This window comes from Streptococcus parasalivarius (genome assembly GCF_054785155.1).
Map to the genome: position 1 here is coordinate 172,315 of NZ_BAABOB010000003.1, position 57,671 is coordinate 229,985.

Annotated in this window: 53 protein-coding genes, 2 pseudogenes and 1 riboswitch (2 of these 56 only partly in view); of the genes and pseudogenes, 11 read left to right on the plus strand and 44 right to left on the minus strand. The window is 40.6% G+C overall.

What is annotated here, in order from left to right:
- From ACYVQ1_RS04270 to ACYVQ1_RS04330, 13 genes are all read right to left on the minus strand, one after another.
- Positions 1 to 922, minus strand: the 5' portion of a protein-coding gene (locus ACYVQ1_RS04270; RefSeq protein WP_461249908.1) for a helix-turn-helix transcriptional regulator. It extends 65 nt beyond the left edge of the window; 922 of the gene's 987 nt are visible here — the first part of the coding sequence; its start codon is at positions 920 to 922; its stop codon lies beyond the left edge, outside the window.
- A gap of 80 nt (positions 923 to 1,002) precedes the next feature.
- Positions 1,003 to 1,746 carry a hypothetical protein gene (locus tag ACYVQ1_RS04275; RefSeq protein WP_461249907.1) on the minus strand — a complete coding sequence of 248 codons (744 nt, stop codon included), beginning with the start codon at positions 1,744 to 1,746 and terminating at the stop codon, positions 1,003 to 1,005.
- Between the two features lie 401 nt (positions 1,747 to 2,147).
- On the minus strand, positions 2,148 to 3,161 hold the full coding sequence (locus ACYVQ1_RS04280; RefSeq protein WP_375217588.1) for a diacylglycerol kinase: 1,014 nt from the start codon (positions 3,159 to 3,161) through the stop codon (positions 2,148 to 2,150).
- A 9-nt stretch (positions 3,162 to 3,170) separates the two neighbouring features.
- Positions 3,171 to 5,129: an NAD-dependent DNA ligase LigA gene (gene ligA / locus ACYVQ1_RS04285; protein WP_461249906.1), complete on the minus strand. Its 1,959-nt coding sequence runs from the start codon at positions 5,127 to 5,129 to the stop codon at positions 3,171 to 3,173.
- A 50-nt stretch (positions 5,130 to 5,179) separates the two neighbouring features.
- Complete coding sequence (locus tag ACYVQ1_RS04290; protein ID WP_004183169.1) at positions 5,180 to 5,689, minus strand: QueT transporter family protein; 510 nt, start codon at positions 5,687 to 5,689, stop codon at positions 5,180 to 5,182.
- Between the two features lie 90 nt (positions 5,690 to 5,779).
- Positions 5,780 to 6,739 carry a YihY/virulence factor BrkB family protein gene (locus ACYVQ1_RS04295; RefSeq protein WP_461249905.1) on the minus strand — a complete coding sequence of 320 codons (960 nt, stop codon included), beginning with the start codon at positions 6,737 to 6,739 and terminating at the stop codon, positions 5,780 to 5,782.
- A 1-nt stretch (position 6,740) separates the two neighbouring features.
- Positions 6,741 to 7,601: a methionyl aminopeptidase gene (locus ACYVQ1_RS04300; protein WP_004183173.1), complete on the minus strand. Its 861-nt coding sequence runs from the start codon at positions 7,599 to 7,601 to the stop codon at positions 6,741 to 6,743.
- Positions 7,602 to 7,640: 39 nt separating this feature from the next.
- Positions 7,641 to 8,921 carry a CBS-HotDog domain-containing transcription factor SpxR gene (gene spxR, locus ACYVQ1_RS04305; protein ID WP_037598368.1) on the minus strand — a complete coding sequence of 427 codons (1,281 nt, stop codon included), beginning with the start codon at positions 8,919 to 8,921 and terminating at the stop codon, positions 7,641 to 7,643.
- The gene (locus ACYVQ1_RS04310) at positions 8,914 to 9,459 is read right to left on the minus strand and encodes a GNAT family N-acetyltransferase (protein ID WP_461249904.1); all 546 of its coding nucleotides are present in this window, start codon (positions 9,457 to 9,459) and stop codon (positions 8,914 to 8,916) included. The genes spxR and ACYVQ1_RS04310 overlap by 8 nt, the downstream gene beginning before the upstream one ends.
- Before the next feature lie 65 nt (positions 9,460 to 9,524).
- Positions 9,525 to 10,787 (minus strand): UDP-N-acetylglucosamine 1-carboxyvinyltransferase, encoded by a 1,263-nt coding sequence (locus ACYVQ1_RS04315; protein WP_461249903.1) that lies wholly within the window; start codon positions 10,785 to 10,787, stop codon positions 9,525 to 9,527.
- Between the two features lie 85 nt (positions 10,788 to 10,872).
- On the minus strand, positions 10,873 to 13,113 hold the full coding sequence (locus tag ACYVQ1_RS04320; RefSeq protein ID WP_461249902.1) for a DNA internalization-related competence protein ComEC/Rec2: 2,241 nt from the start codon (positions 13,111 to 13,113) through the stop codon (positions 10,873 to 10,875).
- Positions 13,103 to 13,798, minus strand: a complete 696-nt coding sequence (locus tag ACYVQ1_RS04325; RefSeq protein ID WP_461249901.1) for a helix-hairpin-helix domain-containing protein — start codon at positions 13,796 to 13,798, stop codon at positions 13,103 to 13,105. The genes ACYVQ1_RS04320 and ACYVQ1_RS04325 overlap by 11 nt, the downstream gene beginning before the upstream one ends.
- A gap of 107 nt (positions 13,799 to 13,905) precedes the next feature.
- Positions 13,906 to 14,661, minus strand: coding sequence for a lysophospholipid acyltransferase family protein (locus ACYVQ1_RS04330; protein ID WP_060971746.1), 756 nt, complete (start codon positions 14,659 to 14,661; stop codon positions 13,906 to 13,908).
- A 129-nt stretch (positions 14,662 to 14,790) separates the two neighbouring features.
- On the opposite strand from ACYVQ1_RS04330, the gene ACYVQ1_RS04335 reads away from it, so the two are divergent.
- From ACYVQ1_RS04335 to ACYVQ1_RS04345, 3 genes are read left to right on the plus strand one after another with little or no spacing between them, the layout of a single operon-like run.
- Positions 14,791 to 15,726, plus strand: a complete 936-nt coding sequence (locus tag ACYVQ1_RS04335; protein WP_461249900.1) for a polysaccharide deacetylase family protein — start codon at positions 14,791 to 14,793, stop codon at positions 15,724 to 15,726.
- 49 nt (positions 15,727 to 15,775) lie between these two features.
- Entirely contained in the window at positions 15,776 to 16,540 is a 765-nt protein-coding gene (locus ACYVQ1_RS04340; protein ID WP_461249899.1) for a tRNA1(Val) (adenine(37)-N6)-methyltransferase, read from the plus strand.
- Between the two features lie 3 nt (positions 16,541 to 16,543).
- On the plus strand, positions 16,544 to 16,813 hold the full coding sequence (locus tag ACYVQ1_RS04345; RefSeq protein WP_461249898.1) for a GIY-YIG nuclease family protein: 270 nt from the start codon (positions 16,544 to 16,546) through the stop codon (positions 16,811 to 16,813).
- Positions 16,814 to 16,885: 72 nt separating this feature from the next.
- Here the strand turns inward: ACYVQ1_RS04345 and ACYVQ1_RS04350 are convergent, their stop codons facing one another.
- From ACYVQ1_RS04350 to ACYVQ1_RS04375, 6 genes are all read right to left on the minus strand, one after another.
- On the minus strand, positions 16,886 to 17,281 hold the full coding sequence (locus tag ACYVQ1_RS04350; RefSeq protein WP_201041318.1) for an SMI1/KNR4 family protein: 396 nt from the start codon (positions 17,279 to 17,281) through the stop codon (positions 16,886 to 16,888).
- A complete protein-coding gene (locus ACYVQ1_RS04355; RefSeq protein WP_461249897.1) occupies positions 17,281 to 18,447 on the minus strand; it encodes an HNH/ENDO VII family nuclease in 1,167 nt (388 codons plus the stop codon). Before ACYVQ1_RS04355 ends, ACYVQ1_RS04350 begins: the two co-directional genes overlap by 1 nt.
- Before the next feature lie 16 nt (positions 18,448 to 18,463).
- Entirely contained in the window at positions 18,464 to 19,390 is a 927-nt protein-coding gene (locus ACYVQ1_RS04360; RefSeq protein ID WP_201041320.1) for a hypothetical protein, read from the minus strand.
- 143 nt (positions 19,391 to 19,533) lie between these two features.
- Complete coding sequence (locus ACYVQ1_RS04365) at positions 19,534 to 21,120, minus strand: DEAD/DEAH box helicase (protein ID WP_461249896.1); 1,587 nt, start codon at positions 21,118 to 21,120, stop codon at positions 19,534 to 19,536.
- 194 nt (positions 21,121 to 21,314) lie between these two features.
- Entirely contained in the window at positions 21,315 to 22,220 is a 906-nt protein-coding gene (locus ACYVQ1_RS04370; protein ID WP_461249895.1) for a magnesium transporter CorA family protein, read from the minus strand.
- A 12-nt stretch (positions 22,221 to 22,232) separates the two neighbouring features.
- Complete coding sequence (locus tag ACYVQ1_RS04375) at positions 22,233 to 22,613, minus strand: PH domain-containing protein (protein ID WP_461249894.1); 381 nt, start codon at positions 22,611 to 22,613, stop codon at positions 22,233 to 22,235.
- Between the two features lie 103 nt (positions 22,614 to 22,716).
- A riboswitch (TPP riboswitch) is annotated at positions 22,717 to 22,837 on the plus strand.
- Between the two features lie 84 nt (positions 22,838 to 22,921).
- Between ACYVQ1_RS04375 and thiT the strand changes: the two genes are divergently transcribed.
- On the plus strand, positions 22,922 to 23,497 hold the full coding sequence (thiT, locus tag ACYVQ1_RS04380) for an energy-coupled thiamine transporter ThiT (RefSeq protein ID WP_461249893.1): 576 nt from the start codon (positions 22,922 to 22,924) through the stop codon (positions 23,495 to 23,497).
- A 515-nt stretch (positions 23,498 to 24,012) separates the two neighbouring features.
- On the opposite strand, the gene ACYVQ1_RS04385 is transcribed toward thiT, so the two are convergent.
- From ACYVQ1_RS04385 to ACYVQ1_RS04395, 3 genes are all read right to left on the minus strand, one after another.
- The gene (locus ACYVQ1_RS04385; protein WP_461249892.1) at positions 24,013 to 25,557 is read right to left on the minus strand and encodes a peptide chain release factor 3; all 1,545 of its coding nucleotides are present in this window, start codon (positions 25,555 to 25,557) and stop codon (positions 24,013 to 24,015) included.
- Positions 25,558 to 25,905: 348 nt separating this feature from the next.
- Positions 25,906 to 26,571, minus strand: coding sequence for a YwaF family protein (locus ACYVQ1_RS04390; protein ID WP_461249891.1), 666 nt, complete (start codon positions 26,569 to 26,571; stop codon positions 25,906 to 25,908).
- Between the two features lie 89 nt (positions 26,572 to 26,660).
- Positions 26,661 to 28,034, minus strand: coding sequence for a UDP-N-acetylmuramoyl-tripeptide--D-alanyl-D-alanine ligase (locus tag ACYVQ1_RS04395; protein WP_461249890.1), 1,374 nt, complete (start codon positions 28,032 to 28,034; stop codon positions 26,661 to 26,663).
- Positions 28,035 to 28,176: 142 nt separating this feature from the next.
- Here ACYVQ1_RS04395 and ACYVQ1_RS04400 point away from each other — a divergent pair, with 142 nt between their 5' ends.
- Together ACYVQ1_RS04400 and ACYVQ1_RS04405 are read left to right on the plus strand one after the other, a co-directional pair.
- Positions 28,177 to 28,872 (plus strand): hypothetical protein, encoded by a 696-nt coding sequence (locus ACYVQ1_RS04400; RefSeq protein ID WP_461249889.1) that lies wholly within the window; start codon positions 28,177 to 28,179, stop codon positions 28,870 to 28,872.
- Complete coding sequence (locus tag ACYVQ1_RS04405) at positions 28,841 to 29,530, plus strand: hypothetical protein (RefSeq protein WP_461249888.1); 690 nt, start codon at positions 28,841 to 28,843, stop codon at positions 29,528 to 29,530. Before ACYVQ1_RS04400 ends, ACYVQ1_RS04405 begins: the two co-directional genes overlap by 32 nt.
- A 92-nt stretch (positions 29,531 to 29,622) precedes the next feature.
- Here the strand turns inward: ACYVQ1_RS04405 and ACYVQ1_RS04410 are convergent, their stop codons facing one another.
- From ACYVQ1_RS04410 to ACYVQ1_RS04500, 19 genes are all read right to left on the minus strand, one after another.
- Positions 29,623 to 30,477 carry a cysteine ABC transporter substrate-binding protein gene (locus ACYVQ1_RS04410; RefSeq protein ID WP_003094464.1) on the minus strand — a complete coding sequence of 285 codons (855 nt, stop codon included), beginning with the start codon at positions 30,475 to 30,477 and terminating at the stop codon, positions 29,623 to 29,625.
- A 43-nt stretch (positions 30,478 to 30,520) separates the two neighbouring features.
- Positions 30,521 to 31,279 (minus strand): amino acid ABC transporter ATP-binding protein, encoded by a 759-nt coding sequence (locus tag ACYVQ1_RS04415; RefSeq protein WP_461249887.1) that lies wholly within the window; start codon positions 31,277 to 31,279, stop codon positions 30,521 to 30,523.
- A gap of 1 nt (position 31,280) precedes the next feature.
- The gene (locus ACYVQ1_RS04420) at positions 31,281 to 31,958 is read right to left on the minus strand and encodes an amino acid ABC transporter permease (protein ID WP_002891585.1); all 678 of its coding nucleotides are present in this window, start codon (positions 31,956 to 31,958) and stop codon (positions 31,281 to 31,283) included.
- Positions 31,918 to 32,598: an amino acid ABC transporter permease gene (locus ACYVQ1_RS04425; RefSeq protein ID WP_461249886.1), complete on the minus strand. Its 681-nt coding sequence runs from the start codon at positions 32,596 to 32,598 to the stop codon at positions 31,918 to 31,920. The genes ACYVQ1_RS04420 and ACYVQ1_RS04425 overlap by 41 nt, the downstream gene beginning before the upstream one ends.
- Positions 32,599 to 33,025: 427 nt before the next feature.
- The gene (locus tag ACYVQ1_RS04430; protein ID WP_461249885.1) at positions 33,026 to 34,072 is read right to left on the minus strand and encodes a D-alanine--D-alanine ligase; all 1,047 of its coding nucleotides are present in this window, start codon (positions 34,070 to 34,072) and stop codon (positions 33,026 to 33,028) included.
- A 138-nt stretch (positions 34,073 to 34,210) separates the two neighbouring features.
- Positions 34,211 to 34,414 (minus strand): copper chaperone CopZ, encoded by a 204-nt coding sequence (copZ, locus tag ACYVQ1_RS04435; RefSeq protein WP_002891592.1) that lies wholly within the window; start codon positions 34,412 to 34,414, stop codon positions 34,211 to 34,213.
- 71 nt (positions 34,415 to 34,485) lie between these two features.
- On the minus strand, positions 34,486 to 36,714 hold the full coding sequence (locus tag ACYVQ1_RS04440) for a heavy metal translocating P-type ATPase (protein WP_461249884.1): 2,229 nt from the start codon (positions 36,712 to 36,714) through the stop codon (positions 34,486 to 34,488).
- 3 nt (positions 36,715 to 36,717) lie between these two features.
- Positions 36,718 to 37,149 carry a CopY/TcrY family copper transport repressor gene (locus ACYVQ1_RS04445; protein ID WP_461249883.1) on the minus strand — a complete coding sequence of 144 codons (432 nt, stop codon included), beginning with the start codon at positions 37,147 to 37,149 and terminating at the stop codon, positions 36,718 to 36,720.
- A gap of 750 nt (positions 37,150 to 37,899) precedes the next feature.
- Complete coding sequence (gene trpA / locus ACYVQ1_RS04450; protein ID WP_461249882.1) at positions 37,900 to 38,682, minus strand: tryptophan synthase subunit alpha; 783 nt, start codon at positions 38,680 to 38,682, stop codon at positions 37,900 to 37,902.
- Positions 38,683 to 38,685: 3 nt separating this feature from the next.
- Entirely contained in the window at positions 38,686 to 39,894 is a 1,209-nt protein-coding gene (gene trpB, locus ACYVQ1_RS04455) for a tryptophan synthase subunit beta (RefSeq protein WP_461249881.1), read from the minus strand.
- A complete protein-coding gene (locus ACYVQ1_RS04460) occupies positions 39,891 to 40,472 on the minus strand; it encodes a phosphoribosylanthranilate isomerase (RefSeq protein ID WP_461249880.1) in 582 nt (193 codons plus the stop codon). Before ACYVQ1_RS04460 ends, trpB begins: the two co-directional genes overlap by 4 nt.
- Entirely contained in the window at positions 40,459 to 41,226 is a 768-nt protein-coding gene (trpC, locus tag ACYVQ1_RS04465; protein ID WP_003096363.1) for an indole-3-glycerol phosphate synthase TrpC, read from the minus strand. The genes ACYVQ1_RS04460 and trpC overlap by 14 nt, the downstream gene beginning before the upstream one ends.
- Positions 41,223 to 42,227 carry an anthranilate phosphoribosyltransferase gene (gene trpD, locus ACYVQ1_RS04470; protein ID WP_461249879.1) on the minus strand — a complete coding sequence of 335 codons (1,005 nt, stop codon included), beginning with the start codon at positions 42,225 to 42,227 and terminating at the stop codon, positions 41,223 to 41,225. The genes trpC and trpD overlap by 4 nt, the downstream gene beginning before the upstream one ends.
- A 91-nt stretch (positions 42,228 to 42,318) precedes the next feature.
- A complete protein-coding gene (locus ACYVQ1_RS04475) occupies positions 42,319 to 42,885 on the minus strand; it encodes an aminodeoxychorismate/anthranilate synthase component II (protein ID WP_002951622.1) in 567 nt (188 codons plus the stop codon).
- Positions 42,882 to 44,237 (minus strand): anthranilate synthase component I, encoded by a 1,356-nt coding sequence (trpE, locus tag ACYVQ1_RS04480; RefSeq protein ID WP_461249878.1) that lies wholly within the window; start codon positions 44,235 to 44,237, stop codon positions 42,882 to 42,884. The genes ACYVQ1_RS04475 and trpE overlap by 4 nt, the downstream gene beginning before the upstream one ends.
- A 76-nt stretch (positions 44,238 to 44,313) precedes the next feature.
- On the minus strand, positions 44,314 to 44,595 hold the full coding sequence (locus ACYVQ1_RS04485) for a chorismate mutase (protein WP_461249877.1): 282 nt from the start codon (positions 44,593 to 44,595) through the stop codon (positions 44,314 to 44,316).
- A gap of 593 nt (positions 44,596 to 45,188) precedes the next feature.
- The gene (locus ACYVQ1_RS04490) at positions 45,189 to 45,539 is read right to left on the minus strand and encodes a PBECR3 domain-containing polyvalent protein (RefSeq protein ID WP_461249876.1); all 351 of its coding nucleotides are present in this window, start codon (positions 45,537 to 45,539) and stop codon (positions 45,189 to 45,191) included.
- 93 nt (positions 45,540 to 45,632) lie between these two features.
- A complete protein-coding gene (locus ACYVQ1_RS04495) occupies positions 45,633 to 47,981 on the minus strand; it encodes a cation-translocating P-type ATPase (protein WP_461249875.1) in 2,349 nt (782 codons plus the stop codon).
- A gap of 138 nt (positions 47,982 to 48,119) precedes the next feature.
- A complete protein-coding gene (locus tag ACYVQ1_RS04500) occupies positions 48,120 to 48,617 on the minus strand; it encodes a hypothetical protein (protein WP_461249874.1) in 498 nt (165 codons plus the stop codon).
- Positions 48,618 to 49,964: 1,347 nt separating this feature from the next.
- Between ACYVQ1_RS04500 and ACYVQ1_RS04505 the strand changes: the two are divergent.
- From ACYVQ1_RS04505 to ACYVQ1_RS04525, 5 genes and pseudogenes are all read left to right on the plus strand, one after another.
- Positions 49,965 to 50,150, plus strand: a pseudogene (locus ACYVQ1_RS04505) (PfkB family carbohydrate kinase); the annotation flags it as partial.
- Between the two features lie 21 nt (positions 50,151 to 50,171).
- The gene (locus ACYVQ1_RS04510; RefSeq protein WP_461249873.1) at positions 50,172 to 51,206 is read left to right on the plus strand and encodes a sensor domain-containing diguanylate cyclase; all 1,035 of its coding nucleotides are present in this window, start codon (positions 50,172 to 50,174) and stop codon (positions 51,204 to 51,206) included.
- Complete coding sequence (locus ACYVQ1_RS04515; RefSeq protein WP_461249872.1) at positions 51,203 to 52,267, plus strand: glycosyltransferase; 1,065 nt, start codon at positions 51,203 to 51,205, stop codon at positions 52,265 to 52,267. Before ACYVQ1_RS04510 ends, ACYVQ1_RS04515 begins: the two co-directional genes overlap by 4 nt.
- Entirely contained in the window at positions 52,257 to 54,482 is a 2,226-nt protein-coding gene (locus ACYVQ1_RS04520; protein WP_461249871.1) for a glycosyltransferase family 2 protein, read from the plus strand. Before ACYVQ1_RS04515 ends, ACYVQ1_RS04520 begins: the two co-directional genes overlap by 11 nt.
- The gene (locus tag ACYVQ1_RS04525; RefSeq protein WP_461249980.1) at positions 54,479 to 56,419 is read left to right on the plus strand and encodes a hypothetical protein; all 1,941 of its coding nucleotides are present in this window, start codon (positions 54,479 to 54,481) and stop codon (positions 56,417 to 56,419) included. Before ACYVQ1_RS04520 ends, ACYVQ1_RS04525 begins: the two co-directional genes overlap by 4 nt.
- 92 nt (positions 56,420 to 56,511) lie before the next feature.
- Here the strand turns inward: ACYVQ1_RS04525 and ACYVQ1_RS04530 are convergent.
- From ACYVQ1_RS04530 to ACYVQ1_RS04540, 3 genes and pseudogenes are all read right to left on the minus strand, one after another.
- A pseudogene (locus tag ACYVQ1_RS04530) lies at positions 56,512 to 56,703 on the minus strand (DNA polymerase); the annotation flags it as partial.
- Positions 56,703 to 57,041: a hypothetical protein gene (locus tag ACYVQ1_RS04535; RefSeq protein ID WP_461249870.1), complete on the minus strand. Its 339-nt coding sequence runs from the start codon at positions 57,039 to 57,041 to the stop codon at positions 56,703 to 56,705. The pseudogene ACYVQ1_RS04530 and the gene ACYVQ1_RS04535, both read right to left, overlap by 1 nt.
- Positions 57,042 to 57,173: 132 nt before the next feature.
- A protein-coding gene (locus ACYVQ1_RS04540; RefSeq protein WP_461249869.1) for a helix-turn-helix domain-containing protein crosses the window boundary here: on the minus strand, positions 57,174 to 57,671 show its 3' portion. It continues 186 nt past the right edge of the window; 498 of the gene's 684 nt are visible here — the last part of the coding sequence; its start codon lies off the right edge, out of view; it ends in the stop codon at positions 57,174 to 57,176.

Genomic DNA, 57,671 nt, shown 5'->3' on the forward strand with positions numbered 1-57,671 from the left:
GAAAGCCTAATAAACTAAAGGTTTCAATCTCATAACGGACCTGATCAACACCATCACTAGTGCTTTCCTCTAGCAGTTTAAGTTTTGGAATATCGGATTCCAAGACATCACGGTAAAGTCCTTTATACTCAAAGGTAATTCGAGCCCATTCATTACCAGAAAGCATTGAGAAAGCCTGGTAACGCACCTGTTCATCTGTAATAAGACGGGCTTGTTGTTCTGGACTGAGCGTGAAGGCGACGTCATTTTCAGATTTATGAATGGTCTGAAAACGATCGACACGGAAATAACGGATTTCAGAGAACTGATAATCACAAGTAAAGTTATCATCCAGTTTGTAAGAAATACAGTAGAAAAAATGGTTATCAAAAATGACTGAAATTGGAAAGACCTTATATTCCTCCACTTTTTCTCCTGGCTTACGGTAACTAAAAGACAAAGGACGTTGGTCCACAATGGCATCGAAAATAGCTGAAATAACTGGCAAGAGTGACTTATCTTGATCCTGATAAACCTTAAGTTCTTGATAACTATCTAGTTCTAGCTCAGTCAATCGCTTGATACGTCTGCGCTCCTTGTCGTCTACAGCCCTCTCAACAAAGATGTTGATAATTTCTGCTACTTCATCCTTTCGAAGGGCACGACTCTCTAAAAGAATCTTAGATAGGATAACTGCCTGATTGTATTTAAGGTTACCATAGCCCTGTTCATACTGGGCATGATAGGAACCGTATTTTCTAGAATACTTAACCTTCATATTTGGACGTAACTCAGTCAAATTTTCCTTGAGTTCACTCACGTCCTCTTTAAGTGTACGCTCACTTATGCCAAAGCGAGCTAGGTAGTCCGTTTTTGAAATGTCATTTCCCTTTTCCAATTCGGACATAAAATACAAGAGACGTTTGGTTTTTGATGCTGTCATTATAAAATCCCCCTTTATAATCAAACCTCTTATTACTAAAAAATTGCTGTTTAGTTATTCATTATCATAGATAGTCAGCCCTAGTAGCGACGAGCCACAGAATTATAGCTCAAATAATAGTCCTTTTTCTTTTCGTTATACTCAAAAGATAGTCTTAACAATTGTGCTTTCTCAATAGGACTATTCTGATTAGTGTAATCATGATCAACTGACTTATGTATGATTCCTGATGAATGGACGTTGATACTTCTCCAGTCCCTTTTTGCCTGAGAATGTTCCCTCACTACCTCAGACAAGGATGTTGCTGGACCCAAATAGTCTTGATCTTTAGTACGTAAGCTATTTATCTGCTCTTCCGTCCAATTACTGCTATAATTATCAACCTCAGTGACGCCATCAAGGGGATAAGTCGCTATTCCACCATCATAGACAAAGCGTCCCTTTTCGTCCTTCACAAAAGAGAGATCAATATACTCATTGCCATCTCCACGGTCATATCTCACCTTGAGACCACTAGACTCCATCTCGACATAATTGCCCTTACCATGACTTTTAATAATCGAACGTAAGGTATCAGACTTGGGTTTCAGATTTTCAAAATCTTCTTCCGTCCAGTTATAAATCGCAGACTCATCTTCGTAGTCTTTGGGATCATCGCTATCAGGTTTATCCTCATCAAGATCTGACTGAGACACCTGCTGAATCAACCTGTATTTTTTCATAGCCCCTCGATAGACAGAACCACCTAAAGTGGCAAAGAAGGATAGTCCAATCAAACCAACCAAGATTGCGGTGAAGAGAAATCTACCTAGCTTCTGTCCCATTCTAAAGAGAATGATAGCAAGGACAAAACATGCCACAATTACAGCCAGATACACAATTATCGGCTTATACTCCCAGGATAACAAGACCGAGCCCCAGTTCACACTTAAGAGTATCAGTGGCAGAGCAAGAGTCAAAAAGAAATGTCGCTTCTCAGCTTTTTCCTCCTGAAAAGCAGATTCAAACTCTGGCCCTTTATTACTAAAAGCCGACTCGAAAGCCTGATCACCATTCTTTAGATGATCATCACTTAAATAATATTCATTCTCTTTATTAAACCTCTACTCCTCTAAATATTCTATATAACAATTTCCCAGTTTTTTCTATTGTAACAAATGAAAGCGTCATTTTCTACAAATATACTAAAAAAGCAACCTATCTTAGGTTGCTTAAAGGTTTAACATTAGTCATTCTCAATTTTTTCAGCTTCTGTACTGAATTTTTGTGCGATGGCTTCAAGAGCTAATTCATCTGTATCTGGAAGAGTGATGGCATCATCAGAAATCTCATCAATATTTGCATAAAATTCAATATGATTCTTCAGATTTTGGAGATGAATTGGTGCATCACCACCGTATTCGCCATCGAGGTTAATCATCATACGATCATCACTTAAAGGCTCAATATACAGCGAGCTCGTTTTGATATAGGAAATTCTCTTGTCATAGATGTGTTTACCACCTTGGAGAATTTGACGAATGAGGTCAACCAATTCAAAGAGGTTAGCTGTCTTAACCATGATTAGAGTAAATTTACCATCATCCAGTTTAGCATCTGGGGCAATCGTTTCAAAGCCACCAACTGAATTGGTCAAGGCAACGAAAATCATGGAAAGACCACCTTCAAAAACACCCTCATCATGCGTAACACGAACAGGAACCTTCTTTACCTGTGGCAACAACTCTGCCCCCTTAACAAGGTAGGCCAAATAACCAAGTACTGTCTTTAAGCGACTAGGTACACTATAGGTTAGTTCCGTAAAGGAACCAGCAGCCGCAATATTGATGAAGTATTTGTCATCATAGGCACGGCCAATATCCATCTGAAGGGTCTGATTTTTAGCGATAACCTTGGCTGCTTCAACAGGATTTCCTCTTGGAATCTTCAAGGCGCGTGCAAAGTCATTTGTCGTTCCCGTTGGAATAACCGCCATTTGTGGGCGTTTTTTAAGCGGGGCAATCCCAGAAACAACCTCATTGATTGTACCATCGCCACCAGCAGCAATAACTAAGTCAAAGCCTGCTTTGGCCGCACGAGTGGCCTCATTTTTTGCTGAGTTCTCATCTGGTGTTGTTTGAAAGGCTGACGCTTCAAAGCCAGCACCTTCCAGAATATCCAAGACCTCGGCAACATTTTTTTTCATAATTTCTTGTCCAGATGTTGGATTATAAATTAAGCGGGCACGTTTTTGTTTCATATTGAACTCCTATAAATCCAGCAACCAAGCCTCATCTTTTACTTCAATTCCTAGGCTTTGTGCTTTTTCCAACTTACTTCCGGCATCACTACCAGCAACTACTAAATCTGTTTTCTTAGAGACAGAACCTGTCACCTTAGCACCCAGAGCTTCTAGTTTTGCCTTTGCTTCACTACGTTTAAGATGCTCCAATTTTCCTGTCAAAACAACTGTCTTACCAGATAAGATAGCATCATCTGCCACCTTTTGTCCAAGATAGGACAAATTAACGCCATAGGATTCCAGTTCTTTCATAAGAACTTGAGCCTCCTCCTTAGCAAAATAGCGCTGGATGGACTTGGCAATAACCTCTCCTAAACCATCTACAGCAGCAATAGCCTCGACATCTGCACTGGCTAACTCTTGTATACTGCCAAAAGCTTCTAGCAACTGCTTACTAACTTTAGCACCGACATGACGAATGCCCAAGCCATAGAGTAATTTCTCTGCAGAATTTTCTTTTGATGCTTGAATGGCTGCGTAAAGTTTTTCAGCCGATTTTTCCTTGAAACCTTCCAATTGAAGGAAATCCTGACTGTTCAAGCCATAGATATCAGCCACATCTTTAACCAATTCAGCTTTAAAGAGCTTTTCAACCACTGAAGGTCCCATACCTGCGATGTTCATGGCATCTCGAGAGGCAAAATGAATCAGGCCTTCCTTGATCTGAGCAGGGCAAGAAGGATTGATACAACGTAGGGCAACTTCATCTTCAAAATGTAAAAGACCACTGCCACAAGATGGACATTGAGTCGGTACTTCCATCGGCTCCTGTGTCGTACGCTTACTCTCTACTACACGAAGTACAGCAGGGATAATATCACCAGCTTTGTAGACAATTACGGTATCACCGATACGAATGTCTTTTTCGGCAATGTAATCTACATTATGAAGAGTGGCCCGACTAACCGTTGTCCCCGCTAATTGCACTGGAGTCAAATTAGCAGTCGGCGTTACTACACCCGTACGACCTACCTGCCAGTCAACTGAGAGAAGCTCTGCTTCCTTTTCCTCAGCCGGGAATTTATAAGCAATGGCCCAACGTGGCGCCTTAACTGTAAAACCGAGTTCTTCTTGCATAGCCAAACTATTGACTTTGATGACAACACCATCAATATCATAGGCCAAGTGATCACGATCTTCTCCAACAGCTTGAATAAAGTCCCAAATCTCATCCATCGATGATGTGACAATGCGTCGTGGATTAACAGAGAAACCGAGTTCTGCCACTTCATTTAAGACATCATTTTGTGTGAGACGCTCCGTTGGACTAGCTTCCTGATAAAGGAAAGTCGCCAAACGACGCTCTGCAACCACTTTGGTATCTAATTGACGAAGAGTTCCTGCTGCAGCATTACGTGGATTGGCAAATTCGGCCTCTCCATTTTCCTGGCGTTGGATGTTGATGCGTTCAAACTCAGCCCGTGGCAGGTAACACTCCCCACGCACCGTAATATTAAGAGGTTGGTCCAACTTCAAAGGAATATCTGAGATACGCTTGACATTTTCAGTGATATTCTCACCTACAGAACCATCACCACGTGTCGCACCTACCTGAAGAATACCATCCACATAGGTCAACGAGATAGAAAGCCCATCGATTTTGAGTTCAGCCATATAATCGGCATTAGGAAATTCGTCCTTAACCCTCTTATCAAAGGCATCTAGCTCTTCTCGTGAAAAAGCATCCTGCAAACTATAAAGCGGATACTCATGTTGATATTTTTCAAAACCATCAAGTACCGGCCCTCCCACACGATGTGTTGGACTATCTGCTTGAACAAGTTCTGGATGTTCAGCCTCCAAAGCTACAAGCTCACGATAAAGCTTATCATACTCAGCATCTGACACTGATGGATTATCTTCCGTATAATACTCTTTTGCATACTGGTTAAGTTTAACAACCAGCTCTTTCATTCGTTTTTCCATAGGAACATTTTAACATAAAAGCAGAAAAAAACGCCTTTACAGACGTTAATTTAGGAAACAAAATCAATAACTTTGGCCAATTTCTTAATAAGAATTGCACCAACTAAGAGAGAAGCCAATTCTCCCATAGCAACAGTGAACCAAGTTGCCCAAAATGGTGCCTGAGTAACCAAGGTCAACTCAGCCGCAATTGTCACCATGAAGAATGAGAAGTAAAAGGCAAAGTAAACATGAGCCTTGTCAAAAAGTCCACCTAAAATATCTTGGTTCTTAAATCGGTCGAAGAAATAAACACCTGAACCGACAAAGACCAGTGTCGAGAGACTTCCGACAACCACATCAATCATGTTAAAGCTAAAGAAATTAGCAATCACACAGCCCAAAGTCACGGCAATGATATACTTGCGATTATAAAATCCTAACAGATTGAACATTTCTGCAATTCGGAACTGGTAGGGACCATACGAAATTAAGTTAAAAGGTGGCACAACAGTCAAGACTACATAAAGAGCTGCCACAATAGCAATATGTGTTAAATCACGAACAGTTTGTTTTTTCATTTTTCCTCCATAATCATTATCTTTTTATTATCTACAAAGGATAATATTCCCGTCAAAAGAGCCTGGATCTCACCAAGCTCTCTTTATCATCTAGGAATCATCCTCATCTTTTTTATGTTTTTTGCTGTCACTATCATCTCCAGAAAAGCTCTGAATAATAGTAATCACATCTCCTCTTCTACTTTTCAGTTCACCTTGTCTAAGCTCTTGATAGGTCGCATTAAAGACGGCCCCCAAAATCAAAATCCTGGCCAAGAAGATGAACCAAAGCATGAAGACGAAAATCATAATGGATCCAAATAACTTGATATCAACTAATCGACTCAAGGTACGAATCACATAAGTTCCAAACAAGTTGCTTAAATAGCCAATCACTAAAGTCGTAAAGATAGTCCCTGGCATAACATAGCGGATTTTTCGAATCTTCACATTCGGAAGCACAAAATAAAGCACCATCATTCCCAGGAAGACAACTGCAATACTCAGAGGCTGAATACTATTTAAAATAAGCTGAGTCATCTTGGAACCAATAGGATAGGTCTGTGTAATAACTCTAAGGACCGACTGAATAATCGTAGACAGCATTAGTGCAAAGGTGAGCAGGAACAAGATGACCAGACTCATGAAACCACCAACAATGTGACTAATAAAGACATCACGGTGTTCTGAAGCACCATATACCTTGTTAATCGCCTTTTGAAGCGAAGACAAGGACTTAATCATTGTCCAGAATCCCGTCAAAGAGGCAACTCCCAACAACTGTCCAGAAGGTGTCGAAAAGATATCCTGAACAACGTTGGCTGCAGGTGCATAAAACTGCTTAGGAAGGTGCTCATTCATAAACTTCAAGAGATCAGTCGTATCAATATTCAGATAGGGAAAGACATTTGCCGCAATGACAATAAGCGGAAAAACCGTCAAAATGAGATAGTAAGCCACTGCAATAGTTGAAATATCTATCTCTGCACTACGATAATGCCTAAGATAAACCTGCAAAGGGCCCCATTGGAGTTTATCCAATAGACGGGCCATTAAGCCTTGTCGTTTCATATTAGTAGGTTCTTTCTTCGCCTTGAGAAGTCAAAATTACTGGACCATCCTTAGTGATAACAAATTGGTGCTCATATTGACAAGAAAGTCCACCGTCAAGAGTTTTGTGAGCCCAACCCGTTTCAAGGTCAGTATCGATTTCCCAGGTACCAGTGTTAATCATTGGCTCGATAGTCAAAACCATTCCTTCTTTGAGACGGAGACCTCGTCCAGCCACCCCATAGTTTGGCACCATTGGTTCTTCGTGCATTGTTGGCCCAACTCCGTGTCCAACCAAATCACGAACAACACCGTAACCACGACTTTCAGCGTATTCTTGGATAGCTGCACCGATATCACCGATACGGTTACCGACTACCGCTTGTTCAATACCAAGGTACATAGCCTCACGTGTTACTTCCATAAGTTTTTTAACTTCGTCAGATGGCGTTCCAATCGCATAAGCCCAACATGAGTCAGCCAAACCGCCAGAATATGATTCCGTGTATTTTTTAACCTGAGCAACATTGTCAAAATCCAATTTTGACACATCAAGGACTGACTTATCGATAGGTTCTGACAAGACCATATCAACCTTCAAGAGGTCACCATCTTTCAAAATATAGTGACGTGGAAAGGCATGTGCCACTTCGTCATTAAGGCCACAGCATGTCGCATAAGGGTAATCCATAATGCTTCCCTCAACACCAATCTGAAGGGGAAGGACATTCTCTTCTTTACAACGACGACGCACATACTCTTCCACTTCCCACATGTCTACGCCTGGTTTCAAGAGGTCACGTAGACCAATGTGAATGCTAGCAAGAAAATCCCCTGCCCTATCCATTGCTTCAATTTCACGTGCTGATTTTAATGTAATCATTGTTTTCTCCGTTTTCTTTATATCTTTTATTTTTAGTTACTAAGTTTTCTTAACCACAACGACTGATTTGCAGACGGTATGATTTCCGTGAGTAACCATAAGGTCCAGATGGGCTCTACGCCTGGTTTCAGCGATAATACTTGGTGTAATCGTCACCTTGTCATCGATCTGAGCTGCCTGAAGAAAGTAAAACATCATCTCTTCAATCACAAGACCATTTTGTTCCTGCTTTTCCATGATACGATAGACAACCTCTTTAACCATCTCTGCAAGAACACCCTGAGTGAGGTTTCCAGAATTGTCAATCATAGTGGGCTCGACCTCAAAGCTGAAAGCATGCTTGTCCTGGTTTAGGTTAGCTATCATTTGATCGCTAAAGGTGTGCAAGTTGCCACGATTATTATCCTGAAGTTCTTCCAAAACCTGACGACGGGTGATAACACCTAGATAGTGTTTTTCTTCATCCACAACAGGAATGATATCAAAGTCCTCAAAAATCATCTTTTGGGCCACAGTTGCCAGACTAGTCTCAAGTCGTGTCACCGTCGGCTTGGTCATTATTGCCTTGAGCATGGTCGTCGGTTGCTGATTAGACACATCTCGCATGGTCACAATCCCAATCACCTTGTCAGCCTCAGACAGAATAGGAAAACGCACCAAGTTCGTCCGTTTCACCAAATTCTGAAAATCCCTGACTGTCATTTCTGGAGTCATGTAGTTGTAGTCTTCTCGTCTGGTATAGACTTGAGCCACAGTCTTGATGTCTGTTTTGATACGGACATTCGAAAGTGCCTGGTTAATCATGGTTGCCACGGTAAAAGTATCGTAAGTTGTTACCATGACTGGAAATTGCTTCAAACGTGAAAGCTCTTTGACCCTATCGGAAACCCGAAAGCCCCCCGTCACTAGAATAGCATTATTGTGTTCTAGGGCAAGCAATTGAATATCCTCACGGTCCCCAACAATAAGAAGATCTCCTTTGGTTAGATAACGGGTGATATTCTCAATAGTCATAGCTCCGATATAGAACTTACTGAAGACACGTTCCAGACCTTCATGACCAGAGATAACCTCAGACTCTGTAATCTCCGCAATCTCCGCAAAGGTCAGCTTATCAAGGCGAACCTGGACTTTCTTTTCAATTCGAACCGTCCCACTCCGAGGACGTGTCTCAACCAACCCTCGATTTTCAGCTTCTTTAATTGCTCGATAGGCAGTTCCATCAGAAACCTGTAAGTGATTCGAAATACTACGGACACTAACACGCTTACCGATAGGTAAGGCCTCTAGATAATCTAGAATTTCTTGATGTTTACTCACAGTTCTCCTCCTTCTCAAAGCGGAGATAATCACGCATGGTACGGGTGTATCGGTCTGCTCCCTTAAAGCGGGACACAAGTTTAAAGCCAGACTTCTCCGCTACACGAATCGATGCCTTATTTTCCAAGTGGGCAATAAGAATAATACGATCCATTCCCACAGCTGTCAAAGCCAAATTTGACAGACAAGTAACTGCCTCTGTCATTAAGCCTCTACCCCAGTATGAGGCATTCAAAAAATAGCCAAGCTCTGCAGTCCGTTTCTGGACATCTATCTTTTCAAAACGAACGACGCCAATCATCTTTTCTAACTCTTTATCTACAATAGCCCATACACCTAGAGGCTTCTTCATGAAGTAATGAACCAAAAGGCAATCCGTTTCATGCTGTGTTTGAGTGGCAGGAAAGAAAAATTGTAGATTCTGAGGATTTGATACAATTTCGTGTAAATCAAAACGATCCAAAAAGATGAGTGGTCTAAAAGAAAGGCGCTCCGACTCAAAGAAGGCAAAAGCACCCAGACTAGTCCAAATATCCATGATAGTATTATAACACAGTTTTAGAAATGGAAAAAGGCTCAACCACTAGGGGTTGAACCTTAGACTTAATCTTCAATCAAACGAATATCTGCACCAAGGTCAGAAAGTTTCTCAATGATATTTGAATACCCACGAAGGATAAACTCAATATTGGTAATTTCAGTTTGACCTTCTGCCATAAGACCTGCCGTAACAAGCGCAGCACCTGCACGCAAATCACTGGCTTTTACTGGCGCACCTGAGAGTTGCGTTGGACCATTGTAAACAATTTGTCCACCGAGTACCTGAATATCAGCACCCATACGAGCCAATTCAGGAACGTGGTTCACACGCTTCTCATAAATCGTATCAATAATTTTTCCTCGACCACTTGCTTTCAGTAACAAAGGTGTCATCGGTTGTTGTAAATCCGTCGCAAAACCTGGATAAGGCGATGTCTTAATGTCAACAGGTTTTAAATCACCTTGCTCTTCAACAAAGATGGTATCTTCTTCAACTGTCATACGAACACCCATTGCTTCAAGTTTAGCGATAAAACTTTCAAGATGTTCATAAAGAACATTTTTAACCTTAATTCCCTTACCGATAGCCGCGGCCATAGCAATGTAGGAACCTGCTTCAATACGGTCTGGAATAACCTGATGACGAGTGCCATGTAATCTCTCTACACCTTCAATCGTGATGACTTCTGTACCAGCGCCACGAACACGTGCGCCCATATTGTTAAGAAGAGTTGCTACATCAATAATCTCAGGTTCACGCGCCGCATTCTCAATGACCGTACGACCGTCAGCCTTAGCCGCTGCCAACATGGTATTAATCGTCGCTCCAACACTGACCGTATCCATGTAGATATGAGCACCCTTAATGCGTTGACCAGCATCAGTCGCAATACGCATAGATTCGTCTTCATAGGAAATGCTAGCACCCATCGCTTCAAAAGCCTTAAGGTGAAGGTCAATAGGACGTGGTCCCAAATCACAACCACCTGGCAAACCTACTGTTGCTTGACCGTAACGTCCAAGCAAGCTACCGTAGAAATAGTAAGAAGCACGAAGACTGTTAATCTTACCAAATGGCATTGGCATATCCTTAACGCCTCGTGGATCAATTTCGAGTGTTTCGCCATCACGCTTAACAGAACCACCCATTACTTCTATAATTTCAATTAGGTTATCGACGTCGCTGATTGCTGGTACCCCGTCAAGAGTAACCACTCCATCAGATAAAATGATGGCTGGAATCAATGCAACAACTGAATTTTTAGCACCTGATACTGTAACTTCTCCTTGAAGTTTCTTACCACCATTGATGATAATTTTACGCATACTGTTCAATCTTTCTTATACTGGAATATTAGCTTTTACATTCTACCATAGATTGAGGTACATGACAAATTAAGAACTCTAACAATTATCGGACTGTTTCACTTGACCATTTAAACCAGCCCTTAAAACGGATGGCTCCGTCTTTATCTGTTCGTAAAATTTTAATGTGGCGTTGCTTAAAACGTTCTATTGTTTCATCATTTGGATGTTTATAACGATTGTTCTCACCAGCTGAAACAAGTGCAAGGGAGGGGTGCAGCTGGTCCAAAAAAGCTTCAGACGAAGAACCTTTTGAACCGTGGTGTCCAGCTTTGAGGACGCTTGCCCTTAAAGTTGGATAGCTGGCCATCAGTTCCTCCTCTCCTTCTTTTTCCAAATCACCGGTAAACAGAAAACTGCTTCCTAATAGCTTTCCGTAAAGAACTATCGAATCATTGTTACCGCCATCACCAACTTTATTTGGATAAAGAACCTGTAGATTGCTTCCCATCATGGGTAATTTGTCGCCAGCCTTTAAAGTGTGAACTGGGCATTTTATAGTCCGAAGTCTTTTAACAAAGCTAGGCTTAGTCAAAGACCCCTGACTGACACAGATTTCCTTAATCTTAAAACACTTGGCCACTTCTTCCAAATCACCAATATGGTCTGTGTCCGTATGCGTCAGGACCAGATAATCAATTTGAGACACTCCTCTAGCCTGTAGATAGGGAATCAAGGTTTTCTCCGCATTGCTCGTCTGGCTAGACTCTTGCCATTTTTCCTTAGTTCCAAACGTCACCCTGCCACCCACATCAATTAGGATGGTATCGCCTTTCATACTCCTCAGAAAAATACTATCTCCCTGACCAACGTCAACCACAGTCACCTCATTGGTTAAAGGATGTTTGACCCAGACCATCAAAAGTCCAAAAATCATCAAAAGGCAAATCCTAAACTGAGGCTTTTTCCAAAAATCAAAGAGCAAAATCAATACAGCTATCATCAAGCTAAACTGAAACAAACTAGGTTTCCCTAAAATCAAAGGTTGACCTATCCAGGATTGTATCCAAGTCAGAAAGGACTCCATCCATTCAAAAAGTGGGTTGATTTGAGAAAAGATTACCAGTCCTGAAAGGGCAAAGAAGACCGTCAAGACAGGCAAGAGAAAGCTATCAAATACAATTGAAAAGATTGCAGTGAGAATTAAACTAACTGGTTGAACGGTTCCATAATAGTAAGTTAGAAAGGGCAAAATCCCAAGACTCAATACCAAGCTCATATAGATTGATTTCTTTAAAGATGACAACTCCTCAAAATCAAACAAACACAACAAGAAGGCATAGGAACAACTTAATACACCTCCCACTGTTAAGAGAAAATGAGGTAACAAGAGAAACAATAGAAGCAAGGTTATTCCCATATTGTCCAGTTTTTTAATACCAAACTCAGCTAGCAAACTTTGAACCAAGGAACGTAGGACTGAAGCTGTCCATCCTGTCATTAAGCCATAACATAAGGAAAAAGGCAGCAAGACGATAAATAGATAATCTTTAGGAAGACCTAAGCGTAGGAGACCGTAGCGAAACCATCCCAGAAAAAAGCCCACTTGCATCCCCGAAAGTGCGAATAGATGAATAATACCTAAACTTGTGTAAAGCTGGCTCTGCTCATCGAACTCCTTATCCAAATATCCAAAGAGCAGGCCTGTCATATAGTGTCTCATAGGACTAGGAAAGTGCGTCTGGATATGAACCAAAGCCCTCCTCCTCAGTTGATGGAAAAAAGCTAGGGGAGATAGAGATTTTTGAGGTACCACTTGGTCCAAGCGCTCAATCTGAGCGATTCGATAAATACCTTGACTGGCTAGATAAGACTGATAATTAAACCCTTGAAAATTACGTTGACCAGTTGCTGGGGTTAACGTAATTTTCCCTTTTAATACTAGCGTTTGGCTAGCAGTCTTGAAAAAATGCTGCTCCTTCTCAGATTTGAGTCGGTAAAAGACCTGATAGTTTTGTCCCTTGGCCTTACCGATAGCGGATAATTGCTCACCATTAACCGATAGCGTATCAGCAATCAGAGTCACCTGATTGATTTCAGCAGGGGCTTGTTTATCTTGTATGCTAGCTCTGTGGTGCAAGAATAAAAAGTAGACCAAAAAGAAACTACCTACAAGTCCCACCAACTTTAGGGCTGTCTTATTCTTCCAATGATGCTTCAAAAAACAGACCATAAGAAAGACAAAAGTCCCAATAGCGTAAACATTAGTGACAAAAATCGTAAAATAAAGGGCAGCTATTAAAAGAGACAAGGAAAAAAGATTGATTGGAGCTTTTTTAAGCCACATAGAGGGACTCTCTGATTTTATCTAATGTTTTATCTCCAATTCCTGAGACATTTTTCAAGTCATCTACGGATTGAAAGCCTCCATGACTTTCACGATAGGCGATGATATCCTCTGCTCGCTTAGCTCCAATTCCAGAAATGGTTTGCAATTCCTCTGCAGTCGCTGTATTTAAATTAATTTTCCAATCCTTAGCATTAGTTTGCCCTCCTTTGTCAGAAACCTGACTAGTTCCTGATTGACCAAGGACAGAAAGGTTTTCATCCTTAGTTGCCACATAGATAACCTCTTCGTCTGACAAGCTTGCGGCTAAATTAACACTCTTAGCATCCGCATCCTCGGTCATTCCCCCAGCGGCTTTGATGGCGTCAGTCACCCTAGCGCTTGCTTTTAAAGTATAAACACCTGGATTGGCCACAGCCCCCTTAACATCCACTGTTACTTTTGACTTATCCTTTTCACTTTCTTCAGTCTTTGACTGAGAAGACACTTCAGTAAGTGATTTTGACCCTTCTTTGGATGAGGAGGTTGACAATGTTGTCACATCTGTATAAGACGTCTCCGCCTCCATGCTGTTGCCGGCACCACAAGTCATCCATAGAAAGAAGCAAAAAATCACCATTAGTACAGCGATGACACTCACAAACAGACGATTATCTTTGACATAGGTTAGAATCTTTTCCTTCACGCTATTCTCCTTAATTGATATATTTTCTTTCTTATTCGTAAAAAATTTAAAAAATACATCAAAAAGTAAAAAACTCCATCAGATCTATGTCTGATAGAGTTTTTAGCTTATTTCTGAGTTTCTTTGGCACGATGTTTTTCAGGATTCCAAACAAAGCTAGCTACATATGAGAAAGCCATGGTCAAAAGTACCGCAATGATAGCCACAATACCGAGAGGTACTCGGTAAATATAAGTCAAAGGATTGGGTTTCTTGCCTGTTTGATAGCTCAAAGCTTCCTCATCAAGGCGATCAAATTCAGACTGGATACGACGAGCAACCTCTTGGATATTTTCGTCATTCAAACGCTTCAAATCTGAAATATCAATAGGATTACCATAGTTCATATCCACACGTTCACCTGTCAAGAGCCCCTTGAGTTCACGAGGTCCTTGATAGACAACCGGCATAATCTTAACCTTAGCCATCTTAGCGATAACTGCAACCCCACCCTTAACATCAGATGAATGGCGGCTACCACTTGGAAACATAATCAAACTACGGTTACTCTTCTTAAGCATGTTAACAGGGTACTTGATAGCTTCTTGACCAGGATTTTCACGGTCAATCGGGAAGGCACCACACATACGAATCCACCAACCAAAGATACGATTCTTGAAAAGTTCTTTCTTAGCCATGAAAATAAACTGCTTAGGACGAGCTGAGAAAGCCATATAAACAGGGTCCCACCAAGTTCGGTGTGGAGCTACCAAGATATAGTTCTCGTCCTTACTCAATAACTTGTCACGATTGTGATAATGGGCATTGCCATTAATAATCCATAGAAGGAAGACAACAAGCCCACGTAAATAAGCGTAAAACACGTTTTTACCTCTTTTTCTACAATTTTTTAACTATTATACCAAAAAAAGGAGTGCTTTTTCATCGAATTTCTTTGTAAAACAATTGAAAATGTTGTGGCACTTTCTAATAGTTTGAGCTATAATGTAACTATGAAAAAATGTATTGAGATTATAGGGAAAAACAGGAAGGCACTTAATCTATGCCTCATTATTGCTAACTTGGCCGTACTGGCTATTCTAGGCTTTGTCTTGTCACAACGCCACAGCTCTAAAGCTGAACAAGTAGCTCATACTGAAAAAACTGAACAAGTAGCTAACGGAGCAAGTTCTTCTTCAGAACAAGCTAAAGAAAACGACAAAACACAACTCAAAAAGGGTAGTAACCATAGCATTGAAGCCTCTGATTATGCCTACGACGTTACTGCTGTTAATAACACTATCCGTGGTGTATCTCAAGATGTTGACGATAAGGTTGTCTTTTTAACCTTCGATGACGGAATTGATCCTACTTTGACACCAAAAGTCATGGATATCTTGAAAGAATACGGTGTTCATGCCACATTCTTCCACATTGGGAATACCATTAGTCAGGAAAATGCGGACATCCTCAAACGCCAAATTACAGAAGGACACGCTATTGCTAATCATAGCTTAAGCCACAACTTTAACCTACTTTATCCTGGGCGTGTTCCAAACCAAAGTCAAATTGTTTCTGAAGTTGACCAAACCAATGCCAATTTCCAAGCCATCCTAGGTAAGGACTTTAAAACAAGAATTTTCCGTTACCCTGGTGGTCATATGTCATGGCAAGGATTGGAGGCAACTGACCATGCTCTCGCCAATCAAGGTATCCAGTGGATTGACTGGAACATGCTCTGTGGAGATGCAGAACCACTCTCTGTTCGTCCAACGACATCTGAAACTATGATGGCCTACATGGATGGTTCTCAACAGTATTTCCCTGAAAGTCATGTTAAGGTTGTCCTTATGCATGACACTGCTGGTAAGGAGCTGACTGTTCAGACCCTTCCACAAATTATCGAATATTTCAAAAATCAAGGATATACCTTCGGTGTCCTAGAGTAATCACTCGCAACAGTTCCTTTGGGAGCTGTTTTTTGTTACAATTAAGACTATGACAAATCCAATTTTAAAAGATGGAGAACGCATTGACCAACTCTTCTCCACAGATGTGAAAATCATTCAAAATAAGGAAGTCTTCAGCTATTCTATTGATAGCGTCCTCCTCTCTCGGTTCCCAAAAATTCCAAAGAAGGGATTAATCGTCGACCTCTGTTCGGGAAATGGTGCCGTTGGCCTTTTTGCCAGCACACGCACTGAGGCACCAATTACCTTGGTTGAGTTGCAAAAACGCCTAGCTGATATGGCCAAACGTTCCGTCACCCTCAACCAGCTAGAGAATCAGGTGACTGTTGTCAATGACGACCTGAAAAATTTGCTTGACCATGCGCCGCGATCTCAAGTAGACCTTATTCTCTGTAACCCTCCCTACTTTAAGGCGACAGAAACGTCTAAGAAAAATCTGTCAGAGCATTACCTCTTGGCCCGCCACGAAATCACGACAAATTTAGAAGAAATTTGCCAGGTCGCTCGTCATGCCCTCAAATCTAATGGACGCATTGCCATGGTACATCGTCCAGATCGTTTTTTGGATATCATTGACACCATGCGCCAATATAATCTAGCGCCTAAACGCATCCAGTTTATCTATCCTAAGATGGGACGTGAGGCAAATATGCTCCTGATTGAAGCCATTAAAGACGGCTCGACAGATGGCTTGAAAATCCTTCCTCCCCTCTTTGTTCACAAGGAAAATGGCGACTATACCGACGAAATCTTTGAGATTTACTTTGGGAAAAAGACTGAGGGTGAGTCCTAAACGATGACAGAAAAGGATAGCAAGGCCTACATGTATGTGGTTGAGTGTGCCGATGGTACCCTCTATACAGGCTACACCACAGACGTCGAACGCCGCCTCAAAACCCATAACTCAGGCAAGGGTGCCAAGTATACCAGAGCCCGCCTACCAGTTAAACTCCTCTACTCAGAAGCCTTTGACAGCAAGCCTGAAGCCATGAGCGCCGAAGCACTCTTTAAGAAAAAAAGCCGAGAGAAAAAACTAGCCTATATCAAAGAACACACGGAAAAATAACCGTGTGTTTCTTGGTATAGGAAAAATCATCATGCTGTCACTTCTACTATTGCTCACCACATTACTGAAGAATTAATAATCAAATAGAAATTCTATTAGTGAATCACATATTTTAACAGGTTCTAAACCAACTGCTGACTGAAAAATCTGACCTTTTTCATTTTGCCAAACCACTATTGTATCAATTCCTGTATCTTCAATCACATAAAGATTATGTGGAATTAATGGATTTTCTCGCCATAATTCTTTAGTTATATATACAACATTTGTTCTATCATCTCCAATTAATCCTGTCAATTCATGACCATCGTAAGCCAAAATACCAAAATGTTCTAGATAATCAATGTAATCTAAAGAAAATGTTAGTTCCAGCATTTTCGACGCTTCCTTAACCTTATCTATTGATACACCTTGCCCATGAATCACTTCACTGTTATTTTTTAATATTTCAATTAAATTACTCGACATTATACAGACCCTTTATAGATTTCTCCTATGGCTTTCCAAATAGATTTTTTCTCACTCTTCCATTTATTATCTTCAAGAGATTTATGCACTCCCTTTTCTATTTTAGAATTGTGAAGTATTTTATTATTCTCTCCTAATCGATGTTGTTCTCTAGTTAATATCGCTAAAGGTGAATTTGTACTTTGACCAATATGATGTAATTCAAACGGAGTACCAGTTTTATCTACAGGGGAAGCCCCCTTCAATATTCTCTCAAGATTAGTTACCGTTTTTCCACCTAACTTACTCTTAATTGTTAAATCTATCGGTTGTGCAAGTATAATTCGACCGTTAATCACCTGTACTTTTAATCCTGCTGCTTCGTAAAGTTTATATTCATCCATGCTGGATATATTTTTGATTACTTCCAAAGGCCAGTTAGTTTTTTTCTGAATAATTGCAGCCTCATTCATAGTTAGACCTTTTAGTGTTGCACCTTTTAAAACTTTAAATTTGCTGAAGCCACCACCGACACTACCTGCAATAGCACCCCATTTGAACCCCTCACTACCTTCACTAGCTGCTGCTTTAAGCGCCTTTGCACTATCGTTTGTTTTTACAGCTTCAATCACACCTGCAGTTAATGCGGACATCGTACCAGTAGATAGAGCCGAAACTGCTCCTGTCTTAGCAGCTGTCATTAAAATAACACTTATCGCAGGTGCTGTTCCCGCGGTCAGAGATGATACGGTAATACATGTAATTATTACGCCAGAACCCACAGCCACATTTTTTAAAGCTTTATCGTAAGTATCATCATACTTTTCAAATTCTTTGACCTTGGTTGAATTTACTTTTTTATCATAAGTAAAGACATATTTTTTTCCACCAAATTCCTTATCCAACTCTTCAGAGGTGTATCCAAAGTAAATATTCTTTTTTGAATTATATTCTAAATCTTCTACATACTCTTCAGAGACATAAGTCGAATTTACATTTTCAATAAAGTAATCATCTCCCAGCTCTTTTACAAGCTCATTATACAATCGACTTTCTTGAGTTTCTGAAGAATTTTCTGCAAAAATCATCCTATTTTTCTTTTGTTCACTATAAAAAAGACTAAATGCGGTTGATCCTATAGCAAAAAGTAAGATAAATACCCCAACAATTGATAGAATTTTTTTCATAAATGACTCCTAGTATCTAAGAATGTTTTTTCTCATTAACATATATAATTTTAGTTACTGATTCAGAGGTCGCTTCGTTACTAAAAGTAATAGTATATTTACCGTTTTTAGTATACTTTTTACCATCGTAAGCAGGTTCAACACCTTTTGAATCCCATTCACCATCATTCCAAATTTCTCGTCTCACCTCTGCTTTTAATGTTTTTGAGTTTGCTAAATCTATTCTAAAACCATCATTCGCTATAGCATTATTAGATAACTCTGAGTTTGACTTTAAATCAAACAAATATCCCATTGCTTTCGCGTTTAATACTTTAAATTTGAAGCTCATCCGATATCTCTCTGAGTCCCAAGTAATGACTTTTTTAAAAACTTTCATCCCATCTTTTTTGATTCTATAATCTAGGGCAATTTCATACGTTCCTTCCTCGTTCAAAGTAACGGACATATTCTTAGCATTCTTTGATTTACCAGTTAAAAAATCCGTATATATTTTAGGAGATTCAGAATTATTGTTTGTCGCAGTATATTTTATAATCAATGCACCTTTTCCAAAATTTGTTTTCTCAGTTTCAAATAATACATCTTGTCCCTTCTTATCCTCAATAATATGCATTTCTTTTTTATTTAACTTATCAATATTTTGTAACAAATTAAATTTCAGAACAAGATTATCTCCCGTAGTCTTATAAAAAACCGGTATATCACCATCTGTTTTACTAGAGAACCCAGAGACTTCAAACTTACCTAAATTCCAACCATAGTGTAAGTCCTTCTTATTTATTTTATTCTGTTTCTCATATCCCTCACCAGCATTAAATAATGTCAAATTTTTATTAGCTGACTGTACATCAAAATAGTATGTATCACCTAAAATTCGGTATGGTTTTAATACTAAAAACATCAAACAGACTGTTAAAAATGCTATAAACCATTTTTTCATAACTTTCAAATTCTCCTACTCTTGATAGTGCAATTATATCAAATAGAGAATAAGTTATATATAACAATCTTTAAGATTATAAAAATTTAATCAATTGGGCAAATAACAAAAAACACCCTATTTTCATAGAGCATTTTTATTGTTTATTTATCACCCTTGTTACGGATAACAAAGCCGTTTTTCTTTTCGCTTGAGGTACGGTGTGGGCGTTTGTTGCCACGATTTTCGAAGTCACGGCTATTTTTCTTAGACTTGCGTTTGAAGTCACGACGGCCACCATCTCGATCATCACGGTTACGGTCGCCATGGTATCCACCACGACGGCTGTTATCGCGACCGCGGTTGCCACGGCCACCTTTGCCGCCTTTACCGCCAAAGCCACCACCTGATGGTTTGAATGGCAATGGTTTTTCACGCGCAATTTCCACTTCTGGCATTGTCTCTGGGTCTTGAACGGTCAAGCTCAAGATGTAAAGGGCCAATTCTTCAGGTGTGAATTCTTGAGCCAATTTAACCGCATCGCCCTTAAACTTGTCAAAGTTAGAACGGATAGCTTCATCCGCAAAGTCACGTTCGATTTTCTTAAGGGCAACTTTCTTCTTAGCCTGGAAGGCTTCTTGAGCTGTTGGTGGCTTAAGACCTTTCATGCGTTTCTTAGTCAAGTTTTCGATGATTCCCAAGTAACCCATTTCGTTTGGAGCAACGAAAGTAATCGATTGACCTGATTGACCTGCACGGCCTGTACGTCCAATACGGTGAACGTAGCTTTCTGGGTCTTGTGGGATATCGTAGTTGTAGACGTGAGTAACACCGGAAATGTCAAGACCACGCGCCGCAACGTCTGTCGCAACCAAGATATCGATTTGGTCGTTCTTGAAGTCACGGATAACACGAAGACGTTTGTTTTGGTCAAGGTCACCGTGGATACCTTCTGCACGGAAACCACGAAGTTTCAAACCACGTGTCAACTCGTCCACACGACGTTTGGTACGTCCAAAGACGATTGACAATTCTGGTTGATCAACATCCATAAGACGAGTCATGGTATCGAACTTCTCTTGTTCCTTCACTCGGATAAAGTATTGGTCAACGTTAACATTGGTCAATTCTTTAGCCTTGATTTTCACATGCTCAGGATCTTTCATGAACTGAACGCCAATACGTTTGATAGCATCAGGCATAGTTGCTGAGAAGAGAAGGGTTTGACGTTCTTCTGGCACTCGGCTAATGATAGCTTCAATGTCTTCAAGGAAGCCCATGTTAAGCATTTCATCAGCTTCATCCAAAATCAAAGTCTCGATATTATTGAGTTTAAGAGCCTTACGTTTGATAAGGTCAAGGAGACGACCTGGTGTCCCTACTACAATGTGGGCACCTGAACGGAGGGCCTTGATTTGTTTCTCAATGCTAGAACCACCGTAGACTGAGCGAACTTTAACGCCTTTGTCACGACCAAAACGGAAAAGCTCTTCTTGAGATTGCACTGCCAACTCACGTGTTGGGGCAATAACAAGGGCTTGGATAGTATTTTCTTCTGTACGAATTTTATCTAGGGTAGGCAAACCAAAGGCAGCTGTTTTACCAGTACCAGTTTGGGCCTGACCGATAACATCCTTCCCTTCAAGAGCGAGTGGAATGGTCAACTCTTGGATAGGTGATGGCTTTTCAAAACCGGCAGCTACAACAGCTGATTGGATGTCTTCTGATAGGTTTAAATCTGTAAATTTCAAAGTATTCTTCTTTCTATTTGAAGGCGGTGCGAAGCCACCTTATGAGACTTGGTTGTGTAGTATGTTAACTACCTGTATTTAATAGTCGTTTATTTTAACAACTCATCTAGTCTATCATATTTAAGAATAAAAAGACAGAAAATAACGTTTTAAAACCGCCTCCAATTTGAGAAGACGGTTTCACTCACTAATTATTATTTATGAACCAACCAACGCAAGTAGCGGGCCAAGACCAAACAAAGAATCACACTACCTAAAATGATGAAAATCCAAGCTGGACTGACAGTCATAAAAGGTAGAGGAACATTCATCCCAAAGAAACCGGTAATAACGGCAAGCACTCCTAAGAGTACCTCGATAATAGTCAAATTACTCAAGTTGTTATTCAGATTGTTGTTTAGGATATTATTATAAGAACCTGATAGTTGCTGTAAGACCTTAGAAATGAGGTCTGTCATGGCTACTAACTGTCTAGCTTCAATCATGGCATCATCAAACTGTTCTTTTTCGACCTCATTGAGACGACGATAAATGGCGTGCCCCTTGATGTGTTCCAAAAGAAGACGATTTTGTGTAGCGGCAGCCACTAGATAGACCATGCCTGTTTCCAAATCTGAAAGGTCGTAAAGATTCTTACTTGTCGTTGTCTGTCTTAGGCGTCGACTAACCTCATCTTTTTGCTGATCCAAACGTTCAATAACGGGATAGTAGGCATTTGAAATCATCTCAAGGCCTGCAAAGAGCAATTTGTAGATAGACAAATCCTCATGGTTATCCACATAATCTTGCATCTTGCTTATCACATAAGCGTTATCCTCGTTACTAATGGTCACCAAACGTGTATCTTGAACAATAAAGGTCAGAGGAATGGTTTCATAGTATTCCTTGTCCTTTTCAAGTGCCAGAACATTATAGATAAAGGTGATTGTCCCATTCTCACGGTTGTAATCCATGTGGGCTCGTTCATTTTTATCCAAGGCATACTCTATGGTTTCTTGGTCAATATCATACTTGGTATAAAGATAGGATTGCTCAGAAATAATGTCTGAGTCAATATTAATCCAGTGACGCTTATAACCCAGTTCTTTTTCAATAAACATTTTCCGTCCTCATTACTCTAGCACTGCTGCTGCCAAAGCTTGTTGGATTTCAAAAACATTATTGTCACTCTTAAATTGAAGCACTTCTGCAGGCTCAAGTGCTGATGAAATCCAAATCTTAAGTTCAGCATCTAGGTCAAAGTGGCCCGAGCTTTCTACAGTGAAACGAGAGATTGAATGATAAGGGATAGATTTGTAAGAGGTCTTCTTCCCTGTAACACCTTGCTTATCGACTAAAATCAAGCGCTTCTCTGTAAAGACAATCAAGTCACGAACAAGGGCATAGGCTAACTCAACCTGTTCACCTGAAATTAAGATACCCTCCAATTGGCGCTCAACCTTATCATTATCTTTTTTAGATGCATTGCCAAGCAGTCCTGAAAAAAGTCCCATAGTTATTTCTCCTTTTTTATTGTAAAGATAATCCTTGCTTTAACTATACCACAATTTTAGGATTTCAGACACTTGCAGAAATGGGTTTCTGGTAGTACAATTAAGGAGTCACAAGAGGAGCAATTGCTGAGAATGGCTAGCTTGAATTTTTTCTTCAAGACTTGCCTAAACTCTTACCACCTGATCAGGTTAGAACCTGCGTAGGGATGTGTCTCAAAATAGATTGAAATAGAGGAACTTCTATGACGTCGTTTTGATGTGGCAAAAAAAAAACAGCCAATTAAGACGATTGGTATAGGAGGTTTTTTATGTCGAAAACAAATATTCGACCAATGATTGAGGTTGCCCTTTTTGCAACCATTGCTTATATCCTGGACCTAGTTACTCAGCCCATGTCACTAGGCCCTTGGATTTCCCTTTCCTTTAAGATGGTGCCCATCTTTCTCCTCAGTTTTCGCTGGGGGCTTAAAGCCGGTGCTATGGGCGGTCTCATCTGGGGCCTTCTCCAGGTGGTGACAGGGCAAGCAGCCGGCGGTTGGCTAACCTTAACACAAGGTTTCCTGGAGTATTTTGTCGCCTTTAGCCTTATTGGAATCAGTGGTGTGGTCAAACCAGCCCTAGATAAATCTATTAAACAAGGCCATAAAGTTAAGTCTCTGATGTATATCACTTGGGGGATTCTGCTTGGTAGCTTTGCTCGTTACCTCATTCACTTTATAGCCGGTGTCATCTTTTGGGGAAGCTATGCCCCTAAGGGACAAAGCCCTTATCTCTACTCACTCATTGTCAATAGCTCATCTTTCCTAGGAGAAACATTGGCAAGCCTCATCGTTTTCTTCGCCCTACATCGATTCCTAGGCAGATTACTCAATACAGAAAAATAAAAGAAACCATAGGACAGTCTTAAGTGGCAGTCCTGTGGTTTTTCATGTTTTTATGAGATATTACGACACGAAGTCAGACGAATAATATCGATTCGTCTGACGTAGTTAGTGAGACGGCTAGCTAGACACCTAAGAGGGGCTAGCGTCAAAAGATGAATGATTTACAAAAACTAAATAATCATCGTGTTACGACATGAGAAAACGGAAACGATGTTTTTTCCGTTTTCGAGTTAGTAAGGGACTTAGCCACGTTCCCATAGGATACTTCGTAAATAACATCACTAAGATATTACGACACGAAGTCAGACGAATCGATATTATTCGTCTGACGCAGTTAGTGAGACGGCTAGCTAGACACAAGATGAACGATTTACATAAACTATACATAGCATTACGACATGAGAAAACGGAAACGATATTTTTCCGTTTTCGAGTTAGTAAGGGACTTAGCCACTGTCCCATAGGACGTGGCGTAGATTGATTAGGCTATGAAATAGCCAAGCAATCTTAGTACATTACATCTTCTCTTCCAATGTTACATCTGGATATTTATCCGCAAACCAACGGAGGGCAAAGTCATTTTCAAAGAGGAAGACTGGTTGGTCAAAGCGGTCTTTGGCCAAGATATTTCGGCTTGATGACATGCGTTCGTCAAGGTCCTCAGGTTGAATCCAACGCACAGTCTTTTTACCCATTGGTGTCATAACGACTTCGGCATTGTATTCATTTTCCATACGGTGTTTGAAGACTTCAAACTGAAGTTGACCAACGGCACCAAGCATGTATTCACCTGTTTGGTAATTGGTGTAAAGCTGGATGGCTCCTTCTTGCACCAATTGTTCAATTCCTTTATGGAAGGACTTCTGCTTCATGACGTTTTTAGCAGAAACTTTCATGAACAACTCTGGCGTAAAGGTTGGTAGTGGCTCAAATTCAAATTTGTTTTTACCTACAGTAAGGGTATCACCAACCTGGTAAGTTCCTGTATCATAAACCCCGATAATATCTCCAGCCACGGCATTTTCGACATTTTCACGGGATTCAGCCATGAACTGAGTGACGTTAGAGAGCTTAGCTCCTTTACCAGTACGGCTTAGGTTAACACTCATACCACGCTCAAATTCACCAGAAACGATACGAACAAAGGCAATACGGTCACGGTGACGTGGGTCCATATTGGCTTGGATTTTGAAAACAAAACCAGAGAAATCCTTGTTGAGAGGATCAATCTCGTCACCATCCACTGTCTTGTGACCATGTGGTTCTGGTGCAAATTTGAGGAAGGTATCGAGGAAGGTTTGAACCCCAAAGTTAGTAAGGGCAGAACCGAAGAAGACCGGTGTCAATTCACCAGCTAAAATAGCTTCCTCAGAGAATTCATTACCCGCTTCTGTCAAGAGTTCAATATCTTCTTTTGCTTGCTCATAGAATGGGTTGTTGGCAAAAAGGGTATCACCATCTTCAATCTTGGCAAAGCGCTCGTCACCTTTATAGAGCTCCAAGCGTTCGTTATAGAGGTCATAAAGTCCTTCGAAGGCTTTACCCATACCGATAGGCCAGTTCATTGGGTAGCTGGCAATACCAAGCACTTCTTCCAACTCTTCCAAGAGGTCAAGTGGCTCACGTCCATCACGGTCCAATTTGTTCATGAAGGTGAAGACAGGAATACCACGGTGTTTGACAACTTCGAAAAGTTTTTTGGTTTGGGCCTCGATACCTTTGGCTGAGTCAACGACCATGACGGCAGCATCAACCGCCATAAGGGTACGGTAGGTATCTTCTGAGAAGTCCTCGTGCCCTGGGGTATCAAGGATATTGACACGTTTGCCAGCATAGTCAAACTGCATCACAGATGAAGTTACTGAGATACCACGTTGTTTCTCAATATCCATCCAGTCTGATTTGGCAAAGTTTCCGGTTTTCTTACCTTTTACGGTACCAGCTTCACGGATTTCACCCCCAAAGTAAAGCAATTGTTCAGTGATTGTTGTTTTACCGGCATCGGGGTGAGAGATGATGGCAAAAGTACGGCGTTTTTTGATTTCGTCTTGAATGCTCATAGTTTTCTTTCTTCTTTAAAAATTATCTTTTTGTTACTTTTCCTTAGTGGTATGGATGTCAGCACCTTCTTTGTAAATCTCAAAAATCCCATGTCCCAGAGCTACTAATAGCAATAGGGTTTTTACCAGAACGAAAAGCAAGATCGTTGTAGCTCTTCTTTCAGAAAATTTCTGTCTTTTGAAAGCTACATTTGTTGTCAAGGCTTGCGATAATTCTCGCAGGCACAGCACTTTTATTATATCCAAATTACAGTTTGAAAGCAATTCTGAAAGCGTTTTGTGTTAGAATAAAACAAATAAATGAAGAAACACGCTATCAACTTTCTGATAGCGTGTTTCTTCATTTATTTAATATTTCCTTTCAAAATGCTCCAGACCTTTTTTCATGATTATCATGAGAATAATCAGAGCTCCTGATACAGCAAGGTATTTGACAAGTAAGGGAGTTCCCATAATAAATGGTGTGTGTTTAAGCATGCCATAGTTTCCACCGATGGTCTGGTTAACTATGACCAAACCTAGATTCAGTAGCAGAGTAGCCACGACAATCAGCCGCTGGCTGATGGGATGAGTTTTATAACTGTTAAAAATGACATTTAGGCTATTGACCAGTAGGGCATAGTGGCCAATTAGGAAAGAAAAGCCTGTGATATGTGGAAACTCATAGGGATCAAATACTGGATAAATCAATGCACAGTAAGTCCCGACAACTCCCATAATAGCGAAATAGCTCTTTATTCTACTATTTTTCAGGAGGAGAACAGCAAACATGGCCATGCGGCAATGGTAAAGGGGCAGACTAATGTAAAGTGGAAAGCCCTGCCAGAGGTACCAGGTATAAAGGGCAAAGAGTTGAATGGCTTGGATAGTGAGAAAGGTCCAACGCCATATCTTATTCTCATACCAACGCCAGCTCAAGTAACTCAGAAGTACCATCGCCAAAAGCATAAGCAAATAATAGGGCAAAGGTATCTGGGGTGGATGAGTTTGGGTGGTTGTCAAAAAATCCTTCATTCTCTTCTCCTGCTGAAATTACTATGCCTGCTATTATATCAAATTTCAGGGTAAAGCAAAAACCTGCTTTAGAGAGCAGGTTAGAGAACTTAATTCTTAGCTTGTAATTCTTCCACGACCTTGGCTAGGTTCATAGAGTTAGAGCCCTTGAGCAAGATTTGATCGTGCTCACCTAGGCTTTCTTTGATTTGTTTGACCATAGCGTCAAATTGGTCTTCGTCAGCTGTTTTCTTGAAATAATAGACATGACCAAGTGGGAATATTTGGCTAGCAAGTTGTGACAATTCTGCAATGTCTTCACCGTAGAAAATCACCGTATCAATAGCATCTGGTGTCAGGCTTAGAATCATCTGTGTGTGAAGTTGCACAGACTGTTCACCGAGTTCTTTCATATCAGCTAGGACAGCAATTTTCTTACCTCCTTCATTCTTAGGAATGGCTGAGAAGGTCTCCAAAATGAGCTTCATGGCTGTTGGATTGGCATTGTAAACGTCTGAAAGGATATCGGCACCGTTGGCTGCTTTTTTCCATTCGGTACGATTTTTTGTAAGCTGCAAGTTAGCAAGGGCTGAGAGGATATTTTCTTCAGTTACACCCAAGTGTTTAGCGACATAGGCAGCAACCATGGCATTTGTAGCATTGTATTTTCCAGTGACTGGCAAGGTAACTTGTCCGTCTAGGAAGTTTGTTGAAAAGGTGAGATGGTCCTTGAATTCTGTCAACTCAGAGACTGTAAGCTCTGCACCATCTCCAAAGCGTACCACTTCAAGATTGCTTGACAAGAAAGGATCTACGATTGGATCACTCGGCACAAGCAGGAGGCTACCATCAGGCATACCATCTTGCATTTGCATTTTACCTTGGGCAATCTTGTCACGGCTACCAAAGAATTCCAAATGAGCCTCTCCGATTAAGGTAACAACAGCTGTTTTTGGCTTCGCCAAGGTTGACAAGAGGTGAATGTCTCCCATGTGGTCTTGCCCCATCTCAAGGACGATTTTCTCCGTATCATCAGGCATGTGTAGGGCAGTATAAGGAAGACCAATCTCATTGTTGTAATTCCCTTGGGTCTTGTAAGTACGATAGGTTGTGGCCAAGATATCATGAATCATGTCCTTGGTCGTTGTCTTACCGTTAGAACCAGTCACCGCAATAACGTCAACACCAGTCTTTTCAAGATAGTAGGCAGCCAGTTTTTGGAAGGCTTCAAGAGCATCATCAACTAGGATATGGGCTTGATCAGCCGATAATTCTTTTTCTGTGAATGTCGCTAGAGCACCATTGTCAAAGGCTGTTTGGATAAAATCATGTCCATCACGCGCACCTTTGAGCGGCAAAAAGAGGTCGCCCGCTGTAATCTTACGGCTATCAAACTCAATTTGGTTAATGGCAACATCTTCATAGGCTGTGACATCATTTTTAGCGCCAACAACCTTGGCAATTTCATGGAGTGTCAGTTTCATCTTAAAATCCTCTATTTTATTTTTACAAGTCTGACAAGAAACAAGATTTTCTTGCCCGCAATCACTCCCAATTATATCACAAATCAGGCTAGCTTTTGCTTGGGAGATGAATTTGTTACAATGGTTGATGAGAGGATTAGGCATGACAAAGAAAAAATTAATCACTCTCTCTAAAGGAGAGGAAAATATAAATAGCGACTGCCAAAGTATTGAGGAACCTAAAGGATGGCGGTTTGATTGGAGAAAGATAATCCCACTAGAGCCAACATCTGAATTGATTATCTTAGTGCTGCTTGCACTGCTGTATGGTGGTTTTTATTATTACGATCATTATACCGTCAACAAAGATAACATTTATGGTCTCTGGCAATCTGATCATCATAAGTTAGCGATTTCCTATAAGCATATTCGCAAGCGAGGAAATATCGACTGGCAAGTCGTACAGGATGGTAAGTATATTATCTATGCTGCTAGAACTCGCCCGGTCAAGCGGCTTAATGACGGGACTCTTCACATGGAGCTCTACACTGTGGAAGGCTACCTGACAGACCTCCCCACCAAGGACGGCTTCAGCTATATGGATTTCTATCTTCGCAAAAATAATTATCTTACCTATGACGGTGAGTCCTACAAGCGTATCAATTCTGGAAACAAGACTATTACTTGGAAAGATGGTTCTACCAGCCCTTATGGTGAACGGAAAACCACTATAGATGAGGTTTTTGAAGCCTTCTATTTGATACTTATGGGGATTTGCTCATTTCTTATCATTATAGAGGCTCGGCAAAAGAGGAGAGAAAAACTCAATGAGACACCAAACAAACAGAAAATACGCTGACCGAAAGAAACTCAATCGAAAGTATCAGTCACGAAAAGCATATCGAAAAGAACAAAAATGTAAAACGGGATGGCGAGCACGCTGGGATAAATTTACAGACCGTTTAGCTAACATTTTGGGGATAGGTTTCCTAATCATCTTACCTATATTCATTATCTATGTTATTTTCTTTGATCATAACGTATATAAAGACAGTATCTATGGCCTTTGGCAATCTGAAAGCCATCAGCTTGCCATATCCTACGAAGGAGGTTACAAGTCAGGTAAGCGCAATTGGGAGATTGTTCAGGATGGAAATGTCCTCATCAAAAATGCACGCATTGATGAGATTAAACGCTTTAATGACGGTACCCTCTACATTGAAGTTTATGCCGAGGAGCGCCTGCTTTCAAACCTCCCCACTAAGAACGGCTACAACTATTTGAATATGTATGTCCGTAAAGACAATTACTTGACCTATGATGGCGAATCCTACAAACGGATTGATGATGAAAACAAGAGCATTACCTGGAATGATGGTTCAAAATCCCTTTATGGTCAACGAATAAACTTGTTTGATCGTCTGAAACCTTATATCGTATTTGGAATGTTTGGAGGCTTGTTTATTTATGTCTTTTTCGTTGAATGGAAGATTAGAAGAAAATATAAAAACAAGTAAAACCACTCCTGCTTCTAGCCAGACTAGATATAAGCAGGAGTGGTTGTTTATTCTTATTAAGCAAGACTTACCTCTTTAAGAGAGTGCCAGTCTTATTTCACTTCTCCACCTTCAACGACGAGATCATCAGCATTTGCTGCATCACCGTAGGTTGGGTGAAGTGTTTTTTCATAATCTTTGTGGAAGAAATTCTCTTCGCCAAGTTTCTTAATGTCTTTATTGATAAAGTCAAGGAGTTCTTTGTTACCTTTTTGAACGGCTGGGGCAATTGTATCTGGGTCACCAAGCGATGTGATTCCAACTTCGTAACCTTTATTTTCTAGAGCCCAAGCAAGAACTTCTGTATTATCTGTTGAGAAAGCATCGCCACGACCATCAAGGAGGGCCTGGTAAGCGTCGCTATATTGGTCATACTTTTGCAATTTGATATTTGGGTAGTTCTTTTCAAAGTAAGTTTCAGCAGTTGTTCCTTTAGTAACAATCAAAGTCTTACCTTCAAGCTCTTTAACGTCCTTAATAACCTTGTCTTTAGGTGACACCACACCGATTGAGACTTTCATGTAAGGAAGGGCGAAGTCCACTTGTTTCTTACGTTCATCAGTTACTGTGAAGTTGGCAAGCGTAATATCTACCTTGTTTGAAATCAAGAATTCAGCACGGTTGGCCGCATCTACTGAGACGTATTTAGGTTTAACACCCAAGTCTTTAGCCAAACGGTTACCAAGTTCAATATCGTAACCTTGGTAAGCACCCTTGTTATCTACATAACCGAAAGGTTTCTTGTCCGCAAAGACAGCGATACGGAGTTCACCACTCTTCTTAATTTCTTCAATAGTACGTGCTTTGGCTGTTGATTTACCAGAGCTACTGTTACTTGAGCAAGCAGTCACTGCCACCAAGGCAAAGACGAGGGCTAATAGGGCAAAAATTTTCTTTGTTAATTTCATAAATATCTCCTAAAATATTATATTTTTTACTAAAAACAATGGGTTACAAATAGGCACCAAACTGGCTGAAGTCAAAGACATTGAGGAACTCTTGAGCTCGCTGTGTCTCTGGATGATTGAAGAATTCTTCAGCAGTACCTTCCTCAGCGATGACACCCTTATCCATAAAAATAATACGGTCAGCGATGGCACGCGCAAACTGAAGCTCATGGGTTACAATCAACATGGTACGTCCTTCTTGAGCGAGGTCATTGATTAGTTCCAGGACCTCACGAACCATCTCAGGGTCAAGCGAAGCCGTCACCTCGTCAAAGAGGATAACTTCAGGATGCATGAGAAGAGAACGGACAATGGCTACACGTTGCTTTTGACCACCTGACAGTTGTCGCGCAAAGCTATGCTTCTTGTCCAAAAGTCCCACACGGTCCAAAAGTTTCTCAGCCTCCGCAATGACTTCTTCCTTTTTACGCCCTTGAGCTTTGACTGGCCCCAAAATCAGATTTTGCAGGATGTCCAAATGCGGGAAGAGGTCGTAACTTTGAAAGACCATACCGATTTTCTGACGAATCAGGTGAAAATCCTTCTTGCTACCAGTGATAGACTTGCCATCCAGGAGAATATCGCCTCCTTGGATGGTCTCTAAGCCATTGATGCAACGTAGCAAGGTCGATTTCCCACAACCTGAGGAACCCAGGATAACAACGACTTCACCTTGTTTAACATCCAAGGAGATGCCTTTGAGAATCTCATTGTCCCCAAAGGACTTTTTCAAATCCTTGATTTGTAAAATGCTTTCTGTCATCTTAATTCCTCCAACGATTTTCAAGATAAGTAGACAGCTTAGATACTGGGTAACAAATGGCAAAATAAAGAATCAAAATCGTGCCATAAATCCAGAAAGAAGCTGTTGGAATAGTCAGGCGATTACTGTCGATAATCTGCTGACCAACCTTGGTCACCTCTACTACGCCAATCAAAACCACCAAGGATGTGGTCTTAATCATACGTGTCACCAGGTTAATAGCCTGAGGCAACAAGCGACGCAAGACTTGTGGGATAATCACATAGGTATAGAGTTGGCCATTGGTCAAGCCAAGGGCCCTTCCGCTCTCAAACTGGTGTCTAGGTAGTGACGTGATTGACCCACGCACCAAATCACCCATTTCAGCCGTTCCCCAAAGGGTAAAGACGATAATAGCTGATAACTCGCCTGAGATATTGATGTTAAAATTCCTAGCCAGACCAAAATAAACAATAAAGAGCAAGACTAACTGGGGCATGATACGAATAAATTCCAGATAAATACGTGACAAAAAACGTACAATCTTAGATTTCGAAGTCATGACAATTCCAAAAAGGGTTCCTAGTAAAAGGGACAGAAGCACCGAAACGATGGAAATTCCAATAGTTACGCCTAAACCTTGTAAGATACGTAGGAAATTATTCCCCTGAAGAAGAACCTGAAAGCCCGAATCCTGCATAGCGTAACCTCCTTTCAATCCAACTAAAGACTAGAGAAATCGGTAGCAACATTAAGAGATAAGCCACCACCAACATGCCTAGAGCCACATCGGTTTCGTAGTAGAGACCAATCAAATCCTTAGCCACATACATCAAATCCGCCAAGGCTACCGCTGAGAATACTGACGTTTCCTTGATAAGGAAAATAACGTTAGCACTAAATGACGACAACGCCACAGCTACTGCCTGAGGAAGGACCACATAGCGAAAGACTTGGAACGGCGTCAAACCAATAGACAAGCCCACTTCATGTTGGGTCTGACTAACAGCCTCTAGACCACTTCGGAAGGACTCCGCCATATAGGAACCACCCAAGAAAATCAAACCTACCACAGCACAAGCCTCTGAGGATAGAACCAAACCTATACGAGGCAAGCCAAAGTAGAGAAAGAAGAGCTGAATCAAGAGCGGCGTATTACGAGATAGCTCAATATAAGCCGTCGAAAGCTGACTCAAAACCGGTACTCGGTAATGACGAATAACACTCACCACCAAGCCCAAAAGGAAGGAACCAAAAATCCCCAGAACGGCAATATGTAAAGTTAAAAAGAATGCCTTCTGATAAAAGGGCAAATACTGTTGAACAATGGACCAGTCCAAAACTTACCTCCTCAAAACAAGATACAAAAGGCGTATAGAATTCCGTAAGCAAATAGGAAACTGACGGCGTGTTCGGGCACACTAGGAAGTTTATCTTTTGCTCTAGGAATTTAGCCTGTGTTCAATTCTACAAGATACAAGGGGCGTAGAAAATTCCGTAAGCACTCACTGACATCTACTTCTAGCCCTTTGACCCTTCTCTCGCATTTGAAAAGCACAGCTTCACAAAACACGAATGAATTGCTCTATTTCATTTGAAACGTTAGATTTATTCTACCACCTGTTAGATTATTTGGATAATATGTATTTTTTATCAGCGTGATAAAGAAAAGATATAAATAAAATCTAGATTTCTGTAAAGAAAAAAAAAAACTCAGTCTCAGAGATTTCTCCGAGACTAAGATGTCTGTCTTTTAAATCATAGTGCTTAAATCAAATGGCTTTCACGTTTTTCGAACATTTCTTGTCCCAAGGCTACCAATTCCTTGATAAGGTCTGAGTAAGAAAGTCCCATATTTTCCCAAAGTAGTGGGTACATTGACCATTGAGTGAAACCTGGCATGGTATTGAGCTCGTTAAGGTAGATGGCTCCATCCTCTGTCAGGAAGAAATCACAGCGAGCAAGACCACAACCACCAAGAGCACGGAAGGCCTTGGCCGCATAGGCACGCATTTGCGTCATGACTTCTGCAGGCACGTGAGCTGGGATGTCCATGGTAATCTTATTGTCAATGTATTTAGCTTGGTAATCATAGAAAGCCACGTCTTTGACCACTTCACCTGGATCTGTCGTCTTAACATTTTTATTTCCAAGAATACCAACCTCGATTTCACGGGCAACCACACCTTGCTCAATCAAGATACGGCTATCATATTTGAGAGCCAGATCAATCGCTGCACGAAGCTCTGCTTCATTTTCAGCTTTAGAAATCCCAACAGATGACCCCATGTTAGCAGGTTTTACGAAAACTGGGAAGGTCAATTTTTCAAGCGTCTCTGCTACTGCTGCTTCCAAATCTTCACCCTCGATGTAGACTGTGTAGGCAACCTGAGGGACACCTGCAACTTCAAGAATATGCTTGGTCATAATCTTGTCCATAGCTACACTTGATGACAAGACATTAGTACCCACGTATGGCAACTTGAGGGTTTCGAGGAAACCTTGGATAGATCCATCCTCACCCATAGGTCCATGGAGCACAGGGAATACCACAGCGCCTTCCTCATAAATATCGCTTGGTTTGATAGCCTGACTAGCCGCAACTGTGTCATTAGTCATGAGCTTCTCATCATCACTTGGTGTTTCTGTAAATTCTTGTGTTTTGATAAAATCACCAGACTGTGTAATAAAGTAGGTTTTAACCTCAAATGCGTTGTAATCTACCGCACGCATAACACTCTCAGCTGAGAGTACAGACACTTCACGTTCTGCTGAACGTCCACCGTAGAGAAGGATAAGGGTTTGTTTAGACATAGGTATACCGTTTTCTTTTCTTGATTTTCTAGTCTCAGTTTTGAGAACATAATTACTTTAATCATATCACAAAAGGAAGGGATTTTCAAAAAGATTATAGGCAGAAAAAAACAGCCTAAGAGCTGTTTCAATCCTGTCTTAAATTTCGTCACCAAGCTCAAACTTAGTACCTTTGAGGGCACGTTTGAGAGACCATTTCCAAGGTTTCCCTTCGATAGTGACTTGTTTGTTTTCGAGGTCAACTTGAACCTTGTCTACTCCTTTAACAGCGGAGAGTTTTTCAGTAACGGTGTTAACACAGCCTTGGCATTTCATTCCTGTAATGTTATATGTTTTTGTCATTTTTCTTTTTTCCTTTTCTTTAATTGTTTTTGATACACAGCTTAAGTGATGGAGGCATTAGCAATCAATGCTTAGACTTTGCGACGTTTGAGGCGCAGAGCATTAAGGACGACCGAAACAGAGCTAAAGCTCATGGCAAGTCCTGCTATCATTGGGTCAAGAAGGGGACCTCCAAAGAGGTGGAGGACACCCATGGCTACTGGGATAGACAAGATATTGTAGATAAAGGTCCAAAAGAGGTTCTCTTTTATCGTTGTGATAGTCGACTGACTAATTTTCAGAGCCTTAACGACATCCATGAGGTTGGGTTTCATAAGGACCATATCGGCACTTTCCATAGCAATATCTGTCCCTGATCCCATGGCAATACCGATATCGGCAGTCGCAAGGGCTGGGGCATCATTGATACCATCACCAACCATGATGACTGATTTTCCTTCTGCCTGAAGGTCGCTAATCACCCTAGATTTCTCTTGCGGAAGCACTTGACTGATGACACGTTTGATGCCAACCTTTTGAGCGATAGCTTGAGCTGTTTGGTCATTATCACCAGTCAACATGATAACTTCCTTGCCCATTTGATGAAGAGCTGCCACCATATCTGCACTGTCTTCTTTAACCTGATCGGCTACACCGAAGAGTCCGATTAACTTACCATCTTCAGCCAGGAAAATCGGTGTCTGACCATCGGCTGTCAAGTTTTGGAAATCAGCTTGTGCTGAAGTCAAGTCGACTTTTTCCTCTATCATAAGAGTTTGATTTCCAGCTAAATAAGTCTTACCTGCATAGCTGGCAGTAAGACCTCGCCCAGTCAAACTTGAAAAGTTATCCATCTCTAACAAGTCCAAGTTAGCATTTTCTGCTGCCACAAGAATTGCTTGACCTAAGGGGTGTTCAGACTTAGCTTCCAAGGATGCCAAAAGCTGCAAGGTTGCTCCACTATTGCCATAGGTATAGCTAGAAACCAACTGAGGTTTACCCTGAGTAATAGTTCCTGTCTTGTCAAAAACGAGGACATCAGCCTTGTGAGCTAGCTCAAGCACATCCCCACGCTTGTAGAGAATACCGTGTTCGGCACCAAGGCCTGTACCAACCATGATAGCTGTCGGTGTCGCAAGACCCAAAGCACATGGACAAGCAATAACCAAGACACTAACTGCTACTGTCATAGCGAAGGTAAAGGTTTGTCCCATGACAAAGTACCAAAAGAGACCTGAAACAAGTGCGATAGCCATGACAACAGGAACAAAGACCGCTGACACTTGATCGGCAATCTTGGCAATCGGTGCCTTGGTTTGTTGGGCATCCTCAACCAATTTAATGATTTGGGAAAGCAAGGTGTCCTTACCAATCTTTTCAGCCTCATAAATCAAGCTACCTTGACCATTAATAGAACCAGCAAACACTGGCTTACCAACGGATTTCTCAATAGGGAGTGACTCCCCTGTAAGCATACTCTCATCAATCGCGGAGCTACCAGAAATCACCTGACCATCCACGGCTATCTTTTCCCCAGGTTTGACCACAATATGGTCACCAAGAACAACCTCATCCACAGGAAGCTTGACTTCCTTACCATCTCGAAGAACGGTCGCCTCCTTGGCTGACAAGTGCATGAGTTTCTTGATAGCTTCTGAAGTACGACCTTTAGAGAGGGTTTCAAAGTACTTACCTAGAGTAATCAAGGTCAAAATAACAGCCACTGACTCAAAATAAAGCTGGTGGGCGTGATGGGCATGCCCCAAAGAAATGTGATAAGTACCATAGAGACTATATAGAAAGGCCGCCGAAGTTGCCAAGGCTACCAAGGCATCCATGTTTGGGTGACCCTTGGCCAAGGTACGAAAACCATTACTATAGAAAGAACGGCCCAACCACATGACGGGCACTGTCAAAACTAGTAGCACCAAGGCATAGGTCAAGGCTGCATGGTGAGGAGACAAGAAGTTTGGCACAGGTAGACCAACCATTGGGCCCATAGCAAGATAAAAGAGAGGAATGGTGAAGACAGATGACCAAATGAGGCGCTCACGTACCTTGTGAATCTTGTCTTCTTCACGCTCTTCCTGGCTTTTGGCTGTGTCTGGATTGTAAACTTCAGCTTCATAACCGGCATCAGCCACGGCCTTTTCAATCGCTTCTGGACTAACTTTATCCCCAGCATAATCCACAGACATTTTTTCCGTGGTCAGATTAACCACAGCCTTGTCCACACCATCCAACTTATTAACAGCATTTTCAACATTGGCCACACAGGACGCACAGGTCATCCCATTAACCACAAAAGTTTCTTTTGTCATTTTCTACTTCACCTCCATATGATGCCCACAAGCGCATTGGCCAGGCACACAGTCACAAACCACCTGATCCACAGGTGCTTTTGCTGCAAGCAAGGCCTGCAACTTATCCACATCAGCTTGAGTCATCGGTGTCTTTGCCATGAGTTGACCCAATAAATAGCTATGTTTGGTCAAACAAATCTTGTCAAAAACAGCTTCTAAAGCCTGAAAATTCGCCTCATCTTCCCCCAAGCTAGCTTGATAGATAAACCCTCGTCCTTGACGCTGACTGGTTAGATAACCCTTGTCCGCCAAACGTCCAATCAAGGTCTTTACTGTCGAAGCCGACCAGTCTAGCTTCTTAGATAGAATTGCTATAATCTCTGAAGAAGTCGCTTGCCCCTTAGCCCAGAGCACTCGCATGACTTCCCATTCCGCAGATGAAATTGTCAGCATGATAGTTCCTTTCTGAATGTTATTATTTGTTTACGTTTGTAGATTTATTTTAACGCTGCCACGGGGATATGTCAAGAGTTTTTTGTCTACATTTGTAGATTTATTTTCAAAAAACAAACACCTCCTAAGAGGTGCTAAACTTCACTAAGATAAAATTGAGTTGACGAAGCTACGTCCAAAATCCCTGCCTTCAAAATACAAAAATTTAAACATGCCAGGGTAAATAAAAGCCAAACAAATAATCATAAAGAGTATTGCTAGAGCTTTTTTATTTGATACAAAGAATGACAAAATATGATCAATCATGTTCAGTGATGCCCTCTCCTCCTTTCTTTTTAGTTATAAAATCATTCTATAGCTTCCAAAAAGAAAAAAATAGTGACATAGATGTCACTATACAGACTTATTCATTCATACGAGATATACGAAAGTTGATTACGAGATTTAACCCTCAGTTTAATCCCTTGTAGAGGTACAAAGCACCAACCAGCAGGAAAATCAGTGCATAGTGATTCTCTCCACGATAGAAAAATAGTGATGCTCCTATTAAGAAACAGACACCTAGTATTACCCTCAATGATACTTTCATTTGTCTACCTTCTTTCTATAAGTGAGATGAAAATAAAAACCAGAGATAAATTTAATTCGCCACTATTCACCCATAGTATAATACTGGAAAATAAGAAAATCAAAATATCCCCAAGAATGATTTTGATAAAAATACTCCCCATTTCTGGAGAGTATCATCTTCTATTTTTCAAAATGTGAACCGAATGTAACAAATTCAGCTACTTCTTCTTCCTTACCGTCGTGAAGGTCACGGACAATTTTCGATCCCACGATAACACCATCTGACACAGCATTAAAGCGTTTAATGTCGTCCTCTGTTGACACACCGAAACCTGTGATGACTGGAATGTCTGCATGAGCAGTCAAGTTATCCAAGTGTTTATCAAGGTCATCACCGTAATTACCAGTCTTACCAGTAACACCATTGATGGCAACTGCGTAGATAAAACCTTCTGCACCATCAATCAACTGTTTCTGACGGTCAAGTCCTGTAGTCAAGCTCACCAGAGGCACGAGAGCAATATCACTGTCTTTCAAATAAGGAGTGATAAAGTCAGCGTGTTCGTCTGGCAAGTCAGGAATAATAAGTCCCTTAACAGATGTCTCAGCTAGGTCCTTAACAAAGGCTTCAATACCATATTGATAAACTGGGTTGATGTAGGTCATGATAACCAAAGGCACCTGTGTTTTTTGTTCTTGAAGCTTCTTGATAATAGCTGTCAAAGTCACGTCTTTAGCCAAACTACGTTGTCCTGCTAGTTCAATAACCGGACCATCTGCCACAGGGTCAGACCATGGAATACCCACCTCAATAGCTGAGACACCACTATTTTCCAAGAGAGCAATAGTCTCAAAGAGTCCGTCTAGGCCTTTAGCGTGGTCACCCGCCATGATATAAGGCACGAAAATACCGCGTTTACTGTCTTTGATAGCTTGTAGGTGTTTTGTTAGTGTTTTTGTCATGGTTTATTTCCCTTCTGCTTCAGCTTCAAAACGTTCTTTAACCTGCATAACGTCCTTGTCCCCACGACCTGAGAGGCAGACAATAAGGCTTTGGTCTGGCGACATCTTAGCTGCCACTTTTTGCGCAAGCGCAATGGCATGGCTAGACTCAAGAGCTGGGATAATACCTTCTAAACGTGACAGAAGTTTGAAACCTTCGAGAGCTTCTTCATCTGTAATAGAGTCGTAAGTCGCACGTCCAATTTCGTTGAAATAACAGTGCTCAGGACCAACCCCTGGGTAGTCCAGACCAGCTGAGATAGAGAAGGCTTCCATGATTTGACCATGAGCATCTTGGAGGACATCCATAAGCGCTCCATGAAGGATACCTGGACGGCCTTTGGCAAAGGTTGCAGCGTGTTTTTCGGTGTCAAGCCCCAATCCAGAAGCCTCAGCACCATACATGGCTACTGATTTATCATTAACAAATGGGTAGAACATACCGATAGCATTTGAACCACCACCGATACAAGCCATGACGGCATCAGGTAATTTACCACCAGAAATCTCTGCGTATTGACGTTTGGCTTCACGACCGATAACAGATTGGAAGTCACGAACAATTTCTGGGAATGGTGCCGGACCAAGGGCAGATCCCATGATGTAGTGAGTATCCTCGATACCTGCAACCCAAGCGCGAAGAGCAGCATTTACAGCATCCTTAAGCACGCGCGAGCCGTCTGTAACACTGAAAACCTTGGCACCAAGTAATTCCATACGGAAAACGTTAAGCGCCTGACGTTTAACATCTTCCTCACCCATATAGATAGTACAGTCCATATCGAAAAGAGCAGCGGCTGTCGCTGTCGCAACACCGTGTTGACCCGCACCTGTCTCGGCGATGATTTTCTTCTTACCCATACGTTTGGCAAGCAAGACTTGACCAAGGGCATTGTTAATCTTGTGGGCCCCTGTGTGGTTAAGGTCTTCACGTTTAAGGTAAATTTGCGCTCCACCGATATGATCAGTCAAACGTTTGGCGTGGTAAAGAGGTGTTTCACGGCCCACATAGTTTTTAAGGAGCTCATCCAATTCCGCTTGGAAACTTGGATCTTCTTTGGCTTCACGATAGGCCTTATCCAATTCAATAACGGCTGTCATCAGCGTTTCGGGAACGAACTGACCACCGAATTTTCCGAAAAATCCTTTTGCATCAGGTTGTTGATATGTCATGCTTTCACTCTTTCTATAAATGCTTTAATCTTGTCTAAATCTTTGTGACCATCTGTCTCTACACCTGAGGACACATCCAAGGCATAGGGATGGAAGGTTTCCTTGGCCTCTGCCACATTGTCCACAGTAAGGCCACCAGCAATAAAGTAGTCCTGCTCAATCTGCTTGTCAGCCAAGAGTTGCCAGTCAAAGGTCTGACCACTGCCAGCAATAGGAGCATCAAAAAGAAGATAATCCGACTGGCTCTTAACTTGAGAATCACTATCTGAAATCTGAATAGCTCGAATAACTGGTACTGATATCTCTGGAATCAGAGTCTCATCAAAAGTTCCATGAATCTGAACGATATCTAAGGGAACCTGACTAATCGCTTCTTCCAGTTCTTCAAGACTTGGTGAAACAAAGACACCGACGATTTTTGTCTGGCCTGTCACCCCTTTAGCCAGCCCCTGAGCTTGTTCAAGACTCACTTGACGCTTGCTTTTGGCGAACACAAAGCCAATGTAGTCCGCACCTGCTTCAACTGCAGTTGCTACTGCTTCTGGTGTCGACAGTCCACAAATTTTAACCTTTGTCAATTTGCAACTCCTTGACCTTCTCAGCCACATTGTCAGCCGTCATAAGGGCAGTTCCTACCAGAATCCCATTAAAATATGGGGCAACAAGGGCAGCATCCTGACCTGTGAAAATAGCCGACTCAGAAATATAAACAGGCTTGTCCTTGAAATGCGTTGATAACTCAAGACTGGTATTGATATCTGTCTCAAAAGTGACCAAATTACGGTTGTTAACGCCGATGATTTCGGCACCAATACGATGAGCCACTTCCAATTCTGGTAGATTATGCGTTTCAACCAAGACTTCCAAGCCAAGGCTAGTCGCAAAATCATAGAGCTCCTTGAGACGAGCTTCTGGCAAGGCCGCTACAATCAAGAGAATGACTGTCGCTCCCGCATTACGGCTACGCACAATCTGTTTCTCATCAATAATGAAGTCCTTAGCCAAGGTTGGAATAGCCACCTGTGACGAAATTTCTTTCAAATAGGAAATATCACCCTTGAAGAAAACCTCGTCCGTCAAAACAGAAATCATGGCTGCCCCATTTTCCTCATAGGTCTTGGCCTGAGCCACAATATCCACATCTAGGTTAATATCACCCATACTTGGACTAGCTTTTTTCACTTCAGAAATAATTTGCAGCTTGTTTTGATTTGACTTGAGAAACTCATAAAGACGATAGGTCTGACGCAAGGGCTGCAAGTCTTCCATGACCAACTGGGCCACTTCTTTTTCTTTTTGTTCTAAGATTGTTGGGAGAAAGGCTTTACTCATACTTGTACCTCTTGGAGTTGGCGAAGTTTCTCTAGGGCTGAGCCGTCCGCAATCAATTGACGAGCAAGCTCAACACCTTCTTTAATAGTCGCGACCTTACCATTGGCAAAGAAGCCAAGACCAGCATTAAGCAATGTTGTTTCAAGATAAGGACTGGCTTCATTTTTCAAGACACTAAGGAGAATCTCTGCATTTTCCTTGGCATCGCCACCTGTGATATCAGACAACTCAACCTTTTCCATACCCAAATCTTCATAAGTGAAAGTGTGCTGGCTGATGTGACCATCTTCCAAAAGGGTGTAGGTGTTAGTGCCATAAAGAGCAGCTTCGTCCATATTGTCAGGACCTGTGATAATAACCGCACGTTTACGTCCCAACTGTTGGATAGCATTAGCAACAATCTCCTGCAATTCCACACGGTAGAGGCCCATAAGTTGTGTCTCAAGGTCAAGCGGATTAGCCAGTGGTCCGACCAAGTTCATAATCGTTGGAATCCCAAGAGCTTGGCGAGCTGGACCGATAAAACGCATGGCTGGGTGCATGGTTTGGGCAAAGATAAAGGCCAAACCAACCTCATCAAGTGCTTTAGATAGGGTTTCTGGTGACGCCGCAACGTTGATTCCAAGGGCTTCAAGGACATCTGCCGAACCAGATTTAGAGGAAATCGAACGGTTACCAGCCTTGGCCATACGAATACCACCTGCTGCTAAGACAAAGCAAACCGTTGTTGAAATGTTGAAGCTATAAGACTGGTCCCCACCAGTTCCACAGTTACACATAGCATCTGTGAAGGTCTCAGGCAAGACCGTCGCATGTGATTTGAGAGCACGCACGATACCTGTGATTTCATCTGCTGTTTCTCCCTTAGTTTTAAGCCCCATAAGGAAGGCAGCGATTTGGCTTTCTGAGACTTCATTTTTGAGAATGCGGTCAAAGACTGCTTGGACTTGATCTTGAGACAAGTCTTGTCGGTTTGAGATTTGTAGGAATATTTCTTTCATATCTGTTTTCCTTTTAAAAACGGTTCAATGTTTTTCCGATGCACGAGGAGATGTTTTGAGCATAGACCAGTCTAGTCAAAAGACTGTCTAACTAGTCTGCAACAATTTTCACGAAATTTTCAACCATCTTGAGCCCATCTGGACTTCCGATGCTTTCTGGGTGATATTGCAAACCGTAAATTGGTAGCTCCTTATGTTGAATGGCCATGATTTCTTGATCATCAGTTGTGATAGCTGTCACATCAAAGCCCTCTGGCATTTGGTCAACAACGATGGAATGGTAACGCATGATTGGGACATCATTGTCAATATCCTTGAAAATTGGCGATGGCGTTTCAAAAGTAATATTGCTTTGTTTGCCATGCATGACATTCTTAGCCAAGCCAAGTTTACCACCAAAAGTTTCCGCAATAGCCTGATGCCCCAAGCAAATTCCCATCATCGGTTTTTTACCAGCGAAATCCTTTATCAAGGCTTCCATTTTACCCGCATCAGCTGGCCAACCTGGACCCGGTGAAAAGACTAGCCCGTCAGCTTTTTCTGCCTCTTCATAGAGCTTCTCATCATCGTTACGCAAGACCTTTACCTCTGTAAATGTCCCTAGGTATTGTGCCAAATTATAGGTAAAAGAATCATAGTTATCAACTAATAAAATCATTGGGCATCTCCTATTCTTGTCATAGCTTTCGCCTTGTTAATAGTTTCGTAAAATTCATTTTCAGGAACACTGTCATAGACAACACCTGCACCTGCCTGAACATAGGCTTTTTGATTTTTGAGAATCATAGTACGGATGGCAATGGCAAAGTCCATATCTCCTGTCGCAGACAGATAACCAATAGCTCCCGCATATATACCACGTTTTTCCTGCTCAAGCTCATAGATACGACGCATAGCACGAATCTTAGGCGCTCCCGACACGGTTCCAGCTGGTAGGGTTGATTTAAGAGCATCTAGTGCTGTCAATTCAGGCAAGAGTTGCCCTTTAACCACACTGGTAAGGTGCATCACATAGCGGAAATACTCAACCTCCATATACTTGGTCACCTTGACCGTACCATTTTTAGCAATCTTACCAATATCATTACGCCCCAAGTCAACCAACATACGGTGTTCCGCAGTTTCTTTAACATCATGTGAGAGTTCATCCGCCAAGGCAGCATCTTCAGCATCATTAGCACCACGAGGGCGAGTCCCAGCAATCGGATTGGTGACCACCTCTCCATTTTTTACTGAAACCAAGCTCTCTGGGCTAGCACCAATCACCTGATAATCTCCAAAATCATAGAAATAAAGGTAGTTTGATGGGTTGATCACGCGCAAGTTACGGTAGTAATCCAAAGGATCTCCCTCAAAGTCCGCTGAAAAGCGTTGGCTAAGCACACATTGGAACATATCTCCCTCACGAATGAGTTTCTTAGCCTTAGCCACCATATCCATGAAGACCTCTTTTTCGATATGATTTGAAAATTGCAAGGCTTGCAAGGCCTGAGGTGTAAACTCGTTTGGCGCCTGAGTCTGTAGGCTCGTTACCACCTGCCCCAGAGCTTGACGCACCGCATCGTTGTCACGACCAGAATAGATATTATCCTCAACCACATAAACCTTCTCCTTCTTGTGGTCAAAAATCAAATAAGACTCGTAGATGAAGAAATGCATATCAGGTGTTCCAATCGTATCTTCAGGAATCTCACCGATATTTTCATAGAGACCAATCATATCATAGCCTGCAAACCCGATAGCACCACCTGCGAAAGGTAGGTCAGACTTGATACCCTTGACTGTTACTTGGTCCAAATATTCGAAAGGATCCTGATCAATCGCCTTACCATTTTCATAAAGAACACCATCCTTGAAGGTTACTTCAAAGACCGGATTGTAAGCAACAATAGAAAAACGTGCATTTTCCTTCTCACGAGGAATGGATTCAAGGATAACCTTGTGTTCCCCCTGAACACGCATATAAGCCACGATTGGTGTTAAGGTATCGGCTGGTAAAATTTTTCTCATAGTATTTCCTTTCAAACTGGTTTATCGAGAGTAATAAGACTGATACAAGACTCCTTTATAGGATGTATCGGCACCATTATTGTTCTTTATTCACTTTCTCTTCCAAAGCAATAAAGGCTTGAATCATGCTTCGCCAAACACTTTCAGCCACATCTGGCGATAAGCCAAGCTCTAGTGCCTCCTTGCGACGGTTAGCTATGACTTGAGCAACACGATCACTAGCCTGGACAGCAACCTTGTCTCCCTGGGGCTTCAGCCGCCCTGCCTTTTCCACAAGTATTTGACGTTGGGCCAGGAGTCGAATTAACTGACTATCAATATTATCAATATCACTTCGAATATCGTTTAATGCATCCATAATACCCAACCTTTCATTGAATAATGAAATAATACTTCTTTAAGGTAAATAGACCTTTAAAGATAAAAGTAAACAAAAAACCTCACAGAGAAAAACTCTGTGAGGGCATTAAATCTAGTTTAACACGGTACCACCTCAGTTAATGGTCTCAAAAAAACGACCATCATCTCTATCTCCTCTAACAAGGAGTTGCACGGTAAGGGGTGCCAACCGAGAAGAATATGTGTTACCTTCTCATTATCATCCAATCAGCCCAATGTTCGCTCATCTCGATTACCTACTCACAATCACCGCAGGCTCCCTGAAAATCTAAGACCAGTTACTTTCTGATTTACTAACTATTGTACTCTTTTTTAAAAAGATGTCAAGAATTTTCTGTTAATTTTGACAATTCCCCTCCTATAAGATTCGTCTATACCTAATCCAGAAAGTGAGATAGTCTTGTCCCTAAGCTACACAAAATAAAAAAGCCCCCGAAAGGGACTTCTTGGTTTGATAAACAACGGCAGGGTGACAGTCCTGCATCTCTTTCAGACCCGAAGGTGCGGCGGCTGCCTCTTCCGCCCTCGTTGTTATTCCTTACCCATATTATATCACATTCTCTTAGCTCTACCAGCATTTAGATAGTTTTTCAGCTTAGAATCTTTAATCACAAACATGGTACGGACATTAAGTTTATCACATAATCTGACCGCTACCAAAACATTACCATCAATACGTTTGATGTACTCCAAGGACTGACCATTAGGATGGCGACCGATATAGTCCGGTTGAGCAATAATCTCTGGGATACGTTCATAGGTGGCATCAAAATCACTGAATTCCTGGCGATGTTTTTCCATATGCTTCTTACGTTGTTCAGACAGCGTGATTTCTTCACCAGGCTTGTAGTCCAAATCAAAAGTTTTAATGACTTTTGGCGTCAAGTGACCTACTATTTTCATGTTTCTATTGTACCACACCTCATACACATCAAGGCTTTTCCTACTGTTCAGCTATCAAAAAACTCAAGCCTGTTACCAAGCTCGAGTTTTGATTTATGCTTTTTGGAAAGCACCTTGTTTATAGCTAATCCAGAAGAAAAGCGGTGTACAGATAGCCATTGCTACTAGATAGATTGGCAAGGTATAGCTATTAAGTGTCGAAATCTCAATCACATCTCGAAGATAGTAAGAGCTAATCAAGAAGCCAAAGACTGAGTAAATAATCAAGGCCACACGCCCCTTATTCAACGGGATACAAGCACGAATAACGGCAAGGACACCCGTTGATCCCATCATATAGTAAGACAGCGTCAGCATGTCCGTATTGCTCATGCCAAGATAGACCTGAGACAGATGGAAAATAAGAACACTGATAACCAGCATCAAGGCATTAGGAATAGACAACTGGAGCGAACGTCTGAGGAAATGTTTCTCAACAGGACGAATATTACGCTCAAAGGTTAGAATAAATGGTGGAAAACCTTCGATAAATTGACCCGCCAAAGTCATCTGAACTTGAATAAAAGGGAAGACCAAGAGGTACTCTGCCTTACCAAAAACAATACTGGCAATACAGATAAGCCCCAAAAGGAAGGAATAAACAGTTTTAATGAGGAAAATCGGTGCAATGTGGGCAATATTATTAACCACACGGCGTCCCTCAAATAGAATTTCAGGAATGTCCTTAAACTCAGAATCCATAAGCACCAAGTTGGCAATCTGACGTGTTGCAGGATCTCCCTCTGCCATAACAATCGAACAATCCGCTTCACGCAGTGCCAAGATATCATTGACACCATCACCAGTCATAGCTGTCGTATGCCCATTGGCATTAAGGGTTTGGATTAACAACTTTTTCTGGTGCGGAGATACACGACCAAAAATCGCAGTATCCTCAGCCAAAGCCTCCAACTCCTCATCGCTGACCTTAGAACAGTCAATATAGCTTTGATAGTCGGCAAAACCAGCTTGATGAGCAATATGAGAAACCGTCACTGGATTGTCACCAGAAATAATCTTAAGCGTCACATCTTCTGAACGCAGGTATTCCAGAGTTTCTGCAGCATCCTCACGAATAGGATCGGCAATTTCAAGTAAAGTCAAAGCCTCGACGTCATTCGGCAAAATCATGGTCTCTGTATCAACACCTGACTGACTCCAAGCCAAAATCAAAACACGAGACCCTCGTGCCTGAGCCTGATCGACTGCCTTGGGATTTTCCTTAAGAAGCATCTCAGGTGCTCCCAAAAAGAGAGTTCCAAGCCCATTAACGCTCACAGCACCCCATTTACGATCGCTTGAAAATGGAATAACATCACCTACCTGATAATGATGTTCCAGACCCTCATAAGCATTTCGAATAGCCTGAGCTGTTGCATTTTTATCCTTGCTATGTTGCATATAAGCCGCAAGCAAACGCTCCAACTCCTCTTTCGTAAAACGCTCTGACAGTAGTTCTAGACCTTTAACTGTCATCTTTCCTTGTGTAATCGTCCCTGTCTTATCTAAACAAAGCACGTCTACACGGGCCAAGGTTTCAACAGAGTACATCTCTTGCACCAGGATATGTTTCATCCCAAGTTTAATGACAGCCGTCAAAAGAGATGTAATAGTCAAAAGGGCAATTCCTTTAGGCAACATTCCCAGAAGAGCTGTCGAACTGGTAACGACCGACTCTTGAAGGGAGAGCTGTTTAATCAAGTAAGCCTCAAAAAAGAGCGCAAGTCCAAACGGTATGACAATCTTTCCCGTAAACTTAGCAATCTTGTCCATATTATAAAGAATACGGGACACGATTGGCTTATGAGTCTTGGCCTCTAGCATGAGCTTGTTGGCGTAATTGTCCTCGGCTACATTAATGACCTTAGCATAGACCTGACCACTCACAAGATAAGAACCAGAGAGCAACTCCTTCCCATCTTTCTTTAGAATGTGATCACTCTCACCAGTCAGCATGGCCTCGTTAAACTCGGCTATCCCATCAACAACCACGGCATCACTAGGAACCTGCTCACCCGCAGACAAGAGCATGACATCATCCAAGACAATATCCTTAGGATCAATAGAAACAAGCTGTCCATCACGCACCACACGAATCTGATCCTTATTCATGAGATTGAGCTTATCAATCATGCGACGGGCACGCAACTCCGTCATCATCCCCGTAAAGGCATTAAGCACAATAATCCCAAAGAAAAAAAGATTAGACCAAGCCTGAACAGCAATCAAGGCCACAAAGATTGCAAAATTGAGCACATTAAAGGAGTTGAAGACATTACGCCTAAAAATCTCCCAATTGCTGGAGCCAGTTTTTGCTTTAAAATGATTTGTTTTACCGGCATCTATCCGCCGCTTGACCTCCACCTGCGTCAAGCCTTGTAACTGTTTTTTCATAACTTTCATAGTAGCATAAAAATGAGGTGTTTTCAAAGGTTAGCCGTCATGAATACCAAGGAAATAAGCCTATTACCCCTCATGCTTTTGCTACTCTGTCATTCAGACCAATAAACCCAACAAAAACATTCTGTAGAATTATACTCTCTAATTAAACCTACTTTGATAAATTAAATTAAACAACCACTGAAGATTGATTAATGGTTTTGGTTGAGCATCAATCACAGGTTGAACGGTCTCTCTAATTTCTTTTTGAACTTTTCGTTGATTATATTTAATCTTGTGATAACGTTTGTCAAGAGCAGCTTTGATAGAAAAATCATGATTTAAAAGATAGCCATTACCCGATGCCGAACTAAAATATAGAGTATCACCTGAAAGACCTAATATAGACGTTTTCGTTCCTTTATTTCTAGTTATAGCGTACATTCCATCATCATCATAGCTAATACCATCTATTTCCGGTGTATAGGCCCAACCTATATTCTCCATCAGAATAATGATGTCCGGTTCTGTTCTCGCCTTATGAGGGATGTGCTGAGCATAATAAACAGAGTTAAATTTTAAATTAATAAAGGTAAATAGGCTCATTCCTAAAACTGTAAACAGTCCTACAAGAAGCCCTAAAATATTTCTTTTTTGCATTGTTATCTTCTCTTTTCTTTTCTATCTCCAATCACATGTTGACTAGATTAACAATTAACCATTGTACACTATTTATAACAAGTCTTAAATTTTAAAGATTTGTAGCTTATGTGGCTTTGTCCTATAGCTTTTTTGACAAAGCCTCTTGATAACTTCGTTCTAAATAGACTGAACTCCCCTATAATACCAGATTCTCTTTTGCCCTCTCTTACTTTGTCAATCAAACTAAACATGGTATAGTAGTTAAGATTTTTACACTACTCATTTCTGGGCAGAAGTGGGCAGTAAAATTTAAGAAATAGGGGCTAACCCCTTGATATGAAAGGAATCTAGAAAATATTATGATGAACATGCAAAACTTGTTCCAAGAATTTTTTAGGCTTGTTATCATCATAAATACTGATTTTAAGGGATTTAACTACTAGTAAACTTAACAACTTCTATATATTTTACACTATATAGGACAGTAAATGGACAGTGACAGCATAATTGAAGAGTGAACAAAAAGAGGTATAAAAATACCTCTCAGAATTTTAATAGGAATTCTGATTTTTTTTATGCAAATCCATTTAAAAGCCAAAGGGTGTTTAATTATTATTTATTAAAATATAGATAAATATCATTTGATTAGTATTTGTTAAGTAGGAGTGTTTAATTCAAACGACTTCATTATAATGGTTGTCACATACATTAAAATAATAAAAATTTGAAAAAAGATTGAAAAATAAAAATAACATGTTATAATTATAGCGTCTTTATGAATAGGGAATATTGGTAGTAGTAACTTGAAGCCAACTTGATTGTAATCTTTCAACTCTTTTGGGGAGAGTTTTATACGATTACGTGTTGGTGCTTGTTACTATATGATATGGTATTGGGATAGGGTTATCATACCGATATTTTGATTTGTAAGATAGGGATAGAGCGTAAGTAAAGGGGACGCTCTTTAAAATGGGGAGAAGTTTTTATGAAATATATGTAAATTAGCAATACTGCTGGATTCAAAAACACTTTTATTAGCAAAGCGTTTTTTCTCCTGCAGTTTTTTTATTTATTAAATAGTGTATTTTTAAATTCGGGGGAGAAGACTAGAAAATCTCAAAACAATTGATATCCTTGGATGATATGACTTAGTTTTCTTGTCTTACTTCTTGAATTTTATACGTAATGATAGTCTTTTTATTGAGACCTTTTTCTTTATCTACTTTACATCATTTGCAAAACAAGACCAATAGCGAGGGCATTCCCTTTAATGCTTTTGGAGAAAGGATAACTCATTTTCCTTTTTATTGGGGATAATAAAGTGATAATGTAGAGTCTTATTTGTCAATATTATATTGATTTCGTATCGACAAGGTAGAGATTGGTGAAGTTAACCGTATAGAGAGTGATGATAAATTCGCTGGCGGTAAGGGTATTAATGTCAGCCGTATTCTACAACGTTTAGGAATTGACAATACTGCTACGGGCTTCATCGGTGGTTTTACAGGACGTTTTGTTACAGACAGTTTGGATGCTGAAGGTATTAAAACTACTTAGAATGGTGAGGCTGTAATGGTATTAGGAAAAGTAAGTGATTTTTTAATCAAGCATCAAAGATTGTTAACGTACTTAAGTATTTTTGCTGCGTTAATGTTATTAATGCGCTTAGTGTATGATGATGTTTTGATTGACCATGATAATCCCATCGTTTTAGCAATCTTTATAGGAATACTAGTTCTTTGGACCCTAGCATCTTACCTTAATCGAAGACAGCATATGCTATCCCACTTTATCTTACAGAGTTCGAAACTTATTAACGTCTATGCTGTAGACTTAGATTATCGTTTTATTGCGGTTAATAAGAATGATATTCGGCTCATGGAAGAAATCTTTTATTTCACTCCCAAAATTGGTGACTTTCCAATGAATTATCTTAATAGTGAAGATGCTGCGCGTTTAAAAGCAAATGTTGATCGTGCGAAAAAGGGTGAAACATTTATATTTATGGATACTATTAAGACAGGCGACAAAACGCTTTACTGGCAAAATATGTATTCTCCCATTTATAACAATCGCCAAAAAGTGATTGGTGTTTCTTGTTTTGTTCTTGATGTTACAGAGCAGAGACTTCATGAACTTGAAATACAGAGGATGGCATACGAAGATGTTTTAACACGGGTTCATAATCGACGATATATTGAGCTTGCTTTTGAGGAATGTCTGACACGTAAAGAAGAACAAATTACGGTTATTATATCTGATTTGGATAAATTCAAGGAAGCAAATGATACCTTTGGACATGCTACGGGAGATAAGATTCTAATTAAATTTGGTGATATTTTAACGAAGATAATGCCTGAAAGTGCTGTAATAGCAAGGTTAGGTGGAGATGAATTTGCGGTTTTACTCCCTGGAGTTTCTGAAAATCAAGCTGAATTTTTAATAAAACTTGTTCAAGCAGAAATAACTCTCAAAGATATGGGGATTACAGCATCTTTAGGTGCTTATACGGACTCTTATCAATCACATAAAAACTTCGTTGATTTTTTTGCAATAGCTGATAAGAAAATGTACGAAAATAAAAATCAAAAAGGAGAACGTCGATGATGTTTCAAGATGTTGTTATTGTCATTCCTGCCTATGAACCTGATGACCGTTTGTTGGAACTTTTGAAAAATATTCGGGATAAGGAAAATCAAATGTTTGACATTATTCTAGTCGATGACGGTAGTGGAGCTGATTTTGCACCGTTATTTGCAATAGCGCAGAGTAACTATGCTTGTCATTTGCAAAGACATGCTGATAATAAAGGAAAAGGTCGTGCTTTAAAAACGGCTATTTCATATATTTTGGACAATTTTCCTAATGCCAAAGGAATTGTGACGATTGATTCTGATGGTCAACACACCTACGAAGACATGATGAAATGTTTGGCTGAATTTTTGCAACATCCTGATAGTTTGGTGCTGGGTGTTAGAACATTTGAAAAATCTGTTCCTTTACGTAGTAAATTTGGAAATTTATTGACAAGAGACGTCTTGGGGGCTATGACAGGTATAAACGTTTCTGATACGCAAACGGGGCTTCGTGTGATTCCTATGTCATGGTTGCCAAAACTCTTAACCGTGGAGGGTGAACGGTATGAATTTGAGATGAATATGTTACTTGAGGCAAAAGAGGACAATATTCCGATTTGTGAAGTTGGCATTGCAACGATTTATTTGGATGAAAATCAGTCGTCGCATTTTGATGTGATTCGTGACTCGATTAGAATTTACAAGGTTTTCTTAAAGTACATTTTTTCAGCATTGTTTTCCTTCTTGGTTGATATTGTTGCTTTTACGATTTTAATTTCTTTGTTTAATGGATTGAGTTTTAGTGCGGTGACGTTAGCTTCGATTTTAGCGCGTGCGATATCATCTGTTGTTAATTTCACCTTGAATCGTAAGGTGGTCTTTAAACGAGGTCAATCAAATAGTGCGATAAAATACTTCACTTTGGTGGTAGTACAGATTGTTTTGTCAAGTTTATTGGTAACAGTTCTAGGAAATGCCTTGACGACGCTGCCAATTTCATTGGTGAAGATTTTAGTTGACGGTACACTTTTCATTGTCAGTTATTTTGTGCAAAAACATTTGATTTTTAGTGGAGGTGAGAATGAAGGTTAGTAAGAGGATACTCTATTTTGTTGCATTTGTAACGACTGCCTTTTATTTAACTTGGCGTTTGGTGGCGACTATTCCGTGGCATGATTCATGGTTTGCGCTGATCTTTGGGATTTTATTGTGGGGAAGTGAGGTAGTTTCAGCCATTACAGGCTACATTCTCATTTGGAATAAGCAAAAGGACTTTGAGCTTGAAAAGCCTGAGATTGCTAAGGAGCGTTACCCAGATGTGGATGTTTTGATTGCAACGCATAATGAGGATCCAGAGTTGCTTTATAAGACGATTAATGCCTGTACTTTTATGGAATATCCTGATAAGTCTAAGGTGCATATCTACGTCTGTGATGATACCAATCGTCTAGAAGTTGCCAAATTGGCAGATGAGCTTGGTGTTGGTTATTTTGGTTTGGCGGATAATAAAGATGCCAAATCAGGAAACTACAATAATGCTTTACGTCAGACGTCATCACCTTTGGTGGCGACATTTGATGCGGATATGATTCCTTATCGTGAATTCCTGTTGGAAACTGTGCCTTATTTTGTTGAACAAGTTGAGGCTTATGAAAATGGTGACGATTATGATAAGTCAAAAGTTGGTTTGATTCAAACGCCACAAAGTTTTTACAATGCTGATATTTTCCAATTTAACTTGTTTTCAGAATCAACCTTACCAAACGAACAAGATTTCTTTTCCAAAGAAATTAATGTTTGCAATAATTCGCACGGTGCAGCGGTTTATACGGGGTCTAATACGGTTATTTTCCGTAAGGCGATTGAAGATGTTGGTGGTTTTCCGACAAATACCATTACGGAGGATTTCGAGCTAGGTGTTCGGATGAATGCGGCTGGTTATGTAAATTATTCGACGAAAAGTCCAATGGCTAGCGGGTTAACGCCAACAGATTTGAAGAGTGTCATCAAACAGCGCACGCGCTGGGGACGTGGCGTTATTCGCAGTAGCTACAATATGAATATCTTCTTTAATCCCAAATTGACAAAGGGGCAAAGAATTGTTTATATTAATGGCTATCTTTATTGGTGGTCTTTCTTTAGACGGTTATTGTATATCTTAGCACCGATTTTATATACGGTTTTCCATGTGCGTTTGGTGGTGTCAAATATCTGGCTACTGTTCCTATTCTGGTTGCCAAGTTACGCATTGACACACTTGTCAATGCGAGAAGTCTCAAAACAATACCGAACACAGGTTTGGGGAGAAATTGTGGAAACGATTTTTGCTCCGTATTTGTTTATTCCCATGATGTTGGAGTCCTTTGGCATTAGCAATAAAAAATTTAAGGTGACACGTAAGGGAAATGATACGTCGTGGACGTTGTACCTTTATGCGCTTCCTTATCTTGTTTTATGGGGATTAGCCGTTTATGGTTTGGTGACTTTTAACTATGGAAAATTTAGTTCAGAGCTTTTTTATGGAAGTATTATCAGTTTTTGGTTGATCTATCATATCATCAATTTGACCTTTGCGATTTTCTGTGCGCTTGGTCGTCCGATTTATCGCTCAAGTGAGCGTTTTACTGTTGATGAAGCTATGGTTATTGAGGTTGATGATGATTCTTACCAAGTGAGAGTCTGTGATATTTCAGAAACGGGGATTTCATTCTATACGGATTTACCATTGTATTTGCCGAAAGAAAAAGAACTGACGCTTAATTTGCAATCACGTGATTACCATGCGATGGTAAAAGGTCATGTTGTTCGTGTTTTTGCGATTGATAATGGTTGGCGCTACGGCGTTCAATTTTCAGAAGTTCCTGAAGCTGATAAGCGCGAATTTTATCAGTACATTTATGACCGCATTAATCACAATCTTCCGAAGGAAAAAGACCCTTGGATGACAACATGGGATGATTTACTTGAGAACTTTAGTCAACGTTTCCAAAATAATGAACGTCCTGTTTCAGCCTATGACCAAGTAGCTTTTCCGAAAGTTCGTGTCAATGAAGAGGTTCATGTTGCTGGAAAAAAATGCCAGCTTAGAAAGACAGATTATTATTACATGACATTTTCTGGAAAATTGACAAATCCTAAAAAAGAACCGAATGTCGCATTTACCTACAAAGATTTGCCAATTCAGTTGACTTTTGTGTCCTATGATATTGATAGAGACGAATCGCTTTATCGAGTTACCAATTTAGCGGATTTGGATAGCTTACCTGCTTTTAAAGCCTTAGCAAATGAATGGAGAGGGAGAGTATGATTAGTATTGCTAGATTACTGTTGTTCTTTGTGATTACCATGGGGTACAATGCCTTTTTCCGTAATACTGTGAAGATGAATCGTCGTCTGACATGGGTGTTTACATTTTCAGTCATTACATTGGTATTGTACCTTGGTAGTTTGTTAGGCTTTATGTTGCAGACCGTGTATGCCATTTCTGTTTTGGGCTGTCTTTTGAGTCTTTATTATCTTTGGGCGGTATGGAAAAAGAAATATCGCTTTAGGAGACTTGATTATATTGCGCTTGGAATGATGGCTTATTTGCTTTTGTTTGGAATAACGCTCTGGCATTCACCGCTTTTACATTATGATAATTTTACGCATTGGGCAACGATTGTAAAATTTTTCCATATCAATAATGCTTTGCCAACACAGCAGGATACGATTATTAGTTATTATACCTATCCTGTTGGAAGTTCACTTTTCATTTATTTTTTCACGACTATCGTAGGCTTTTCAGAAGGTAGTATGTTGGTCGGGCAATTCTTCTTGATTGCTTCCAGTCTTTATGCCATGTTTGCGGCACTTCGTGATGATCGACGTGTCTTAATGGTTAGCATGATTTTTGCTTCGTTTGCTGTTTTTAATACGTTCAACGTTGCTATTCGATTAAATAATTTGCTGGTTGATTTTCTGCTTCCGGCCTTGGCCTTGGCAGCCATAGCAGGTTGTTTTGTCTATCGTAATCGTTTCTGGTTTTTGTCGCTAAATACGGCGGTAATTCTTGGATTATTAAGTATCGTCAAAGTAAGTGGACTTTTCTTTGTCGCTCTCGTTTTAGTAGTTTATGTGGTTTGTATTGTGCGTTTACTTGTTCGTAAAAGAGCACGTTTAAAAGCACTAGTGCTGCTCATAATGACCTTGCTAGTCAGCTGTCTTCCTTTTGTTATTTGGCAAAAGCATGTGACGGATAATTTCCCAAATGCCTCAAGTGCCAAGCATGCGGTGTCCATGTCAGAACTTGGTCAGGTATTGACTGGAAATCTGTCAGGCGTCCCACAAAAAATTATCACTCTTTTTGTCAAATCGGTGTTTACGTTTGACAGTTTGGCAAGCAATGGAATTTTGATAATCAATCTGATTATGCTGATTGCCTTTATTGTGATTGGCATTCGTTTGAAATATAAGAAATTTGTCTTGTTGACTTGGGGATTTGTTGATATTTCGATTGTGACTTACTATATTGGCATTTTACTCATGTATCTGACAGCAATGCCGACTGATGAAGCGTTAGAATTAGCAGGATTTGAGCGCTATGCTTCGAGCATCGTTATCTTTGTTTTTGGTTGTTTGACCATGGCTTTAGCATGGGTAATGGACAAGGGTCTGTATGAAAAAATCATTAGTAAACGTAATGCTAGGTCTTACAAGAGCTTATTTAATAAACACTTGTACCAATACGCGAGCCTTGTTTTGACAGTTTATGCCATTGGAATGTTCTTGTCAGAAAATAATAGCATTGTTTACAATAACAATCAGGAAACAAACGAGGTCGTAAAAGAAATTCGTCAGTTTACTGGAAGTCAGAGTAATTCGTCAACGGATAGAATTTTGGTTGTAACAGCAGATAAGGAGAATGTAGATAATTATTTTGTCCAATATGCTAGTCGTTATTATCTGTGGGATGTCAATGTTGATGCCAGAGAAAATTTTGTGTCGGTTGACCAAGAATTTTTAGATTTAATGGCATCATACAGCGACAGCGCAACAAGTTATTACCTCCGCAATGAAAATATCGATACTAGAGATGATTCCAATTTAACAGACGATGACTTTATTGCACTCTTAAAAACGTATGACGAAGTCTTGATTTTAGATGACCATTATACGTTTAATGCCTTGACGAAAAAACTATTTGGTCGGACATATTCCCCAGGATTGTATAAAGTATCAGATATTCTTGCTGGAAAAGGGTAAGTTTTCTAGCTTTATCAAGCATAAGTCTTGATATTTCAAATAAAATATGTAGAAGGAGGCGGAGTTTGTGACTTCGCCTCTTGTGGTGCTCAAAAGACTTTCTTGAACATTGGAGAGGAAGCTAAGATAAGTCCGTTTGAATTATCTGCTCTACTCATCACACAAAGCGAGGTCCTTAAAAGATACAATCCACGTTCCACACACTCAACACTAGCATAGAAAAATCTCATATCTACAAAAGCAATATCAGATTTTGGTTCTCGTGAACAATCAAAATAGCCCATTATCTATCTCTTTTATAGCTGTTTTCCCAATATTCCCTTTCTCCTTCTCCTATGCCTTCTGGTAGTTGCTTCAAACATTGTCCCATACTTTGATATTTAACAATTTCAGTTATTTCAGCCAAAGAAAGTCTATGGGATGCTCTGCTAAAGTCCGTATCGAAGTAATCAACCTCTTCTATTTCAACTAAAATCTCATAATTTTGACCAAGATAATATTTAATTTCAGACGGTACTAACTTCTCTGATTCTTTAAAAAAACAAATTAATATGGCCGTTTGAAGACAACGATCGTTCTCTGATATTAGTTGATTTTCCAATATAAAAACAGATTTTTTCATCTTCTAAAATGGCAAAAAACTTATATACGCCCACAGTATCTTTTCCCAAAATTTCTGAGGGGATAGTAATATTGCCCATTTTAGCTTTTTCTAGTTTTTCTTTATACGTCATTCCCATGGTATTCTCCTAACTTATAGCTCTAATGGTATAAAGTCTCCTACAATTTTACCCACGATACGAGGGTTTTCATCATAAGGAATATAGATGTCCTTATAAGCCTTGTTAATAGAAACTAGGCGTAGCCCCTCTTCCTCACGGTAGACTTTCTTGATAAAGGTCTGAAAGTTCCACACTACAGCATAAACTGCACCATCATAATCAAAACCGGTCTCACGGATAAGAGCTACTGAACCATTATGGTATTTGGGTTCCATAGAATCTCCAGATACCCATGACGCAAAATCATGAGCTAGTTCTTCATCAAAGTAGACGATATCATAGTCCCTATCATCATAAACTGATGCACCAATACCAGCAGACATCTTTTCGTATACATGGTACTCATAGAGATTTTCTAAAACCGTAACAATTTTTCTAGACTCTTCTTGAACTAACCTACGAGTGTATTCTAAAACCTGATTTTGACCTTTATTTGATAATACATTGTACAAACGAACTATCTCAGTTTC

Coding starts and splice junctions, on each gene's coding strand:
- ACYVQ1_RS04275 (WP_461249907.1), bottom strand. CDS start 1,746: ATGGGACAGAAGCTAGGTAGATTTCTCTTCACCGCAATCTTGGTTGGT.
- ACYVQ1_RS04280 (WP_375217588.1), bottom strand. CDS start 3,161: ATGAAACAAAAACGTGCCCGCTTAATTTATAATCCAACATCTGGACAA.
- ligA (WP_461249906.1), bottom strand. CDS start 5,129: ATGGAAAAACGAATGAAAGAGCTGGTTGTTAAACTTAACCAGTATGCA.
- ACYVQ1_RS04290 (WP_004183169.1), bottom strand. CDS start 5,689: ATGAAAAAACAAACTGTTCGTGATTTAACACATATTGCTATTGTGGCA.
- ACYVQ1_RS04295 (WP_461249905.1), bottom strand. CDS start 6,739: ATGAAACGACAAGGCTTAATGGCCCGTCTATTGGATAAACTCCAATGG.
- ACYVQ1_RS04300 (WP_004183173.1), bottom strand. CDS start 7,601: ATGATTACATTAAAATCAGCACGTGAAATTGAAGCAATGGATAGGGCA.
- ACYVQ1_RS04310 (WP_461249904.1), bottom strand. CDS start 9,459: ATGGATATTTGGACTAGTCTGGGTGCTTTTGCCTTCTTTGAGTCGGAG.
- ACYVQ1_RS04315 (WP_461249903.1), bottom strand. CDS start 10,787: ATGCGTAAAATTATCATCAATGGTGGTAAGAAACTTCAAGGAGAAGTT.
- ACYVQ1_RS04320 (WP_461249902.1), bottom strand. CDS start 13,113: ATGTGGCTTAAAAAAGCTCCAATCAATCTTTTTTCCTTGTCTCTTTTA.
- ACYVQ1_RS04335 (WP_461249900.1), top strand. CDS start 14,791: ATGAAAAAATGTATTGAGATTATAGGGAAAAACAGGAAGGCACTTAAT.
- ACYVQ1_RS04340 (WP_461249899.1), top strand. CDS start 15,776: ATGACAAATCCAATTTTAAAAGATGGAGAACGCATTGACCAACTCTTC.
- ACYVQ1_RS04345 (WP_461249898.1), top strand. CDS start 16,544: ATGACAGAAAAGGATAGCAAGGCCTACATGTATGTGGTTGAGTGTGCC.
- ACYVQ1_RS04350 (WP_201041318.1), bottom strand. CDS start 17,281: ATGTCGAGTAATTTAATTGAAATATTAAAAAATAACAGTGAAGTGATT.
- ACYVQ1_RS04355 (WP_461249897.1), bottom strand. CDS start 18,447: ATGAAAAAAATTCTATCAATTGTTGGGGTATTTATCTTACTTTTTGCT.
- ACYVQ1_RS04360 (WP_201041320.1), bottom strand. CDS start 19,390: ATGAAAAAATGGTTTATAGCATTTTTAACAGTCTGTTTGATGTTTTTA.
- ACYVQ1_RS04370 (WP_461249895.1), bottom strand. CDS start 22,220: ATGTTTATTGAAAAAGAACTGGGTTATAAGCGTCACTGGATTAATATT.
- ACYVQ1_RS04375 (WP_461249894.1), bottom strand. CDS start 22,613: ATGGGACTTTTTTCAGGACTGCTTGGCAATGCATCTAAAAAAGATAAT.
- thiT (WP_461249893.1), top strand. CDS start 22,922: ATGTCGAAAACAAATATTCGACCAATGATTGAGGTTGCCCTTTTTGCA.
- ACYVQ1_RS04385 (WP_461249892.1), bottom strand. CDS start 25,557: ATGAGCATTCAAGACGAAATCAAAAAACGCCGTACTTTTGCCATCATC.
- ACYVQ1_RS04390 (WP_461249891.1), bottom strand. CDS start 26,571: ATGAAGGATTTTTTGACAACCACCCAAACTCATCCACCCCAGATACCT.
- ACYVQ1_RS04395 (WP_461249890.1), bottom strand. CDS start 28,034: ATGAAACTGACACTCCATGAAATTGCCAAGGTTGTTGGCGCTAAAAAT.
- ACYVQ1_RS04400 (WP_461249889.1), top strand. CDS start 28,177: ATGACAAAGAAAAAATTAATCACTCTCTCTAAAGGAGAGGAAAATATA.
- ACYVQ1_RS04405 (WP_461249888.1), top strand. CDS start 28,841: ATGAGACACCAAACAAACAGAAAATACGCTGACCGAAAGAAACTCAAT.
- ACYVQ1_RS04410 (WP_003094464.1), bottom strand. CDS start 30,477: ATGAAATTAACAAAGAAAATTTTTGCCCTATTAGCCCTCGTCTTTGCC.
- ACYVQ1_RS04415 (WP_461249887.1), bottom strand. CDS start 31,279: ATGACAGAAAGCATTTTACAAATCAAGGATTTGAAAAAGTCCTTTGGG.
- ACYVQ1_RS04420 (WP_002891585.1), bottom strand. CDS start 31,958: ATGCAGGATTCGGGCTTTCAGGTTCTTCTTCAGGGGAATAATTTCCTA.
- ACYVQ1_RS04430 (WP_461249885.1), bottom strand. CDS start 34,072: ATGTCTAAACAAACCCTTATCCTTCTCTACGGTGGACGTTCAGCAGAA.
- copZ (WP_002891592.1), bottom strand. CDS start 34,414: ATGACAAAAACATATAACATTACAGGAATGAAATGCCAAGGCTGTGTT.
- ACYVQ1_RS04440 (WP_461249884.1), bottom strand. CDS start 36,714: ATGACAAAAGAAACTTTTGTGGTTAATGGGATGACCTGTGCGTCCTGT.
- ACYVQ1_RS04445 (WP_461249883.1), bottom strand. CDS start 37,149: ATGCTGACAATTTCATCTGCGGAATGGGAAGTCATGCGAGTGCTCTGG.
- trpA (WP_461249882.1), bottom strand. CDS start 38,682: ATGACAAAAACACTAACAAAACACCTACAAGCTATCAAAGACAGTAAA.
- trpB (WP_461249881.1), bottom strand. CDS start 39,894: ATGACATATCAACAACCTGATGCAAAAGGATTTTTCGGAAAATTCGGT.
- trpC (WP_003096363.1), bottom strand. CDS start 41,226: ATGAGTAAAGCCTTTCTCCCAACAATCTTAGAACAAAAAGAAAAAGAA.
- trpD (WP_461249879.1), bottom strand. CDS start 42,227: ATGAAAGAAATATTCCTACAAATCTCAAACCGACAAGACTTGTCTCAA.
- ACYVQ1_RS04475 (WP_002951622.1), bottom strand. CDS start 42,885: ATGATTTTATTAGTTGATAACTATGATTCTTTTACCTATAATTTGGCA.
- trpE (WP_461249878.1), bottom strand. CDS start 44,237: ATGAGAAAAATTTTACCAGCCGATACCTTAACACCAATCGTGGCTTAT.
- ACYVQ1_RS04485 (WP_461249877.1), bottom strand. CDS start 44,595: ATGGATGCATTAAACGATATTCGAAGTGATATTGATAATATTGATAGT.
- ACYVQ1_RS04490 (WP_461249876.1), bottom strand. CDS start 45,539: ATGAAAATAGTAGGTCACTTGACGCCAAAAGTCATTAAAACTTTTGAT.
- ACYVQ1_RS04495 (WP_461249875.1), bottom strand. CDS start 47,981: ATGAAAGTTATGAAAAAACAGTTACAAGGCTTGACGCAGGTGGAGGTC.
- ACYVQ1_RS04500 (WP_461249874.1), bottom strand. CDS start 48,617: ATGCAAAAAAGAAATATTTTAGGGCTTCTTGTAGGACTGTTTACAGTT.
- ACYVQ1_RS04510 (WP_461249873.1), top strand. CDS start 50,172: ATGGTATTAGGAAAAGTAAGTGATTTTTTAATCAAGCATCAAAGATTG.
- ACYVQ1_RS04515 (WP_461249872.1), top strand. CDS start 51,203: ATGATGTTTCAAGATGTTGTTATTGTCATTCCTGCCTATGAACCTGAT.
- ACYVQ1_RS04520 (WP_461249871.1), top strand. CDS start 52,257: ATGAAGGTTAGTAAGAGGATACTCTATTTTGTTGCATTTGTAACGACT.
- ACYVQ1_RS04525 (WP_461249980.1), top strand. CDS start 54,479: ATGATTAGTATTGCTAGATTACTGTTGTTCTTTGTGATTACCATGGGG.
- ACYVQ1_RS04535 (WP_461249870.1), bottom strand. CDS start 57,041: ATGAAAAAATCTGTTTTTATATTGGAAAATCAACTAATATCAGAGAAC.